The organism is Pseudomonas sp. PHC1, assembly GCF_046487845.1.
Taxonomy (GTDB): Bacteria; Pseudomonadota; Gammaproteobacteria; order Pseudomonadales; family Pseudomonadaceae; genus Aquipseudomonas; species Aquipseudomonas sputi.
Map to the genome: position 1 here is coordinate 1 of NZ_JBJXHJ010000016.1, position 56,766 is coordinate 56,766.

At 61.5% G+C, this 56,766-nt stretch carries 49 protein-coding genes and 3 pseudogenes (1 of these 52 only partly in view); 21 read left to right on the top strand and 31 right to left on the bottom strand.

Annotation, left to right across the window (positions count from 1 at the left end; genetic code table 11):
• Positions 1-427: 427 nt before the first annotated feature.
• A pseudogene (locus tag ACKJSM_RS19100) lies at positions 428-2,391 on the bottom strand (RHS repeat domain-containing protein); the annotation flags it as partial.
• Between the two features lie 112 nt (positions 2,392-2,503).
• On the opposite strand from ACKJSM_RS19100, the pseudogene ACKJSM_RS19105 reads away from it, so the two are divergent.
• Positions 2,504-2,644: pseudogene (locus ACKJSM_RS19105) on the top strand (hypothetical protein); the annotation flags it as partial.
• A gap of 71 nt (positions 2,645-2,715) precedes the next feature.
• On the opposite strand, the gene ACKJSM_RS19110 reads toward ACKJSM_RS19105, so the two are convergent.
• Entirely contained in the window at positions 2,716-5,544 is a 2,829-nt protein-coding gene (locus tag ACKJSM_RS19110; protein WP_410238551.1) for an RHS repeat domain-containing protein, read from the bottom strand.
• A gap of 183 nt (positions 5,545-5,727) precedes the next feature.
• Here ACKJSM_RS19110 and ACKJSM_RS19115 point away from each other — a divergent pair, with 183 nt between their 5' ends.
• Both ACKJSM_RS19115 and ACKJSM_RS19120 read left to right on the top strand, forming a co-directional pair.
• Positions 5,728-6,192: a multidrug transporter gene (locus tag ACKJSM_RS19115; RefSeq protein WP_236178212.1), complete on the top strand. Its 465-nt coding sequence runs from the start codon at positions 5,728-5,730 to the stop codon at positions 6,190-6,192.
• Positions 6,193-6,226: 34 nt separating this feature from the next.
• Complete coding sequence (locus ACKJSM_RS19120) at positions 6,227-7,051, top strand: SDR family oxidoreductase (RefSeq protein ID WP_410238552.1); 825 nt, start codon at positions 6,227-6,229, stop codon at positions 7,049-7,051.
• Between the two features lie 118 nt (positions 7,052-7,169).
• On the opposite strand, the gene ACKJSM_RS19125 is transcribed toward ACKJSM_RS19120, so the two are convergent.
• Positions 7,170-8,051, bottom strand: a complete 882-nt coding sequence (locus tag ACKJSM_RS19125) for a LysR substrate-binding domain-containing protein (protein WP_410238553.1) — start codon at positions 8,049-8,051, stop codon at positions 7,170-7,172.
• Positions 8,052-8,160: 109 nt separating this feature from the next.
• Here ACKJSM_RS19125 and ACKJSM_RS19130 point away from each other — a divergent pair, with 109 nt between their 5' ends.
• Entirely contained in the window at positions 8,161-9,531 is a 1,371-nt protein-coding gene (locus ACKJSM_RS19130; protein ID WP_410238554.1) for an MFS transporter, read from the top strand.
• Complete coding sequence (locus ACKJSM_RS19135) at positions 9,528-9,926, top strand: DUF4440 domain-containing protein (RefSeq protein ID WP_236178207.1); 399 nt, start codon at positions 9,528-9,530, stop codon at positions 9,924-9,926. The genes ACKJSM_RS19130 and ACKJSM_RS19135 overlap by 4 nt, the downstream gene beginning before the upstream one ends.
• Before the next feature lie 74 nt (positions 9,927-10,000).
• On the opposite strand, the gene ACKJSM_RS19140 is transcribed toward ACKJSM_RS19135, so the two are convergent.
• Genes ACKJSM_RS19140 through ACKJSM_RS19155 form a run of 4 tightly spaced genes read right to left on the bottom strand, consistent with a single transcriptional unit; the run spans position 10,001 to position 14,782 of the window.
• A complete protein-coding gene (locus ACKJSM_RS19140; RefSeq protein WP_410238555.1) occupies positions 10,001-10,867 on the bottom strand; it encodes an efflux RND transporter periplasmic adaptor subunit in 867 nt (288 codons plus the stop codon).
• 10 nt (positions 10,868-10,877) lie between these two features.
• Positions 10,878-11,078 carry a DUF1656 domain-containing protein gene (locus ACKJSM_RS19145; protein ID WP_003221811.1) on the bottom strand — a complete coding sequence of 67 codons (201 nt, stop codon included), beginning with the start codon at positions 11,076-11,078 and terminating at the stop codon, positions 10,878-10,880.
• Entirely contained in the window at positions 11,068-13,260 is a 2,193-nt protein-coding gene (locus tag ACKJSM_RS19150; protein WP_410238556.1) for an FUSC family protein, read from the bottom strand. Before ACKJSM_RS19150 ends, ACKJSM_RS19145 begins: the two co-directional genes overlap by 11 nt.
• 10 nt (positions 13,261-13,270) lie before the next feature.
• Complete coding sequence (locus tag ACKJSM_RS19155; RefSeq protein ID WP_410238557.1) at positions 13,271-14,782, bottom strand: efflux transporter outer membrane subunit; 1,512 nt, start codon at positions 14,780-14,782, stop codon at positions 13,271-13,273.
• Positions 14,783-14,964: 182 nt separating this feature from the next.
• Here ACKJSM_RS19155 and ACKJSM_RS19160 point away from each other — a divergent pair, with 182 nt between their 5' ends.
• From ACKJSM_RS19160 to ACKJSM_RS19175, 4 genes are all read left to right on the top strand, one after another.
• Positions 14,965-15,933, top strand: coding sequence for a LysR family transcriptional regulator (locus tag ACKJSM_RS19160; protein WP_085654658.1), 969 nt, complete (start codon positions 14,965-14,967; stop codon positions 15,931-15,933).
• A 297-nt stretch (positions 15,934-16,230) separates the two neighbouring features.
• Positions 16,231-16,707: a hypothetical protein gene (locus ACKJSM_RS19165; RefSeq protein WP_410238558.1), complete on the top strand. Its 477-nt coding sequence runs from the start codon at positions 16,231-16,233 to the stop codon at positions 16,705-16,707.
• A gap of 250 nt (positions 16,708-16,957) precedes the next feature.
• Positions 16,958-17,932 carry a 2-hydroxyacid dehydrogenase gene (locus tag ACKJSM_RS19170; RefSeq protein WP_410238559.1) on the top strand — a complete coding sequence of 325 codons (975 nt, stop codon included), beginning with the start codon at positions 16,958-16,960 and terminating at the stop codon, positions 17,930-17,932.
• A gap of 151 nt (positions 17,933-18,083) precedes the next feature.
• Entirely contained in the window at positions 18,084-18,593 is a 510-nt protein-coding gene (locus ACKJSM_RS19175; protein ID WP_276574193.1) for a DUF2165 family protein, read from the top strand.
• Between the two features lie 25 nt (positions 18,594-18,618).
• Here ACKJSM_RS19175 and ACKJSM_RS19180 read toward each other — a convergent pair whose 3' ends face one another.
• Positions 18,619-19,521 carry a DMT family transporter gene (locus ACKJSM_RS19180; RefSeq protein WP_236178200.1) on the bottom strand — a complete coding sequence of 301 codons (903 nt, stop codon included), beginning with the start codon at positions 19,519-19,521 and terminating at the stop codon, positions 18,619-18,621.
• A 139-nt stretch (positions 19,522-19,660) separates the two neighbouring features.
• Between ACKJSM_RS19180 and ACKJSM_RS19185 the strand changes: the two genes are divergently transcribed.
• Positions 19,661-20,536: a helix-turn-helix domain-containing protein gene (locus ACKJSM_RS19185; RefSeq protein WP_236178199.1), complete on the top strand. Its 876-nt coding sequence runs from the start codon at positions 19,661-19,663 to the stop codon at positions 20,534-20,536.
• On the opposite strand, the gene ACKJSM_RS19190 is transcribed toward ACKJSM_RS19185, so the two are convergent.
• The 6 genes from ACKJSM_RS19190 to ACKJSM_RS19215 form a co-directional block, all read right to left on the bottom strand.
• Positions 20,537-22,966, bottom strand: coding sequence for a TonB-dependent siderophore receptor (locus tag ACKJSM_RS19190; protein ID WP_410238560.1), 2,430 nt, complete (start codon positions 22,964-22,966; stop codon positions 20,537-20,539).
• Between the two features lie 104 nt (positions 22,967-23,070).
• A complete protein-coding gene (locus tag ACKJSM_RS19195; protein ID WP_410238561.1) occupies positions 23,071-24,060 on the bottom strand; it encodes a FecR family protein in 990 nt (329 codons plus the stop codon).
• Positions 24,057-24,623, bottom strand: coding sequence for an RNA polymerase sigma factor (locus ACKJSM_RS19200; protein WP_085611387.1), 567 nt, complete (start codon positions 24,621-24,623; stop codon positions 24,057-24,059). Before ACKJSM_RS19200 ends, ACKJSM_RS19195 begins: the two co-directional genes overlap by 4 nt.
• A gap of 1 nt (position 24,624) precedes the next feature.
• Positions 24,625-24,951, bottom strand: a complete 327-nt coding sequence (locus ACKJSM_RS19205; protein ID WP_410238562.1) for a DUF3325 domain-containing protein — start codon at positions 24,949-24,951, stop codon at positions 24,625-24,627.
• Positions 24,952-26,541 (bottom strand): PepSY-associated TM helix domain-containing protein, encoded by a 1,590-nt coding sequence (locus tag ACKJSM_RS19210; RefSeq protein WP_410238563.1) that lies wholly within the window; start codon positions 26,539-26,541, stop codon positions 24,952-24,954.
• Positions 26,538-26,843: a DUF3649 domain-containing protein gene (locus tag ACKJSM_RS19215; RefSeq protein ID WP_410238564.1), complete on the bottom strand. Its 306-nt coding sequence runs from the start codon at positions 26,841-26,843 to the stop codon at positions 26,538-26,540. The genes ACKJSM_RS19210 and ACKJSM_RS19215 overlap by 4 nt, the downstream gene beginning before the upstream one ends.
• Positions 26,844-27,012: 169 nt before the next feature.
• On the opposite strand from ACKJSM_RS19215, the gene ACKJSM_RS19220 reads away from it, so the two are divergent.
• From ACKJSM_RS19220 to fecA, 3 genes are all read left to right on the top strand, one after another.
• Entirely contained in the window at positions 27,013-27,507 is a 495-nt protein-coding gene (locus tag ACKJSM_RS19220; RefSeq protein ID WP_339485844.1) for a sigma-70 family RNA polymerase sigma factor, read from the top strand.
• The gene (locus ACKJSM_RS19225; protein ID WP_410238565.1) at positions 27,504-28,433 is read left to right on the top strand and encodes a DUF4880 domain-containing protein; all 930 of its coding nucleotides are present in this window, start codon (positions 27,504-27,506) and stop codon (positions 28,431-28,433) included. The genes ACKJSM_RS19220 and ACKJSM_RS19225 overlap by 4 nt, the downstream gene beginning before the upstream one ends.
• Before the next feature lie 90 nt (positions 28,434-28,523).
• Entirely contained in the window at positions 28,524-30,857 is a 2,334-nt protein-coding gene (gene fecA / locus ACKJSM_RS19230; protein ID WP_410238566.1) for a TonB-dependent Fe(3+) dicitrate receptor FecA, read from the top strand.
• Between the two features lie 70 nt (positions 30,858-30,927).
• Here the strand turns inward: fecA and ACKJSM_RS19235 are convergent, their stop codons facing one another.
• Complete coding sequence (locus ACKJSM_RS19235; protein WP_339485849.1) at positions 30,928-31,335, bottom strand: HPF/RaiA family ribosome-associated protein; 408 nt, start codon at positions 31,333-31,335, stop codon at positions 30,928-30,930.
• Between the two features lie 200 nt (positions 31,336-31,535).
• A complete protein-coding gene (locus ACKJSM_RS19240) occupies positions 31,536-32,483 on the bottom strand; it encodes a LysR substrate-binding domain-containing protein (protein WP_011332523.1) in 948 nt (315 codons plus the stop codon).
• Positions 32,484-32,618: 135 nt separating this feature from the next.
• Here ACKJSM_RS19240 and ACKJSM_RS19245 point away from each other — a divergent pair, with 135 nt between their 5' ends.
• From ACKJSM_RS19245 to ACKJSM_RS19255, 3 genes are all read left to right on the top strand, one after another.
• Positions 32,619-33,995, top strand: coding sequence for an L-serine ammonia-lyase (locus ACKJSM_RS19245; protein WP_410238567.1), 1,377 nt, complete (start codon positions 32,619-32,621; stop codon positions 33,993-33,995).
• 63 nt (positions 33,996-34,058) lie between these two features.
• On the top strand, positions 34,059-35,360 hold the full coding sequence (locus tag ACKJSM_RS19250; protein ID WP_410238568.1) for an HAAAP family serine/threonine permease: 1,302 nt from the start codon (positions 34,059-34,061) through the stop codon (positions 35,358-35,360).
• Between the two features lie 200 nt (positions 35,361-35,560).
• Positions 35,561-35,878 (top strand): DUF3509 domain-containing protein, encoded by a 318-nt coding sequence (locus tag ACKJSM_RS19255; protein WP_410238569.1) that lies wholly within the window; start codon positions 35,561-35,563, stop codon positions 35,876-35,878.
• On the opposite strand, the gene ACKJSM_RS19260 is transcribed toward ACKJSM_RS19255, so the two are convergent.
• The gene (locus ACKJSM_RS19260; protein ID WP_007957255.1) at positions 35,875-36,375 is read right to left on the bottom strand and encodes a phosphate-starvation-inducible protein PsiE; all 501 of its coding nucleotides are present in this window, start codon (positions 36,373-36,375) and stop codon (positions 35,875-35,877) included. The two genes, ACKJSM_RS19255 and ACKJSM_RS19260, sit on opposite strands and share 4 nt — an antisense overlap.
• 293 nt (positions 36,376-36,668) lie before the next feature.
• Here ACKJSM_RS19260 and ACKJSM_RS19265 point away from each other — a divergent pair.
• Positions 36,669-36,926: pseudogene (locus ACKJSM_RS19265) on the top strand (YebG family protein); the annotation flags it as partial.
• A gap of 153 nt (positions 36,927-37,079) precedes the next feature.
• On the opposite strand, the gene ACKJSM_RS19270 reads toward ACKJSM_RS19265, so the two are convergent.
• On the bottom strand, positions 37,080-38,099 hold the full coding sequence (locus ACKJSM_RS19270; RefSeq protein WP_410238570.1) for a Glu/Leu/Phe/Val dehydrogenase dimerization domain-containing protein: 1,020 nt from the start codon (positions 38,097-38,099) through the stop codon (positions 37,080-37,082).
• Positions 38,100-38,283: 184 nt separating this feature from the next.
• Between ACKJSM_RS19270 and ACKJSM_RS19275 the strand changes: the two genes are divergently transcribed.
• Positions 38,284-39,087: a SirB1 family protein gene (locus ACKJSM_RS19275; RefSeq protein ID WP_039769388.1), complete on the top strand. Its 804-nt coding sequence runs from the start codon at positions 38,284-38,286 to the stop codon at positions 39,085-39,087.
• On the opposite strand, the gene ACKJSM_RS19280 is transcribed toward ACKJSM_RS19275, so the two are convergent.
• The 4 genes from ACKJSM_RS19280 to hmgA form a co-directional block, all read right to left on the bottom strand.
• Positions 39,011-40,408, bottom strand: coding sequence for an MFS transporter (locus ACKJSM_RS19280; protein ID WP_236178186.1), 1,398 nt, complete (start codon positions 40,406-40,408; stop codon positions 39,011-39,013). The two genes, ACKJSM_RS19275 and ACKJSM_RS19280, sit on opposite strands and share 77 nt — an antisense overlap.
• A gap of 81 nt (positions 40,409-40,489) precedes the next feature.
• Complete coding sequence (gene maiA / locus ACKJSM_RS19285) at positions 40,490-41,128, bottom strand: maleylacetoacetate isomerase (RefSeq protein WP_410238571.1); 639 nt, start codon at positions 41,126-41,128, stop codon at positions 40,490-40,492.
• Positions 41,129-41,140: 12 nt separating this feature from the next.
• A complete protein-coding gene (gene fahA, locus ACKJSM_RS19290; RefSeq protein ID WP_410238572.1) occupies positions 41,141-42,445 on the bottom strand; it encodes a fumarylacetoacetase in 1,305 nt (434 codons plus the stop codon).
• 3 nt (positions 42,446-42,448) lie between these two features.
• Positions 42,449-43,744: a homogentisate 1,2-dioxygenase gene (gene hmgA / locus ACKJSM_RS19295; RefSeq protein ID WP_236178183.1), complete on the bottom strand. Its 1,296-nt coding sequence runs from the start codon at positions 43,742-43,744 to the stop codon at positions 42,449-42,451.
• A 163-nt stretch (positions 43,745-43,907) separates the two neighbouring features.
• Between hmgA and ACKJSM_RS19300 the strand changes: the two genes are divergently transcribed.
• On the top strand, positions 43,908-44,690 hold the full coding sequence (locus tag ACKJSM_RS19300; protein WP_236178182.1) for an IclR family transcriptional regulator: 783 nt from the start codon (positions 43,908-43,910) through the stop codon (positions 44,688-44,690).
• 4 nt (positions 44,691-44,694) lie between these two features.
• Here ACKJSM_RS19300 and ACKJSM_RS19305 read toward each other — a convergent pair whose 3' ends face one another.
• From ACKJSM_RS19305 to ACKJSM_RS19340, 8 genes are all read right to left on the bottom strand, one after another.
• Positions 44,695-47,241, bottom strand: coding sequence for a LuxR C-terminal-related transcriptional regulator (locus ACKJSM_RS19305; protein WP_410238573.1), 2,547 nt, complete (start codon positions 47,239-47,241; stop codon positions 44,695-44,697).
• A 139-nt stretch (positions 47,242-47,380) separates the two neighbouring features.
• The gene (locus tag ACKJSM_RS19310; RefSeq protein WP_236178180.1) at positions 47,381-48,748 is read right to left on the bottom strand and encodes a DUF1329 domain-containing protein; all 1,368 of its coding nucleotides are present in this window, start codon (positions 48,746-48,748) and stop codon (positions 47,381-47,383) included.
• A 23-nt stretch (positions 48,749-48,771) separates the two neighbouring features.
• Positions 48,772-50,565 (bottom strand): DUF1302 domain-containing protein, encoded by a 1,794-nt coding sequence (locus tag ACKJSM_RS19315; protein WP_236178179.1) that lies wholly within the window; start codon positions 50,563-50,565, stop codon positions 48,772-48,774.
• 545 nt (positions 50,566-51,110) lie between these two features.
• Positions 51,111-52,022: an SDR family oxidoreductase gene (locus tag ACKJSM_RS19320; protein WP_236178178.1), complete on the bottom strand. Its 912-nt coding sequence runs from the start codon at positions 52,020-52,022 to the stop codon at positions 51,111-51,113.
• A 152-nt stretch (positions 52,023-52,174) separates the two neighbouring features.
• Entirely contained in the window at positions 52,175-53,077 is a 903-nt protein-coding gene (locus ACKJSM_RS19325; RefSeq protein ID WP_410238574.1) for an alpha/beta fold hydrolase, read from the bottom strand.
• Positions 53,077-53,859, bottom strand: a complete 783-nt coding sequence (locus ACKJSM_RS19330; RefSeq protein ID WP_236178176.1) for a class II aldolase/adducin family protein — start codon at positions 53,857-53,859, stop codon at positions 53,077-53,079. The genes ACKJSM_RS19325 and ACKJSM_RS19330 overlap by 1 nt, the downstream gene beginning before the upstream one ends.
• A 132-nt stretch (positions 53,860-53,991) precedes the next feature.
• Positions 53,992-54,678 (bottom strand): LrgB family protein, encoded by a 687-nt coding sequence (locus ACKJSM_RS19335; protein WP_007957226.1) that lies wholly within the window; start codon positions 54,676-54,678, stop codon positions 53,992-53,994.
• Positions 54,668-55,054, bottom strand: coding sequence for a CidA/LrgA family protein (locus ACKJSM_RS19340; protein ID WP_236178175.1), 387 nt, complete (start codon positions 55,052-55,054; stop codon positions 54,668-54,670). The genes ACKJSM_RS19335 and ACKJSM_RS19340 overlap by 11 nt, the downstream gene beginning before the upstream one ends.
• A 95-nt stretch (positions 55,055-55,149) precedes the next feature.
• On the opposite strand from ACKJSM_RS19340, the gene ACKJSM_RS19345 reads away from it, so the two are divergent.
• Positions 55,150-56,037: a LysR family transcriptional regulator gene (locus ACKJSM_RS19345; protein ID WP_236178174.1), complete on the top strand. Its 888-nt coding sequence runs from the start codon at positions 55,150-55,152 to the stop codon at positions 56,035-56,037.
• Here ACKJSM_RS19345 and ACKJSM_RS19350 read toward each other — a convergent pair.
• Positions 56,027-56,482: a flavodoxin gene (locus ACKJSM_RS19350; RefSeq protein WP_236178173.1), complete on the bottom strand. Its 456-nt coding sequence runs from the start codon at positions 56,480-56,482 to the stop codon at positions 56,027-56,029. The genes ACKJSM_RS19345 and ACKJSM_RS19350 overlap by 11 nt on opposite strands.
• A 152-nt stretch (positions 56,483-56,634) precedes the next feature.
• On the opposite strand from ACKJSM_RS19350, the gene ACKJSM_RS19355 reads away from it, so the two are divergent.
• Positions 56,635-56,766 carry the 5' portion of a PAS domain-containing protein gene (locus ACKJSM_RS19355; RefSeq protein WP_236178172.1) on the top strand. It continues 345 nt past the right edge of the window, so 132 of the gene's 477 nt are visible here — the first part of the coding sequence; the start codon lies at positions 56,635-56,637; its stop codon lies beyond the right edge, outside the window.

Genomic DNA, 56,766 nt, shown 5'->3' on the forward strand with positions numbered 1-56,766 from the left:
ACTACGCCTTTTAGCCGTTTCCATTACGTCCTCCTGAAAATAGATCAGAAGGTGTAAACCTTATTCAGGACGGGACAGATAAAAGAAAGAAGGTGAACCCCATATTCCCAGCCTTGGTCCAATCCTTTTCGCTGGTATTGCCACCTTTTCCACCCAACGCCTTCAATTTGCTGTTGACCAGAGAAAAGTTTGACTTGATGTCCATATGTGACGGTGCCGCGCCCTTCGTCGCGAAGTTGTATGAGTAATGACGCAAGGTAAACTTCAAGTCTTTGGTCTTTTCGAGCACCGCAGGGGTTGCCTTTGTAGTTTTGAACTTGAGCTTGCCTGCGGTTATGTCATTCATCATCGTGTAGGGCTTCACTCTGTCCGTATCGCTGTAATTGTCCTTGTACGATTCAAATATCTCGATGGCCGTGCGTACCGCCGAATTGGACTTTGATTCCTCGCCTTGCTCGTCAAAAAACGTCAACGGATTATTTCTCACCATTCGGAAAAGATTGATGCCATCTGCCTCCACACCTGCCGGATCCGGATTGCTCCATTTTTGCAACCACGAGATGTAGTAGCGGTAAACGTAGTAATCAAGCCCGCTGGCATCGCGCTCCTTGCCCGAGTAACAGACGAATTTGTAGCTGGATTCACCGTCCTGCCAGGCGCTGGTGCCGTATGGGTGAAACCTTTCCCGGCTGATCACCGCTCCGTCATCGGCGGTTTTCAGACTGACCGAACCCAAGTGATCGACATGCTGGTATCGATATTGAATGTCGGCGCCCCGGGGCGGCGGGCTCTCCCAACGCAGTACCCGAACACCGTCGGCCGTGATGACCTGCAACCGTTCCCCGGTGCCGTCGTCTGTGCGCAACTCCAGTCCAGGCAAATAGCGCACGTCGGTAACCAGGGTTCGGGCGTTGGTTAACGAAGAGCGGATCTTGCGTACCCGCTGGCTTCTGCCATCGTAGAGATAGAGCTCTTGGTCGTTGAGCCCGGAGGCGCGCTCCACCGGACTGACCGATTGCAGTTGGTTACGCAGATCCCAATTCAGCAGCCGCCCCGGTTCCAGCGCCAGCAGGTTGCCCCTGCGGTCGTAGGCAGCTTCAATTTCCGCGTCGCCGGGGATGACGTCCACATAAGGCAAAGATCGGTTGCTGTAACTCGCCGGTTGCAGTTTTCGCCCATGACTTTGCGGGCCGACATGAATCAGGTTGCGCAGGTTGCCGCCTGGATCATATTCGTAAGTCTGCTGATAGTTGCTGACCGCCGCAGGGTCGATGCGCCCCATCGATTGCGGGCCCTGACTGACAACCCCGGCTTCCCAGCCGGACGCCTTGGTCAGCTGGTAAAGACTGTCGTAGAAAAAGCGGCTGACCGGCTCGATGCGCTGGTTGGCGAAGTAACGGATCGGCAGTGCCTTGTCTTCGATACTCAGGACATTGCCCATCCTGTCGTATCCATAACTGAGGTGCTGCAGCACTCGACCGTGGGCATTTCGCTCCGGAGGACCAGCAGTTGATCGTCTTCGGGGCGATAGATCCGGGAGGATTGCACACCGTTGCCAGCGGTTTCCTGCGTGACATCGCCTTGCGCGTTATAGCGGATGTCAGTAACCAGGATCTGCTCAGACTCCCCCTTCAACTGCAATCGCCGCTCGCGCAAGCGACCATCGACGGTCAGCGCGAACGTATGCCGGTTGTCTCGGGCATCCGTCTGTTCCAGCACGTCGCCCAACGCACCATGGCGCCACTGCGATGTCGCACCGGCGCCTGGCTCCAACAGCCGCTGACGATCCGCCTCCTGCTCCGGCCAGTCGGGTGTGAGCGGCTCCAGAGTAAAGTGGCGGGTGTCTTCGGTGCAGGGGCCGCTGATTGCAAACGCATTGAACAGCACGCTGCCCGCCGGCTGGTCATGACGAATCAGCTAACCGAACTGGTTTCGCGACGGGTCCCCGCTGCCGGGATGACCGTAAGTCAATCGCTCGGCACAACGCCGAGGCACGCCTGTTCCTTCTTCGAATATCGCGACAGGGCGCAGCAAATTGTCGTGCTCGATCTCGCGCTGCGTCTGACGGCTGTCCCAACTGAACAGTATTTGTGCGGCGAGTCCCTTCAACTCGATTTGCGTGCCGGCATCGACGCTGTCCGAACGAATCACCGTGGAGTCCAGGGTAAACACCTGCGTCAGGTTGGCCGGGGTCAGAGGGTCGCCGGCCTGCGACAGCCAAAGTCGCGGGTCCCACTGTTTCACCGCACGCCCCGCCGCGTCATGCAGGGTGCGGTTGACCCGGGACTCGACCGGTCCGTTCTCGATGTCTCGACAATAGTCGACCGTGCGCACCGGCAAGCCGCGCGGGTCGACCACAGACATTCTCGGCGTATTGACGTGCAAGCTCATGGAGCGCTTCCCCGCAACCGGCATTTGTTGTGCCTCTGGTATCTGAGCAAGCTCAGCGCTGGTTCGGCTACTGTCGGAAATTACAGTCCCGACCAACGGCACCTGCGCGTAGCCCGGGCAAGATCCGCTGGAAATCATCGAAGTGCCGTCGGGCTCGTACCTGGGCGAAGACGATATCGAGCGCTTCGAAGATATCTCCGGTCGCGCCACCCCGAGCGAACGCGGCGTCTCGGTGAAAACCATCGCGCAGTGATCGACCTGCAATAACAAGCACCGCCCCAGCCCCCTGCGTCCCCTATCCGCAGCAGGTCGCGTGGTGTTTTTTTAACCCTGTGGGCGTGCGCGGGCGGTGACCGCTTGCTTGGTCATCGTTCTTCTGACCTTCGGTTTCTCCATCACACTGGCAAAGGACTTTGATCCTCCGAACAGTTTCCGCTCTGTGGAATAAACGCCGATCGTCGCCGCCCCCTGATTGCTCTGATAGTGGATATTCCAGGTCCTGGTCTTGCGTTCGTACCTCATGAAAGCGAAACCGGTCAGTTGCGTCACGACCTTGCCACCCTCGTCATCGAAGCCGTAATCCATGAACTCCATGGCCGCACTCATGCCCATTCCATGCTCGGCTGACGGCAAACGATTGTATTGCTCTGCCTCTTTGCTGCCCTCGACATGCCTTACCCTCAAGGTGTTGTCATTGAGCTGATCGACGGTCAGCGAACAACCACTGAACCCGGGAGTAAATACATATTCAGGCTCTGTCGCCCGGGGATGCACCGGTATGTCCAGATACCCGCCCTGGGCCACCCAGTAACCTGACACGGCGCTGGATTGGTCAGGTATTTCTCCGGCCGGAATATCGACCACCTTGATCGCATTGAACTCGCCGCGTACAGAGCCGCTGTAGCTTATTCGCTGCATGGAGAATATGAAGCGGTCACCGCCCTGCGTGTTCACAAGTTGCTTGGTAATGGTCTGGGAATATCCGGCCTTTTGGGGCATGAACAAATCGGTATTGATCGTCAGTCGACTGAACTGTGGAATCGTCAACGCCTCGCGAATACCGGTCGCTTTCGCAGTGAACGGCACATTGTTGTGCGGCTTCCCTGCGTCGACCGGGACAGCGCCCGGCCTCTGGCGGTTCTCGCCTGTCGCGAGCACAGGCGTCCATAAGCCGTTGGCCTGTTTTTCTCGGGTTTCGGCGCCGTCCACATCGCTGTAAGTCATGGGATTGTTGAGAACCATCCTGTACAGATTGAGTCCGTCGACCGCCCCTGCCGGATCAGGATTCAACCAGTGCTGCAACCAGGGGATGTAATAGCGAGAGCCGTAGTAACAAAGCCGGGTCGCGTCACGCTCCTTACCTGAGTAACGCGCGAATTTGTAACCGTGTTCGCCGTCCTGCCAGGCGGTTGTACCGAACGGGTGGAAGCGTTCCTGACTGATGATCGCGCCGTCAGCGGCGGTTTCCAGGCTGACGGACCCCACATGATCGGCACAACTGTATCGATACCGATCATTGATTCCCGAGGGCGGCGCACTCTCCCAGTGCAACACTCGAGCGCTGTTGAGCCCGCCTTCGACGGTGATGACTTGCAACCGCTCGCCGGTGCCACTGTTGCTGCGCAGCTCCAGTCCCGGCACATAGCGCACCTCGGCAACGACCGTGCGTGCGCTGGTTTTTTGGGAGCGGATCTTGCGCACTCGCTGAGCGTCATTCCCGTAGAGATAGACTTCCTGATCATTCCCTCCGGAGGCACGTTCGACCGGGCTGACCGATTGCAGTTGATTACGCAGGTTCCAGCTCAGCAATCGACCTGGCTCCAGCATCAGCCGGTTGCCTCCGTCATCGAATGCCGCCGCAATTTCAGCCTCGGTGGGCGGCGTGACATCGTACGGCAGACTGCGATTGCTATACCGCGCAGGCTGAAGATTGCGCCCAGGGCCTTGTGAGCCAAGGTGAATCAATTCGCACAGGTTACCGCTGGCGTCATATCTGTAACTCTGCTGATAGTTGCTGACCGCCGCCGGATCGACTCGCCCCCTTGATGGCGGGCCCTGACTGGCAGTGCCAGCTTCCCAGCCGAACGCCCTGATCAATTGATAAAGGCTGTCATAGAAAAACCGGCTGACCGGTTCTATCCGCTGATTGGCGAAATAGCGGATCGGCATTGCCTTGTCCTCGATGCTCAGGACGTTTCCCATCCGGTCATAACCATAAATCCGGTGTTGCAGTACTCGCCCGGTGGCATCCTCATCCCGGCGGACCGTCAGGCGACCATCCTCCGGGCGATACGTCAGCATGGCCACCACGCCATTGCCGGCCGTTTCCCGCTCGATGCTGCCATACGCGCTGTAGCAGATGTCGCTGACCAGTGTCTGCTCGGGCTGGTTCTTCAACTGCAACCGACGTTCACGCAAACGACCATCGACCGTCAACGCGAAAACATGCCGGTTGTCCCTGGCATCCACCTGCTCGAGCACATCGCCCTGCGCCCCGAAGCGCCATCGGGTGGTCGCCCCTGCCCCCGGCTCAAGCAAGGCCAGCCGGTCCTCCTCGCGTTCCGGCCAATCGGGCGTTACCGGGTCAAGGGTGAAGTGACGGGTGTCCTCGGAGCATTGGCCGCTGATTGCAAAGGCGTTGAACAGTACGCGCCCCCCAGGATGATCATGACGAATCAACTGCCCGAACTGATTTTTAGCCTGATCACCTGCTCCGGGAGAACCATAAGTGAAGCGCTCGACACAATGCCGAGGTTCGCCCGCGCCTTGCTCGCACACCGCAACCGGTCGCAGCAAGGCATCGTGCTCGGTTTCGCGGCGCGTCTGGCGACTGTCCCAACCCAATACCGATTGTGAACCGAGCCCCGGCAATTCGCGCTGCGTACCGGCATCAGCGCTGTCCGTTCGGATCACCCTGGCATTGAGGGAAAACACCTGCGTCAGGCTGGCCGGTGTCAGAGGGTCTGCCGATTGCAGTTCCCACAGGCGTGGATCCCATTGCCTGATGACACGCCCCGCGGGATCGTGAAGCACACGGTTGATCCGGGGCTCGACAGGCCCACCCTTGATCGTCCGGCAATACTCGACCGTGCGAACCGGCAAGCCGCGCGGGTCGGACACAGACATCCTCGGCGTATTGATGTGCAAGCTCATTAACCGTGCTTCCCCGCGCGACCGGCCTTCTTTGTACCTCGGGTATCTGAGCAAGCTCAGCGCTCGTTCGGCTACTGTCAGAAACTACAGTCCCGACCGATGGCCCCTTCACTCAATCCGCGAATGTCCATTCCCGCGCCCCTTCGGTAGGATGGTGAGCACAAGTTCTAGGAGCGTTCGAACATGTTTATCGGCGTCTTGCTGGTCGTTACCTGGCTGATCCTGCTGCTGCGCTACCCGGCCAAGGCCTTGCCGGTGTCCATGGCCGCCGCCGTGGGCCTGGGGCTGGTGGCGATGTGGGTGGTGTGGCTGGACAACCGCGAGGTCAAGCAACTGGCGCGCCTTGAATTGCGCATCGTGTATGCCCCCGAACACTGCCCTGCCGACCGCCCGCTGCTGCTCAGGATGAACAATGGCAACGACGTGCCGCTGACCGAGCTGCGCTGGCGCATTGCGGCGTATGCGCCGGGCGACACGGTGAATCTGGCCGACAATCAATACGCCGCCCCACGTTACCGCGGCCCCGGCGAATTGCAGGCCGGCGGCAGTTGGGAAGACTGCCTGCCGATGCCACCGTTGCGATCTGGCTATCGCCCGCAAACCCTGGAGTTTCGCGCCGAGCGATTGCAGGGTAGTTTCTCCGACTGAGCCCTCCCCCACTCTTTTGCACAAGGAACGCGCCATGCCTGTTGCGTTGATTACCGGTTGTTCCAGCGGCATCGGCCGCGCCCTCGCCGATGCCTTCAAAGGCGCCGGCTACGAGGTCTGGGCCAGTGCGCGCAAGGCTGAAGATGTCGCGGCACTCGGCGCCGCCGGGTTCACGGCGGTGCAGCTCGACGTCAATGACCACGCCGCGCTGGAACAACTTGCCGAACGGATCAACCAGCAGCGCGGCGGCCTCGACGTGTTGATCAACAATGCCGGTTACGGCGCCATGGGGCCGCTGCTCGACGGCGGTGTGGCGGCCATGCAGCGCCAGTTCGAAACCAACGTGTTTTCGATTGTCGGCGTGACCCGCGCACTGTTCCCGGTGCTGCGCCGGGCCAAGGGCCTGGTGGTGAATGTCGGCAGTGTTTCCGGGGTGCTGGTCACGCCGTTCGCTGGCGCCTATTGCGCGTCGAAAGCGGCAGTGCATGCGCTGAGCGATGCGTTGCGCATGGAGCTGGCGCCGTTCGGGGTTCGCGTGATGGAGGTGCAGCCGGGGGCGATCCAGTCCAGCTTCGCCAGGAATGCCGGGCATGAGGCCGAACAACTGATCAACGAACAATCGCCGTGGTTTCCGTTGCGTGAAGGCATCCGGGCGCGGGCCAAGGCGTCCCAGGACAAACCGACCCCGGCCAGCGACTTTGCCGCCGAATTGCTCAAGGCTGTGCAGCAGAGCAGACCGCCACGACTGATCCGCATCGGCAATGGCAGCCGGGCGTTGCCGTTGCTGGCGACGTTGCTGCCGAAAGGGTTGCTGGAATCGACATTGATGAAGCGCTTCGGCTTGCGCGGGGAACTCTGAGAGATCGAGTCGACCCCATCGCCAGCAGGCTGTCTCCCACAAGGATTTTCGGCAGGGCGCAGAAAACGTGTGGGAGCCAGCCTGCTGGCGATGGGGCCAGAACGGCCAACACAAAATCTCAGCCCCAGCCCTTCATGAAATCAATGAACGCCCGCACCTTCAGCGGCAGGTGCCGGGTGTCCGGGTACAGCGCATACACGCCTTGCTGGGCGAAACGGTAATCCGGCAACAGGCGTTGTAATCGCCCCGCATCGAGGTCTTCCTGAATCAGCCACTGCGGCAGAATCGCCACGCCCTGCCCGGTCAGCGCAAAGGCACGCAGGGTCGCGGAGTTGTCGGCGACGATGGCGGTGGTTCCCGGTTTCGGCTGGTAGATATGCTCGGTGCCGGCCGGATCGCTGACCGTCATTTCCGGCACCCGCCCATGCCCCAGCGTTGGCATTGATTCCAGCAATGCCAACGTGTTGACCGGCACAAATCGCTCGATCAGCCCCGGCGCCGCCACGGCAAACACTTCGAACGTCGACAACTGCACCGCCCGCAGATTGGAGTCGTGCATGCGGCCCAGGCGGATCGCCATGTCAAACCGTTCGGAGATCAGATCGGCGTGGGTGGAGGACGTGGACAGGTGAATATTCAGTTGCGGCTGCTGCTGTCGAAACACCTCCAGCGCCGGCACCACCTGAGCCAGCGCGAACTCCACGGTCGTGGTGATGCGCAGCGTGCCCTTGAGTTGCGAGTGTTCCGAACGTGCTTCTTCGATCGCCAGCCGCGCTTCGTCCAGCGTACGCAGGCAACGTCGATAAAAACGTTCGCCGGCATCGGTCAGGGCCAGTTGCCGGGTGTTTCGGGTGAGCAGGGTGACGCCCAACTCTTCTTCCAGTCGCTTGAGGTTGAAGCTCACCACCGCCCGCGTTTGCCCCAGCGTATCGGCGGCAGCGGTCAGCGAGCCCGCCTCGACCACGGCTTTGAAGGTATCGAATCGATCCAGGCTAACCATGTTCGCTGCACTCCCTGTCAAAATATTTTTGACAAACTAGCAGCCAAACCGGCGTATTTCTATCGCCCCATGCGCCCTACCCTGCACACCTCATCACAGGGAAGCTGCCATGGCCTATCGCTCGAAAGTTGCGCTGGTGTATCTGTTGGGGTTCGCCCTCGACCTGCTGAACATGTTCGCCGCCAGCATTGCGTACCCGGACATCGCCGCGCAGTTGCACGCCTCGGTGACGCAACTGGCCTGGATCACCAACGCCTACATGCTCGGGCTGACGCTGATCATTCCGATGAGTGTGTGGCTGGCTGCACGGGTCGGCGAGCGACGGCTGATTCTCGGTTCGCTGCTGCTGTTCGGGATCGCCTCCGGGCTGATCGCTCAGGCCGGATCGATTGAAAGCCTGATCGGTTGGCGACTGCTGCAAGGGCTGGGTGGTGGATTGCTGCTGCCGGTGGGCCAGGCGCTGGCCTATCGAGCGTTTCCGGCGACACAACGTGCGCACTTCACGGGGGTGGTTTTGCTCGTGGCGCTGATGGTGCCGGCGCTGTCGCCGGCGGCGGGTGGTCTGATCGTCGAGGCGTTGTCGTGGCGCTGGATTTTCTACCTGAACCTGCCGGTGGCGCTTTTCGCTTTCGGTCTGGGCCTGCGCTGGTTGAAAGCGGATCAGGCTGCGAGTGAACGCCCGGCACTGGACGCACGCGGCCTGCTGCTGGCGGCGTCCGCGCTGTGTCTGTTGCTGATCGCCGTCAGTCTGGCGAGCGCCCCGGCCACCCGCCATATCGCGGGTGGTGTCCTGCTGCTCAGCGTCATGACGGTGTGCATCTACCTGCGCGATGGCTGGAACAAACCGGGTGCGGTGCTTGATCTGCAACTGATCAGAAACCCGTCATTGCGTCTGGCGATGCTGATCTACCTGTGCGTGCCCGGCATCTTCACCGGCACTCACATGATCGCCGTGCTGTACCTGCACGACCTCGGCTTCAGTGCGGTGCAAATCGGGGCACTGATGCTGGCCTGGGCGGCGGCCTCGGGTGTGGCGATCATGCTGGGCAAACGCTGTTTCAACCGGACCGGCCCCAAGCCGTTGCTGATCGCCGGCATGCTGCTGCAATCCCTGGGCATTGTCGTGCTGATGCAGATCGACCAGCCCGCCAGCGGCCCGTTGATCCTCGCCTACGCCTTGATGGGGCTGGGCGGCAGCCTGTGCAGCGTGACTGCGCAGACCCTGGCGTTCGTCGGCATCACGCCGGAGAAAATGGGCCACTCCAGCGCCCTGTGGAACATCAATCGGCAGCTCGGTTTCTGCCTCGGCGCGGCGCTGCTCAGCTCATTGCTCGGCGCCTTGGGTTCCAACGGCTTCCAACACTGCTTTCTCGCCGCTGCACTGCTCACGCTGTTGCCGATGGCCGCCGTGCTGCGTTTCGACTCGACGACCGTGCTCAGTCTTCTGCACGCACCTCACCTTCAGGAAAAATCCACATGACTGACTACGCCGACTATTTTGACGAAGTGATCCAGGCCCATGAGGCCATCGAGCGATGGTTTGCGGTGGAGGAAGACGAGGCAGCGCTGGAGCAATTGCTGACGCGTTTTTCGCCACGGTTTTCCATGGTGACGCCACTGGGACGCGTGCTGGATTTCGAAGCCTTGCGTGCGTTGTTTCAAATGGCGGGCGGGAAGAAGAGCGGGTTCCGCATCGAACTCGGCGAGCTTACGGGGATTGCCTTGCATGAAGGTGGTGCGACGGTGAGTTACCGCGAACAGCAGACCGATGCGGGCGGGTTGCACACGGATCGGCGTTCAACCGTAGTGTTTGAAAAAGCCGAATCCGGGCGGGTGATCTGGCGGCATCTGCACGAGACGTTTTGCAGCGAGTAGAAGCTGAGTATTTGCTCGTAAAACCGAGTCGTCCCAATCGCGAGCAGGCTCGCGAATGGCTACAACGCAGTCTGTCAGTTATCTACTGCGTCCTGCTTCACCACCACGGTGCAGGTAATCCCCGCCGCCAGCAGCACACCTTCCGGCACTTCATCGATGTGAATCCGCACCGGCACCCGTTGCGCCAGGCGCACCCAGTTGAAGGTCGGGTTCACATCGGCGATCAGCTCGCGGCTTTCCGGGTTGTCGCGGTCGTAGATGCCGCGGGAAATGCTCTCCACGTGGCCCTTGAGGACTTCGCCGCTCATCAGCTGCATGTCGGCTTTGTCGCCGACCCGCACATGGGGCAGTTTGGTTTCTTCGAAGAAGCCGTAGACCCAGAACGAGTTCATGTCGACCACGGCCATTTTCGCTTCGCCGATGCGCGCGTAGTCGCCGCGATGCACATTGAGGTTGGTCACGTAGCCGTCCACAGCGGCGCGCACTTCGGTGCGCTTGAGGTTGAGTTCGGCGGCTTCCAGTTGTGCCTGGGCCTGTTGGTAATCGGCCAGCGCCGAGTCGGCGATGTTGCTGGCGTCGTCGCGGTTTTCCTTGGAGATCACCAGGTTGTCGAGGTCGGCACGGCGGTGGGCGTTGACCCTGCGCATCTCCCACGTGGCCTTGCGCGAAGCCACCAGCGACTGCGCCTGTTTCACCGCCAGGCGGTAGTGCTCGGGGTCGATCTGCATCAGCAGATCACCTTTCTTCACCAACTGGTTGTCACGTACCGGCACGTCGACCACTTCACCGGTGACGTCGGCGGCGACGTTGATGATATCGGCACGGACCCGGCCGTCGCGGGTCCACGGGGTGTTCATGTAGTGCTCCCACAACGTGCGGCCGATCCACAGCGCCAGGGCCAGCACCAGCAGGGTCGCGAGCAGGCTGAAAAACTTTTTCATCAGAGCATTCTCAACGGTAGACAGTCAGCGCCATCGCGCCGAACAGACAGGTAAACAGACTCAGGCGCAGCAGCGCCGGGTGCCAGAAGAAGCGGTACAGATCGAAGCCCGAGAGGAACCGGTCCAGCGCCCAGGCCAGTGCCGCGGCGACGAAAAACATCAGGGTCATGGTCGGCATGTACACGCCGTGGAAGGCGATTTCACGAGGCATGGGCAAGTCCTTCGGGCTTGGCGATGGCATAGGCAGCAAGGGGTGATTGCGGGTCGAGCAACGAGGTGCGGATAAAGTGCAGGTAGCTTTTCACCCGCCGCAGGGCCGAGGTATCGAAGTGCGGCGCGAACGGCTCATCGGTGGCGGCGACCCGGCTGATCGCGTGATCGACCGCCACGAGCGCGCGTTCCAGATTGCTTGAGTTCGGTTGCAGGAACAGCCGCACCAGCGAGCGTCCCATGACCCGGATTGCCTGGCGCCATGGCTGGGACTCGGCATACGCCGGATGCACCGGCAGGATCGCCTGTTCCTTGCGCAACTCGATGATCGCGTGACCGACTTCCAGCACCACGAACATCCAGCGCAGCAGGTTTTTCTGTACCTGCGGCTGACCGGCCGCCAGGCCATAAGCCTGATGCAACAGGTCGCGAGTACGGCTTTCGAAACTCGATGCCAGCCCCTTGAGCTTGCCGCTGATCGCGTACACCACTTGCCCGCGCAGATCCTGCTCAAGCCGCCGCCACAACCAGCGGCTGTTCGGCGGCAGGATGATCGCGCCCGCCGCTGCGCAGACCAGCATGCCCATGACCATGGCGATGTAGTCGTTGATGAAGGTGTAGGGGTTGTAGATCGTCAGGTTGTCCGGCACCGAACCGGTGCTGAAAAAGATCAGCAGACCGAGGCCGACGCCGGCGTATTGCGGCCGCGAAGTGAGGAACGAACCGAGCACAATCACCGGCGCGAGCATCACGCACAGCAACGGAAAACCGTCGATCCACGGGAAGATGAAAAACATCTCGACGAAGCCGATCAGCGCCCCGAGGAACGTGCCGCAGGCCATCTGGAACGCCATGCGTTTCGGGTTCGGTGTGGCGGCGGACAGGCCCACAGTGGCGGCAGCGATCAGGGTCATGGTCGCGCCGCTCGGCCACGCGGTAGCGACCCAGTAACTGCCGAGCACGACCAGAATGAACGCGGCACGAATCCCCGAAGCGGCCGCCGCCCACCAACTGGTTTGCGGGGTGAACGGCTCGTCCCAGCGCTCGCGTTCGTGGCGGTGATCGGCCAGGGAAGCGTGGGTCTGTGCATAACTGTGCAGGTCATCGACGAAGCGATAGAGCAATTCGTACGCGGTATGGAAATCCAGTTGCTCGGCGTCGCTCGGCTCACTCTTTTGGAAGATCGCCCGCAGACTGCGCACCCGCGCCGGCAAGCCTTCCTTGTACGCCGCCAGCGCCAGCACCAGACGCGCCGCATCCGGGCTGGTCAGGGCGCGGCCGCTGAAGCCGTCGAGCACTTCGGCCAGATCCTGCAGGCCCGGTTTGATCGCCGCTTCCACATGATCGGCACCGTTGCGACGCAGGCGTTCGAGCAACTGATGCAAGGCGTTGAAGCGGGTGGTGATGCCCATGAACTCGCTGTTCAGGCGACTGAGCCGACCGTTGCGCCGACGCATGTGCGGGTCTTCGAACACGGTCACGCTGCGCAGCCCTTCCAGCCCCACCGCTTCGGCGATGAAGCGCACGTTGCTGGCCTCGAACGATTCAGGTTTGCTGCGCCCGCGCAGGCCGTCGGTGACGAACAGGGCGAACACACCGAAGCGCTGATACAAGGCGTTGCGCATCGCGGCGCTGGCGGTCTGCGGCAGGATCGCGGCGCTGACCAGGGTCGAGCAGAGAATCCCCAGGGAAATTTCCAGCACCCGCCACACCGCCGCCATGAATGCACCGTCAGGATGGGCGAGCGCCGGCAGGCCGACCATCGCGGCGGTGTAACCGGCCAGCACAAAACCATAGGCGCGGAAGTTGCGGCAACGGGCGGCGCCGGCCGAACAGAGGCCGACCCAGATCGCCAGCGAACCAAGGAACAGTTCGGTGTTCTGGGCGAACAGTGAAATCAGCGTGACCATCATCGCCGACCCGGCCAGGGTGCCGAGGAAGCGATAGAAGCTCTTGGCGAATACCTGACCGCTCTGCGGCTGCATGACGATGAACACGGTGATCATCGCCGTACGCGGCTGCGGCAATTCCAGGCGCATCGCCAGCCACAGGGTCAGGAACGCAGCGATCAAGACCTTGAAGATGTAAACCCAGGTCACGCCGTCGCTGCGCGCCCAGTCGAAGAAACCCCGGCGCCATTCCAGGGAGTAGAGCCAGCGCAAAGGTGCGGGCAAGGGAGTCATTAAGTCTTGCTCAGTGGTCGAGTGCTTGAAGAAGGGCCGGGGTTTTCGGTGCCTGGGTTTGTTGTGCCGTCGGCACGTCTTTACCCGCACCAAGACCACCGCCCAATGCCGTCACCAGTTCGGCATGGGCACTCAAGCGCGCGGCCTGCACCTGCTGTTGAACTTGCTGTTGTTTGAACAGCAGAGTCTGGGCGTTGAGCACATTGAGGTAATCGGTGAGCCCGCGCTGGTAGGCGATCATCGCGATGTCGTAAGTCTTCTGCGCCGTGGCCACCGATTCGGCGGCGAATGTCTGCTGTTTGTCCATCGACTCGCGGCGGATCAACTGATCGGAGATGTTCTTCAGCGCATTGACCAGGGTCTGGTTGTAGTGCGCCACGGCGATGTCATAACCCGCCGAGGCTTCACCCAGTTCCGCACGCAATCGCCCGCCGTCGAAGATCGGCAGCGAGATCGCCGGCCCGACGTTGTAGTTGAGCTTCTTGCCGGTCAGGAACTCCAGCGCCCCGCCGCCGGTGGCCATGTAGCCGAGGCTGCCGACCAGATCGACGTTGGGGTAGAACCCGGCATGCGCGACCTCGATCCCGCGCGCCTGCGCCGCCACTTGCCAGCGACTGGCGACCACATCCGGACGCTGGCCGAGCAGTTCGGCGGGCAGTGCCGACGGCAGCTTCAGTGCCGCGCCAAGGGACAGGGCCGGACGCTGCAATTGCGCGCCGGCCCCCGGCCCTTTGCCGGCCAGTGCCGCGATCTGGTTGCGGCTCAGGGCGATTTCTTCGTCCAGCGCGTCCAGTTGCCGATGGGTTTCCGGCAGCGGGGTTTCGGCCTGGCTGACGTCGAAGTGGGTGCCGATCCCGCCGTCCAGACGTTTCTGCGCCAGCTCGAGGATCTGCTGTTGCTGCTTGAGCGTCGCCGCGACGATGTCGCGCTGGGCGTAATGCAGCGAGAGTTCGATGTAGGCACGCACGATGTTGTTCTGCAATTCGAGTTGCGCCTGCCGCGCCTCGGCCGCGCTCATGTGCGCCAGATCGACGGCCCGCTCGGTGCTGTTGCTTTCACGGCCCCAGAGGTCGAGGGCGTAACTGAAACCCAGCGCGGCGTTGTTGTCCCAGGTGGTGCTGTTGGCCAGCTCACCGGGGCCGTAGAACGGGTCGGTCGGCCAGTTGTGGCGCTTGAGGGTCGACTCGCCATTGATCTGCAACGACTCGGCGGCTTCGGCGACGCCGGCCAGTGACCGGGCCTGACGCACGCGCGCAGCGGCCATGGCCAGGGTCGGGCTGCCCTGCACGGCAAGGTCGATCCAGTGATTGAGTTGCGGGTCACCGTAGGCTTGCCACCATTGGGCGGTGGGCCAGTTTGCGTCACGGGCGGCGTGGGCGATGGCCTCGTCGGTGGCCAGTTCATTGGCCTCCAGAGCCTTGCCCTGCGGGGCAATTCCTCCGGTTCCGATGCAGCCGCCAAGACCTAATGAAAGAGCCAGAACACTGAGCGGCAAAAGCGCTCTGTTGATGCGACGCGGCACTGCTGCGAATTCCTGAGGTGGGAGATGTTTCGAGGTGGGCGCAATTCTAGGGGGGCGCCATGACGGCGATAAGCTGGGAATCCTGTGAATCTTTGTTACCGTTAACGAGATAATCCCTTGGTCGGGGGTCTCAGCCCCTGAAACTTCGTGTCACAATTTGCCATCTCCCTTGAGAGCACCCCATGGACACTTTGCAAAACATGCGCGCCTTCAGTTGTGTAGCGGAAGCAGGCAGCTTCACCGCCGCCGCCGTGCAGCTCGACACCACCACCGCCAACGTCTCGCGCGCGGTCTCCAACCTTGAGGCCCACCTGCAAACCCGCCTGCTCAATCGCACGACCCGGCGCATCGCCCTCACCGAAGCCGGCAAGCGCTACCTGCTGCGCTGCGAGCAGATCCTCGCCTACGTCGAAGAGGCCGAAGCCGAAGCCAGCGAAGCCCACGCCCGCCCTGCCGGACAATTGAAAGTGCACACCATGACCGGCATCGGCCAGCACTTCGTGATCGACGCGATCGCCCGCTACCGCAAGACCCACCCGGACGTGACCTTCGACCTGACCATGGCCAACCGCGTGCCGGACCTGCTCGACGAAGGCTACGACGTGTCCATCGTCCTCGCCCGCGAACTGCCGGACTCGGGCTTCGTCTCGCAGCGCCTGGGCATCACCTACAGCATCGTCTGCGCCTCGCCGGCCTACGTGAAAGCCAACGGCTGCGCACAGAAACCCAGCGACCTGCTGAACCACGCCTGCCTGCGCCTGGTCAGCCCGGTGATCCCCCTGGAAAAATGGGCCTTCGACGGCCCGGACGGCCAGGAGATGGTCACCATCAACAGCTCACCTTTCCTGGTCAACTCCGCCGACGCGATGAAAACCGCGATCACCAGCGGCATGGGCGTCGGCGTCCTGCCGGTGTACGCCGCGATTGAAGGCTTGCGCAATGGCTCGCTGGTACGGGTGATGCCGAACTACCGCTCGCAGGAACTGAACCTGTACGCGATCTACCCGTCGCGGCAGTATCTGGATGCGAAGATCAAGACTTGGGTCGAGTATTTGCGCGGGTCGCTGCCGGAGATTCTGGCGGGGCATCAGGCGGAATTGGCGGCTTATGAGATGAGTGGGAGTCTGGGGGGAGCCAGGCTGGCGAATTGAGTTTGCCGTGAACCGAGTGCTGGATAACGTCGAAGTACAACGTCATCCCACACACAGCCAAGCCGCTCTGAAGAAACCGACTTGCCGGCGACAACTGCATTCGCTGGCAACTCGGATGGGGCACAGAGCATTCAGGGCTGCAGTCCAGAGCGTGGGAACGATCAACGCTTTGTTCTAGCGCCTAGCACTTTGATAATAAAAACCTCTAAAAACCTGTCAGAAATGACAGTACCATTTATTTTAGTACTCGCCCAGATTAACTGGCACCCACCACGTTAATGCTGAAGGAGTCAGAAAATGTCCATTAAAGATCTAAAACCCGACGCACAAAAAAAGTCCGGCACTGGCACACTCAAAGCCACGATTTCCAATGATTACCCACACGCCAGGGAATACAACGGGGAGCCTTTCGTCTTTGTTACCGACAACAAAAAGGTGGCTTTATTTACAACTGATGAGTTTCCCGATGATCCTTTAACAAAGTTCAATCTGTCGCTCGATTTACCGGCGGACAAACCAATAGCGAAATATGAATTTCGTTCGGGCAGCTTACCCACTCCGCCCTCGTTTTCGCGTGTACAAGGCTCAAGTCACACTGTCTATGGTTCTGATGAAAATTTTGGTTATCTGAATGTAATAGATCTCGACCTTTCAAAAGGAACCTTAAAAGCGGATTTTATCTTCGCCTACACTGACTACGAAAACGATGGGAAAAGACATGAAGTTACGGGTGTCATCGATGTCGCCGGGCTTGAAGTAATAACTTCGAAATAGCACTGGATCTTTCGGGATTGTAATAGAGGCACTGGCAGTGCAGTCGTCCTCAAAAGACTGTCAACTGCCAGACTGCCATCGAGCAATCTCATTCGCTACCAACGAGAATCGCCGCAAGGGTGGAATTGCCAGCGCTAGCCCGTAAGCATCGGAGATCCATGAACCTGATCGGCCCGGAGGCCGCCAAGACAACCCAAAACAGAAATGTTAGCTTGCTTGGCAATAAAGCCCCGAAGCCGAGCCCATAGCGATGAAAAAAACAGTCCTGGCCTTCAGCCGCATCACCCCGCCCATGATCGAACGCCTGCAACAGGACTTCGACGTCATCGTCCCCAACCCGAAAAACGGCGACATCAACGCCCAGTTCAACGAAGCCCTGCCCCACGCCCACGGCCTGATCGGGGTCGGTCGCAAACTCGGCAAGGCCCAACTGGAAAATGCCGCAAAACTTGAAGTGGTCTCCAGTGTCTCCGTCGGCTACGACAACTACGACCTCGCCTACTTCAACGAACGCGGGATCATGCTCACCAACACCCCGGACGTTCTGACCGAAAGCACCGCCGATCTGGCCTTCGCCCTGATCATGAGCAGCGCCCGCCGCGTCGCCGAACTCGACGCCTGGACCAAGGCCGGCCAATGGCAGGCCAGCGTCGGCGCACCGCTGTTCGGTTGCGACGTGCACGGCAAGACCCTGGGCATCGTCGGCATGGGCAACATCGGCGCCGCCGTCGCCCGTCGCGCACGCTTCGGTTTCAACATGCCGATTCTCTACAGCGGCAACAGCCGCAAGACCGGACTGGAACAGGAACTCGGCGCGCAATTTCGCAGCCTTGACCAACTGCTGGCCGAAGCCGATTTCGTCTGCCTGGTGGTGCCGCTCAGCGACAAGACCCGCCACCTGATCAGCCATCGCGAACTGGCTTTGATGAAGCCCGACGCGATTCTCGTGAACATCTCCCGTGGCCCGGTCGTCGACGAGCCGGCACTGATCGAGGCATTGCAGGACAACCGGATTCGCGGTGCCGGTCTGGACGTCTACGAAAAGGAACCGCTGGCCGAGTCACCACTGTTCCAGCTGAAAAACGCCGTGACCCTGCCGCACATCGGCTCGGCCACCCACGAAACCCGCGAAGCCATGGCCAATCGTGCCTTGGCCAACCTGCGCAGCGCCCTGCTTGGCGAGCGTCCGCAGGATCTGGTGAACCCGCAGGTCTGGCGCGGATAAACGAATCGGGCAAGTACTGCAAAGTACTTGCCCGTTCAACTTCCAGCCAATACATACTTTGAAAATCAACACTTCAACGAAACAAACCACCCCACTATAAACTTTCCGGACTTATCAAATATAACGATAAACACTCCGGAGAATAGCAACCTTGAGAACGTCCAATACCGATCAACTTGTCCGCTATAGCAAAGTCTGCCTGATGGCCTACATCAGCTTTTTTGGTCTGATGGTGATGTACGGAAACTTGACGGACTACTCGGCAAACTATGAATACGTCGGACACATCCTGAGTATGGATACGACTCAAATCAACGAAAACATACGTTACAGAGCGATTGAATCACCCATGATGCATCACCGCATCTATTGGTTCATCATCACGACAGAGTCGATCTATACCGCTTATTGCCTGTTGGGTACTTATTATCTTTACCGAAGAGTCAATGACTCCGCCGAAGCGTTTCACGAGGCGAAGAAGTATTCGATCGTTGGCTTGTTGATCGCAATTTTCACCTATTACGTTTGCCTGCAGACCATCGGAGTTGAATGGTTCGACATGGACACTTCGCAAATATGGAACGCAAAAGACTGGGCGCGACACATCGTCGACTTCATGTTGCCGGTGTTGATTTTCATAACACTGAAGAACGAGCGCTGAATAACCAGTGCTCGCGCTCAGGCCATCAGGCCAGCTTCCCATGCTTCGGAACAACCGGAATCCCGGGTTTACGAAACACCAGCACATTCCCCAGCATCACCAATACCAGCCCCGTCAATGCCGGCGCCGTCCACTGATAGCCCTCGGCAAAAGCCGAGACGTTCAGCGCCACCACCGGGAACAGCACCGTGCAGTACGCGGCGCGCTCCGGGCCCATCCGGCCGACCAGCGTCAAGTACGCAGTGAAGCCGATCACCGACCCCGGAATCACCAGATATAGCAGCGCGCCAATGTAGCGCGACGTCCATTCCATCTCGAATGGAATGCCCTTGATCAGACACCACACCGAGAGCATCGCCGCACCGTAGGCCATGCCCCAGGCGTTGGTGGTCAACGGTTTGAGACCGGCCTTCTGTTGCAGGCTCGACAACATGTTGCCCGCCGAGAAACACAAGGTGCCGCAGAGTGCCAGGCCAAGGCCAAGCAGGGTTTGCGGACTGGCGTGATGCCCGGCCAACTCCGGCCAGAACAACAGGCCCAGACCAGACAGCCCCAGCGCCCCGCCCATCAGCACATTGCGCGCGATACGCTGGCCGAAGAACACCCGCGCATTCAGCGCGTTCCACAACGTTGCCGTGGAAAACACCACCGCCACCAGACCGCTGGGGATCCATTGGCTGGCGGTCAGGAAACACATGAAATTGACGCAGAACAGGCACAAGCCCTGCGCCACGCAGATCAGATGCCCACGCCGGTTCATCGGTTGCAGGCGGCGGGTGAGCAGTAACAGCGCAAACAGCACCAGCGCGGCGAGACCAAAGCGATAGACGATCGACACCGGGATCGCCACCACACCCAGTTGCCACTTCAGGGCGATCCAGGTGGTGCCCCAGATCAGCACGGTCAACAAATACAACGACAGGTTCATGGCAGACACTCCTCGATTGGGTTTCAGTGTCCGCCTGCGCCTTCGGCCCTCGCTTGCATAAACTTGCGCTTTTGTCGGGCCACCGGCTGGCAGCGCGAAGTCTACGGAGTAGGATGCAAGGCGTTGGAGAGAACCGATCATGTCCGCCATCGATACCCTGCAAGTCTTCCAAGCCTTAAACAGCTCGCCCAACGCATGCCTTGTGCGCAGCGCCGAGCTGGGGGACGGCCTGTCCGCAGCCTTGTGGACCAACCACCACGACGCCCGCGACTATGAAGCGCCGAGTCATCACACGCTCTCCTGCTACATCGCCGGCGGCACCGGCACGTTCCGCCGTGGCGCCCCCGGAAACAAAGGCAGTCCGGACAAGCTGTGCATCCTGCCGGCCGACCACGAATCGGGTTGGGTCATCAACGGTGATATTCGTCTGGCCCACCTGTATTTCAGCGCCGAACAATTTGCCCTGGGTTGCGTCACGCTGCTGGATCGCGAGCCTCGGGAAATGCAGCTGCGCGAACAGACCTTTCTGGAAGATCCGCAACAGGCCCGACGGTTTCGCCAGTTACTGACCTTGAACTGGGACGAACCCGGCGAGCGCCTGCTGACCAGCAGCCTGGCCCACGAACTGATCAGCCACACCTTGTTGAGTCAGGTCGGCGTACGCCACGGCTTGCGCCTCAAGGGCGGTCTGGCGCCGCATCAGCGCCGGCAACTGGTTGAGTTCATCGACAGCCAGTTGGCCGAGCCGATCAGCCTCGGCCAACTGGCGGGGTTGTGTGCGTTGTCGGAATACCACTTTGCCCGGATGTTCCGGGTGAGCTTCGGCCTGCCGCCGCACCAGTATGTGCTGGCGCGGCGTTTGAGCCGAGCGCGGGAGTTATTGCGGGGCACGGCGTTGCCGTTGGGCGAGATTGCCCTGGCGTGCGGATTTGCCAGTGCCAGCCATTTCACCAACCGCTTTCGTCAGGTGCTGGGTGGCACGCCCGGCGACTATCGCCAGGCGTTTTTGCGCTGATCAGAATTCCAGCGTGCTGGACAGCGAAATCTGCCGTGAATCGCCCATCGACACGAAGAACCGGCTTGCCGCCGAGGTGTAGTAGGTGCGGTCAAACAGGTTCTTCACGTTGAGCTGGAACTTGACCTTCTGCCCTTCGACCTTTGTGTCGTACGTGGCGAAGGCATCGGCCACGGTGTAGCTCGGCAGATCGAAATCATTCACCGCGTTACCCGCTCGTTCACCGACATATCGCGCGCCGGCGCCGACCCGAAGCTGATCGCCACCGATCACGCTGCCGAAGTCGTAAACCGCCGACAACGAGCCGCTGTTCTTGGCCACGTTTTGCAGCCTGTTGCCTTTGTAGTCCGGATCTTCCGTGAGCTCGGCGTCGGTGTAGGCGTAACTGCCGATCAGGCTCCAACGATCAGTGAGCTGGCCGGTCAGGTCCACTTCCAGGCCCCGGGAACGCACTTCGCCGGCAGCGCTGTAAATCGTCGTCGGGCCTTCGGCATTGGCCACCAGTACGTTGCGCTTCTTGATGTCGAACAGGGCGATGTTGCCGGTGATGCGCCCCGGCATATCCAGACGTGCGCCCAGCTCCCAGGACTTGGCTTCTTCCGGTGCGATGCTGCCGTCGAGCACGGTGCTGCTGCCGCTCAGCGGGGCGATGGTCGAGTTGGGTTTGAACGACTCGGTGTAGCTGCCGTAGAACGACAACGCGTCGGTGTAGCGATACACCAGACCGGCGCGCGGCACCCATTTCTGGCCGTTGCTGTCGGTGTTGGCCTTGAACGGCACACCTTTGCCGGCGTACTGGTCGTATTCCTGGAAGCGCCCGCCGGCCACCAGAATCCACTGGTCGTTGAGGTGGATCGAGTCCTGCAGGAACACCGAGTCGCTGCGCAGCAGATCGGTTTGCGCACTGTCCGCCGGGCTGACGGTGGTGCCTTCGACTTCGCGGCCGTAGACCGGGTTGACGTAGCTGAAGGTGCTCAGGCTTTTCTGGCGGATCAGGTCGGCGCGGTAGATCTTGCGGTACTCGTCGTCGACGCCAAACACCAGGTCATGCTGCATGCCCAGCACGTTGACCTTGCCTTCGAGGCTGGCGGTGGTGAAGCGGTCGGTGCTGATCGCGCCCTGGGTGCCGTCCATGTTGCGGGTCAGGGTACCTTTTTGGGTGTCGATCGCCGTTACGCGGACCTGGCTGGCGTCGTAGGTTTCGCGGTTCCAGCTGTAGCCGAAATGGGCTTTCCAGTCGTCGTTGAGTTCGTGATCGGCCTCGAAGTGATACAGATCCGAGCGCCCTTCCATGTCGTTGAATTTCTCGTCGAGCCGCTCGTTGCGCGAGATGTCCAGCGGATGGTTGGTGCGTGGATCGATCAGGGTTCCACGATCAAACGGGGTCAGGAATTCACGGTGCTCGTATGCGAACAACAGCTTGGTGCGCTCGCCATACCAGGCCAGCGACGGCGCGATCAGGGTTTCGCGGTGGGTGCCGAAGTTGCGCCAGTAATCTTCGTCTTCGTGGTCCAGCACCATGCGATACGCGAGGCCGGAATCCCCCAGCGCACCGGTGCTGTCGAAGGAGCCGCCGCTGCCGTTCTTGCCGTCGCCGTAGGTCGAGCCGCGCAGGGTCAGCGCGTTGTACTGCTCCAGCTCGGGCTTCTTGCTGACCATGTTGACCACGCCGCCCGGGTCCTGAATCCCGTAGAGCAGCGAGGCCGGGCCCTTGAGCACTTCGACGCGATCCACGGTGGCGTTCATGCCGCGGCCCTGCACCACCGGCATGCCGTCGCGCATGATCGAGCCGTTGCGGTTGTCGCCAAAACCGCGGGTCATCACCGAGTCCTGGGTGCTGCCCAAGGTGTTGCCCTGGGTGATGCCGCTGACGTTGGCCAGTGCATCATCGAGATTGCGCGGTGCCTGATCGCGAATGACCTGAGCCGCAATCACGTTGACGGTCTGGGGGATTTCCTGAAGCGAAGCGGAAGAGCGCATCACCGAACTGGTTTCCGGTGGCTGGTAGCTCATCGGCTGATTGACCACCGAGGTGATGGTGGTCGCGCCGAGGTTCAGCGCGCCTGCGGTCGGTTGCGGTTCGAGCGCCAGAGTGTGGCTGTCGGTGCGGCGGAAGGTCAGGCCGGAGCCGGCGAGCAGACGCTGCAGCGCCTGTTCGGCACTCATCTGGCCGTTGATCGCTGGAGCGCTCAGAGCATACGGCGCTTCATCGGTGTAAACCACGCTCTGCCCGGTGACACGGCTGAAGTCGCTCAGGGCCTGCGGCAACGGCTTGGCAGCCAGGGAAAAACTGAATTGCTTTTGCGGCTGACTGCTGACGGTTTCAGCGGCCAGCGCCACGCTCATCGGCAACAGGGCCAATGCCGAAAAACTCAAGGCCGAAACGCCTAACCACTGTTTGACCGAACCCGATTTTGCCCTGGACTTCATTGCTCATGACCTGTGTAGAACCGCAACGGATGCGAATGACTCGCAGTTTCAGTCACTACACGGATGGCGTCCGGGTTTACCTCACCACAAAGTTGAAAATATTTTCAGCGCAGGATGATCAGCTTGCCCAACACCTGATGCTGCTCGAATCCCAGAACCCCTTGCAGCGAATTCAACACCGCTTGCGGGTCCTTGCTCGGAAAGCTGCCGCTGACCTTGCGCGCGCCCAGTTCGTCGTTGAGCAACACGATTCGTCCGGGGTAATAACGTCGCAGATCCTGCACTACATCGGCCAGCGTCGATTTGTAGTACGTCAGCCAGCCCTGCCGCCACGCCAACTGCGCTTCGCTGTCCACGGCCTGCTGTTTTTCTGCGGTGCCTGAACCATACGCCACTTGCTGGCCGGCGGTGAGAACCTGCTGTTGGTCATCACGGGACGCCGTCACGCCGACACGTCCGGACAGCACGGTAACTTGCGCACCACGAGGTTGCAGGCGCACCTCGAACTGCGTGCCCAGCACCCGCGCCTGGCCTTTCTCGGCCTCGACCACAAAAGGATCGCCGGTGTGGGTCACGCTGAAAAATCCGGCGCCGCGGCGCAATTGAACATGCCGCTCGCCGCGACTGAAATCCACGGCGATGGCGCTGTCCGCATCCAGCGTGACCTGCGACTGATCGGCCAGGGTCACGGTGCGGATTTCGCCGGGGGCCGACACATAATCGGCGCCCAGATCATCGATCCAGCGCTGCGGCTGCCAACCACTGCCGAGGCTGATCATCAACAGCAGACACGCCGCCATCGCCAGCGCGCCGGCCCAGCGCCGGAGCGGTGCACGGCGTGGTCGATCCATCGCGTTGAGCAAACCCTGCAACGCCAGCGCATCTTCATCGGCCAGGGTGCGGGCCGGCCCTTCGCTCAACTCCCACACCACTTGCGCCTGGGCGTAGGCCTCGGCGTGAGCCGGATCGGCATGCAGCCACTGACTGAACGTGAGTTGATCGCCGGTACTCGGGCGGTCGTGCAACAGGCTCAGCCAGGCGAAAGCGGCCTGTTCCTGCGCGGGCGTCGGGACAACGCGGTCGGAGTTATTCACGGTGCTTTCCCTGGCGTGCGTGGCGCGGGTTCGCGCAGGCTGGCCTTGCAGGCCTCGAGGGCGCGCATCATATGTTTTTCCACGGCGCTTTGGGACAGGCCCATGGCCTTGGCGATCTCGGCGTACTTGCGCCCGTGGATGCGATTGAGCAAAAAGATCTGCCGCGTGCGCTCGGGCAAGGCGCGCAAGGCCGCTTCGACATGGCGCAAATCATTGCCCGCTTCGAGTGCCGCCTGCGGTTCGCTGGCGCTGCTGTCCGGTTCATCCGGTTGCCAGCCTTCGTTGACCCGCACTCGCGCGCCTTCGCTGCGCAAATGATCGATGGCGATGTTGCCGGCGCAACGCAACAGGTAAGTGCTGAGTTCTTCGACCTGCACCAGCGGCCGACGCCAGAACCGCAGGAACAGGTCTTGCACCAGATCCGCCGCCGTCGCCCGGCAGCCGACGCGCCGGCTTACCAGTGCTTCCATCTGCGAACGCTGGGACAGGAACACCTGAAGAAAATGCGCACGGGCGCCGTGGGGTTCGTCGTCGCGGTGCTCGGGAGGATGGCCGATCAGCATGTCAGTGCAAGGCCCATGCAGCGACCGGGCTGGCGAGCAGGCTCAACCCGGCCATGGCCAATGCCAGGCGCGGGCGATAGGGCAACAACAGCACCAGCGTCAGCGCACTGAGCATCAACACCGCGCACCAGTCGACCAGACCGAAACTCCAGCCCTTCCTGGCAACCGCCGCCCACAGCGACAACCCCAGCAACAGCCAGCCCGAAAGTTTCAAACCCTGCCGACGGCGGGCCGAAGGCTTTTGACCCAGCAGCTCTTCGTGATGCCGAGGCATCGCCAGACACAGCGCCGTAAAAGCGCAATAACAGAGCAACAGCGGCAGCAGCATTCAGTTCGCCCCTTGCTCAAGGGTGATCGGCCGGGCGTTTTCGCGGGCTGTTTTTTTCACGCTGACGGTGTGTCCGGCGCGCTGCATTTTCCGCGCCGCCCAGGCGAGGAAGAGGCCGCTGCCCAGACACGTCAGGTCGAAACCGGCCAAGGCCCAGTCACCTTCGGGCACTGTCACGCCGAGGTGGTAAGAAGAGGTCAAGCCATTAAGAACCGGCACCGCGACAAACAGCGCGGCTCCGAGCGACAACTGTTCGACCCAGGCCTTGCGCCCCGGACGCCACATTGCGTGCACCACACTCAAACCCCAGGCGATGAAGAACCCGTTCACCTCCCAATCGGCACGCCCGGCCAGATTCACCGGCAGCAGACGATTGGCCCAGAAGAACACGGCGACCGCCGCCACCAGTCCGGCCATGCTGGCAATGTTCAGCACTTCCACCAGCCGCAATTCGAACGGCATCACACCGCTTTTGGCGTGTTTGAGCTGGCGCTTGCCGAGCCAGATCACCAGACCGGTGCCGATCATCGCCGTGCCCGCCAGACCGCAGATGAAATACAGCCAACGCAACACCGGCCCGGCAAAGTGCCCCATGTGCAAACCGTAGAAACTGCCGGCAATCGCCATTGCCATCGGCTGTTCCGGCGGGGTGCCGATGATTTGCCCGCTGACGCCATTGAAGGCCACCGCGCTGCCGGCATCGTTCACCACCCGGTCGGAACCCGCGCGGGACATCACCACCGAGGCGTTGGCATCGCCCGGATTGTTCACGCTGATACGCCCGACACGCCCGCCCGACCACTGCTCACCGGCCGTCAGCAACAGGGGCGCCAGCGGTGCCAGTGTCGCCGGTTGACGGGCAGGCTCAGGAACATTGGAGGCGGGAAACACCTCGTCGTAAAACGCCCGGACGTTGTTGCCGTACGAAGCCAGAATGCTCGCCGGCATCACCATCGACATGAAGATCACCAGACTGCTGTAGGTGATCATCAGATGAAACGGCAGCACCAGCACGCCCACCGCGTTGTGGCCGTCGAGCCACGAACGCTGGCCCTTGCGCGGACGGAAGGTGAAGAAGTCCTTGAAGATTTTCTTGTGGGTGATGATCCCGGTGATCAAGGCGACGAACATCACCATTGCGGCGATGGTCGAGAGCCAGCGGCCCCACGGATAAGGCATTTGCAACTGGAAATGGAAGCGGTAGAAGAACTCGCCGCCCAGGCTTTCCCGGGCCTGCACTTCGGCGCCGGTTTGCGCGTCGAGGGTCTTGCTGATGAACTGACCGCGCTCGCCAGGCTTGGCCGGGGCCTGTTGCCAACGCACACCCAGGCCAGGGTCGCGGGCATCAGGCAGGTCGATCAACCAGCGTGAAGCGCCGGCCGCGTGCTGTTGCAGGTAAGTCTGCGCCAGGGTCAGGCTGGCCTCGGCATTCAACGGGCGGGCGGGGATTTCCGGCTGCATCCAGTGACTGATTTCGTCCTTGAAATAGGCCAGGGTTCCAGTCAGGAAAATCGCGAACAACAGCCAGCCGAAGACCAGCCCGATCCAGGTGTGCAGCCAGGCCATCGCCTGCCGGAAACCCTCTTTCATGCCAGACCCAGACCGCGCGCAGCTCCGGAAACGGTGGCCAGAATCACGCTCGGCACCAGCAGACCGACCCACGCCGACCACGCCGTGCGACAGGCAAAACACCAGAGCACCGCCACCAGATAGACCAGAAACGAAACGGTCATGCCGGTCACCACCGCCTCGGCGCGGCTCAGCGGCAGCCACAGCGTCAGCGCGACACTGGCCAGCGCCGCGACCAGATAGCCGCCGAACACCGCCGCGAGCACTCGCGAAGTGACGGACAGACGATAGGACATGGGAAGTGTGGCGAGTTTGGCTTTCATGTTTCGACCCTGAAACGGTTAACGCTCGGCCAACACGCCGAACGACAGGCGAGCAATATTAATGATAAATATTCTCATACGCAAAAGAGTCTGATTGCCGACCATCACTTGCAACCCTACAATGCGAACAATTCTTGTTCTCTAACGCATCCCACATGCGCCCGGAGTAATGCCGTTGTCGTCTGTCCATCCCGTCGAATCGCTCTATCAGGCCCACCACAGCTGGCTCACCGGCTGGCTGCGGCGCAAGCTCGGATGCCCGGACAGCGCCGCCGACCTGGCCCAGGACACCTTCATCCGGGTACTGACCGCTCGCGAACCGCCAGTGATCATTGAACCGCGCGCATTCCTCACCACCCTGGCCAAGCGCGTGCTGTTCAATCATTACCGCCGCCAGGATCTGGAGCGCGCCTACCTCGACACCCTCGCGCAGATGCCGGAAATGGTCGCGCCTTCGGAGGAAGAGAAAGCGATCATCCTGCAAACCCTGATGGAGCTGGATCAGTTGCTTGATGGCCTGCCGCGCACCGTCAAACGGGCATTTCTGCTGGCGCAGGTCGATGGCCTGACCTATCCGCAGATCGCCGCCGAACTGGGCATTTCGGTGGCCACGGTCAAACGTCATCTGAATAAAGCAGCGATGCGCTGCTACTTCGCCCTGTGAACCCGCCGATGGATTTTTCCGCGCAGGTCGCCGAACAGGCGGTGCACTGGTTGCTGGAAATGCAGCAGGGCCCGCTGAACCCGCGCCAGCAACAGGCCTGGCAGCAATGGATCGACGCCCACAGCGAACACCGCCGGGCGTGGGAGCACATTCAACGGGTCAACTCGCGGCTGCGCGGATTGTCGTCGCCACTGGCCCACGCCGCGTTGAATGCGCCAACGTCCGGCAGTCGACGTCAGGCCCTGAAATTGTTGCTGATTCTCGGCGCGGGCTCGGCGGTCACCTGGGGCATACGCGAGCACAATCCGTTGCCGTCGCTGCTGGCCGATTACCGCAGCTCCGTCGGTCAACGACGCAAGATTTCGCTTGGCGCCGGCGGCCAGTTGCAGCTCAACACCGCGAGTGCGGCGGATGTCCGGGGCGATGGTCTGATCCGTCTGCTCGAAGGCGAAATACTGCTCACCGCCACCCGGTCTTTCGAAGTGCAAACCGCCCAAGGCCTGCTGAAAACCCAGGGCGCACGGATCAACCTGCGGCAGTTTGCCGACCGTACGCAAGTTGCATTGTTTGAAGGCCGGGTCGAACTGAACGCACAAGGTCGCGCGCCGATGCTGCTGCCGGTCGCCCGACAACTGAGTTTCAGCACCGCCGGTGTCAGTGCTGCAAAACCGCTGGACGCCAACAGCGGCGCCTGGGCGGATGGAATGCTGGTGGCCGCGCACATGCGCCTGGGCGACTTCCTCGATGAACTCGGTCGCTACCGTCGCGGGCAGCTCCATTGCGATGCGAAGGTCGCTGACCTGCTGATCTCCGGAACTTACCCACTGGACGACAGCGAGCGGATTCTCGACCTGCTGGAAATCAGCCTGCCGGTAAAAGTGAAGCGTTTTACTCGTTACTGGGTGACGGTCGAAGCCAAGGCTTGATCAGCCGTAAAAATAAATGAGCCGTTTTTCAGATCTGGCGTGACAGAGAAGGAAAGCCCCCTTGATTCAACCTTCTCAGGACCGACCTCCATGCACCCCACCCGCCTCACGCCGCTGGCCCGAACCCTGCGCAACCTCGTCCTCGGCGCCAGCCTGAGCTTCAGTGCCCTGCCCTTTGCGCTGGCCGCCGAAACCAAGGCTTATCACATTGCCCCATCGTCGCTGGAAAACGCGCTGAACCAGTTCGGCCGTGAAGCCGGTGTGCTGATTTCGTTCGGCTCGCAAATCACCAGCGGTGTGCAAAGCCGTGGTCTGGAGGGCAACTACACAGCGGAGCAAGGTCTGAATGCACTGCTTGAAGGCACCGGCCTGCAAGCCCGCGCCGAGGGTGGCAATGCCTTCAGCCTGCAACCGTCGAACGACGGCGCCCTGGAGCTGGACACCTCGAAAGTGGTCGGCGACTGGCTCGGTGAGGCGGCGCAGATCAACGTCTTCGAACATCCCGGTGCCCGTGACGTGATTCGTCGCGAAGAGTTCGAACGCCAGGGCGCGACCCAGGCCCGCGATGTGCTCAACCGCATTCCCGGGGTCAACGCCCCGGAAAACAACGGCACCGGCAGCCACGACATGGCGCTGAACTTCGGCATTCGCGGCCTCAACCCGCGTCTGGCCGCACGTTCGACGGTGTTGATGGACGGCATCCCGGTGCCGTTCGCGCCTTATGGCCAGCCGCAGTTGTCGTTCGCGCCGATCAGCATGGGCAACATGGATGCGGTGGACGTGGTGCGTGGTGGCGGCGCCGTGCGTTACGGTCCGCAAAACGTCGGTGGCGTGGTCAACTTCGTGACCCGAGCGATTCCTGACGAGCCGACCGTAAAAGGCGGATTCCAGACCGAAACCAGCCCATCGTCGAGCCATGACGGCTTCAAGACCAGCGCCAACCTGCTGGCCGGCGGCACCCATGCCAATGGCCTGGGCGGCGCGTTGCTGTACTCCGGCACTCGCGGTGGCGACTGGCGTGAGCACAGCGATACAGAAATCGACGACCTGATCCTCAAGGGCAAATACCAGCTCGACGACGCCAACAGCTTCAACGCCATGGCCCAGTATTACGAAGGCAAGGCCGACATGCCTGGCGGCCTGAATGTCGCCGATTACGATGCCGATCCGTATCAGTCGACCCGGCCGAAAGACCAGTTCTGGGGCCGTCGCACGATGTTCAATGTCGGCTATCGCTATCAGGAAGATCGCCGCGAATTCACCGCCAATACCTTCTTCACCAAGACCCTGCGCAGCGGTTATCTGGACCAGGGCACCTTCCTCTCGCTGTCGCCGCGCGAATATTGGGTTCGCGGTCTGGAAACCCGCTTTGCCCAGGGCTTCGACCTCGGCGCCACCAGCCATGAAGTCGGCGTCGGGTATCGCTACATCAACGAAGCCGGCCACGAACTGCGCTATCGCACGCCGATCAGCAGCAACGAGTATCCGACCACCAACAGCCGCAATGACCGCGACACCCGTGGCGGCACCGAGGCCAATGCGTTTTTCGTCGATGACCGGATCGACATCGGCAAGTGGACCATTACGCCGGGCGTGCGCTACGAGATGATCGAATCGCAACAGACCAACAACCTGACCAACGTCAAATACAAGGGCGACTACAACACCGCGCTGCCGGCGCTGAACGTGCTGTATCACCTGACCGATCGCTGGAACCTGTACGCCAACACCGAAGGCTCCTTCGGCAGCGTGCAATACAGTCAGATGCCCAACCGCGTGAGCAGCGGCGAAGTGAAACCGGAGAAGGCCCGCACCTGGGAAGTCGGCACCCGCTACGACAACGGTGCACTGCGCGCGGAAATCGGTGCGTTCCTGATCAACTTCGACAACCAGTACGAAAGCAACCAGACCAACGATTCGGTGATCGCCCGTGGCGAAACCCGGCATCAGGGCATCGAAACCAGCGTCAATTACGCGCTCGACGATTTGAGCCCGGCGCTGGCCGGCTTCGATGTCTACGCCACTTACGCCTATGTCGACGCGACCATCCGCGAAGACGGGCCGAACAAGGGCAATCGTGTGCCGTTCTCGTCGAAACACAAAGGCACGATCGGCGTCGGTTATACCGAAGGCCCGTGGAAACTCAACCTGGACAGCAGCTTCCAGAGCGACCAGTTCGCCGACAACGCCAACACCTCGAAAGAAAGCGCCGACGGCAGCACCGGCAAGATCCCCGGCTACATGCTGTTCAGCAGCCGCGCCGGTTATGATTTCGGCCCGCAACTGTCGGATCTGAACGTGGCGGTGGGGGTAAAGAACATCTTCAATACCCAGCACTTCACCCGCTCGTTCGATGACAACAACAAGGGCAAGTATGTGGGTGAACCGCGCACGGTGTATGTGCAGACTTCAGTGGCTTTCTGACTCTGCTGAAAACAGAAAGGGCCTGCACTTGCAGGCCCTTTCTCATTGGGTGGCTTGGAAAATCAGCGCATCAACTGTTGATCGCTGCCTGTTCGTTCTCGTCAAACTCTTCCGCCAACAGCTTGTCGCTGGCTTTGCTGGTGAATGGCACCACAGCGGCTCGCGGTTTGCCGCGCAGTTTGCCAAAAAGATGCTCCAGCGCGTGCTCCAGTTTCTCGGCGGCGCCATCGATCGCCTGCTCCAGCGAATCGGCTTTGTGGGTGACGGAAATCGGTTGATGGCCTTTTGGCCGCGCTTCCAGCTGGCAGCGCAAATCATGAGGACCTGGTTTGTCACCGTTCTCGTCGCTCAGATGGACTTCGACACGGGTCAGGTCTTCCTCATAACGGTCGAGCGTGCTCTCAATGGTGGTGCGTACCCACTCCTCCAGTCGTTTGCTGCTTTGAATATGGTTGTCGCTGTTGACTTGGATTTGCATAGTTCATCCCTTATTTCAGCTAGCTCGCAAGAGGCCTGGAACAGGATTTCGTGACCCCTTGATTACAACAATCGGCCCGCCGGACGAACATTTCAACCCCTTAAAAAAGATAAATATTCATTCGCAAAAAAAGCCGGACAACCGAGTAAGGCGCTGGTAAGGTCGGGAGTTGGGTCGCCCCGCCACCCCGAAAAACCTGCTCACAATTGGCCATCACCCAACGGGTGCAGGCTGCGAAAGATCCCCGCCTCTTCCACCAGCCAGTCATGCACCGCCCGCACGCCCGGATGGCTCAGCGCCCCCGGCGCATAGAGCAAGACATAACGCTTGTGATTGGGCACCGAAATCCCGAACGGCACGATCAGCGTCCCCCGCTCCAGCTCGTCGTTGAGCAGCGTGCGCCGGGCAATCGCCACGCCCATGCCGGCAATCGCCGCTTCGATGGTCAGGTGGTTGCGATTGAACGTGTGCCCGCGCCGCACATCCGCGCCCTCGAAACCGATGGCATTGAGATAAAACTCCCACTCCGCATATTCATAGCTGCCGCGCCAGGCGGTGATGTCGTGCAGCAGCGGGAAATGCACCAGATCCGCCGGCCCGTGCAGCGGCGGCCGTCCACGCAACAGGCCCGGCGCGCACACCGGGAAAATCTGCTCGTCAAGCAAGGCTGTGGATAACAGTCCCGGATAACTGCCGTCGTTCAGGTCGATGGCCAGGTCGAAATCCCCTTCATGCAACGGCACGCTGCTGTCCTCGGCCACCAGCCGCAACTGGATGTCCGGGTAACGCTGTTGCAGGCGTGGCAGGCGCGGGGTCAGCCACTTGCTGAGGAACGACGGAATCGAACGAACCCGCAGAATCCCGCTGATCATCCCCGCATCCAGGCGACGCAATTCCGCGTCGATGCTGCCGTAAGCCTCGTTGACCGTGATCGCCAGTCGCTGCCCCTCCGCACTCAACTCCACGCCCCGCGCACGGCGGTGAAACAGGCGAAAACCCAGCCGCTCTTCCAACTGTCGGATTTGCTGACTCACCGCTCCCGGCGTGATGTGCAGTTCCTCGGCACAGCGGGTGAATGACAGGTGCCGCGCGGCACAGGAAAACACCTGCAGCCAGACGTAAGTCTGGGCATGCAATTGACGGCTCATGGTTTAGTCCTGCTAAAGGCTTACTTAGGAAGTTTCGTTAGTCACGTTGAAGCGAGGTAGGCAGTATCGCCGACATTGCGCTTGTCCTACAAAAAATGGCAGCGATTCCTACTCCATTGCTTGTAAGGGTTTAGCATGGCTATCAGTGTTTTCGATCTATTCAAAGTCGGCATCGGTCCCTCCAGCTCCCACACGGTAGGCCCGATGCGCGCCGCCGCGACCTTCGCCCGAGCCCTGATCGATCAGCATTTGCTGAACGATGTGCAGCGGGTGGAAATCCGTTTGTACGGCTCGCTTTCGGCCACCGGCGTCGGCCATGCCACTGACCGCGCAACGGTCATGGGGCTGATGGGTGAATGGCCGGACAGCATCGATCCGTCGACCATCGAGCCACGCATCCAGCAACTGCGCGAGACCGGCCAGCTCTCTCTGGCCGGGAAACGTTCGATTGCCTTCAACTGGCAGTACGATCTCCTGCTGCTGGACGAGAGCTTGCCCTACCACCCCAACGCCATGTCGCTGACAGCCTTCGGTGCATCCGGCCCATTGTTCGAGCAGACGTACTACTCGGTCGGCGGCGGTTTCATCATCGAAGCGGCCGAAGCCGAATCCGGTGCAGCGCCGGCCGGCGACGTCGCGTCGCCCTACGAATTCTCCAGCGCCGTCGAACTGCTGGCGCTGTGCAAGCAGCACAACCTGCGGGTGTCCGAACTGATGATGGCCAACGAACGGGCCTGGCGCAGCGACGCCGAGATCCGTCAGGGCCTGTTGCACATCTGGTCGGTGATGCGCGAGTGCGTCGAGCAGGGCCTGCGCCACGAAGGCGTCCTGCCTGGCGGTCTGAATGTTCCCCGTCGCGCTGCGAAATTGCACCGCAGCCTGTTGGAAATCGGCAAGCCGAACGTCATCAGCTCGACCCTGTCGGCGATGGAGTGGGTCAACCTGTTCGCCCTCGCCGTCAACGAAGAAAACGCCGCCGGCGGGCGCATGGTGACCGCGCCGACCAACGGTGCCGCCGGAATCATCCCGGCCGTCCTGCACTACTACATGAAATTCAATCCGGACGCGTCGGACGATGACGTGGTCGCGTTCTTTCTGGGCGCGGCAGCGGTCGGCATCCTGTGCAAGAGAAACGCTTCGATTTCCGGCGCCGAAGTCGGTTGCCAGGGCGAGGTCGGTTCGGCGTGCGCCATGGCCGCTGCGGGCCTGGCCGATGTGCTCGGCGCCACACCTGAGCAACTGGAAAACGCCGCCGAAATCGGTCTGGAACATAACCTCGGCCTGACCTGCGACCCGGTCGGCGGCCTCGTGCAGGTGCCGTGCATCGAGCGCAACGCCATCGCCGCGGTGAAGGCGATCAACGCCACGCAAATGGCCCTGCGCGGCGACGGCAAACACTTCATTTCCCTCGACCGGGTGATCCGCACCATGCGCGATACCGGCGCCGACATGCATGACAAATACAAAGAGACTTCACGGGGCGGCCTGGCCGTGAGCTGGGTGGAGTGCTGAGGAGCGCTCCCTGACCGCCCGTAACACGTGAGCCCGAGCAAGAATAATAACGAGGCAAAAACGATGACCGATGTACGTACACCTGCTGCCGAAAATCCTGCTGCAGATCGCACACGCAACAACGAAACCGCCCACAAGGGCTGGAGCAAATTCGACACCACCTGGATGCTCGGCCTGTATGGCACCGCCATCGGCGCCGGCACCTTGTTCCTGCCAATCAACGCCGGTGTCGGCGGCTTCTGGCCGTTGCTGATCCTGGCGTTGCTGGCCTTCCCGATGACCTTCTTCGCGCACCGGGGCCTGACTCGCTTCGTGCTGTCGGGCCGCTGCGGTGACATCACCGAAGTGGTGGAAGAACACTTCGGCATCGGCGCCGGCAAGCTGATCACGCTGCTCTACTTCTTCGCGATCTTCCCGATCCTGCTGGTGTACAGCGTGGCGCTGACCAACACCCTGAGCAGCTTCCTCGAACACCAGTTGCACATCGCCCCGCCGCCGCGCGCGGTGCTGTCGCTGGCGCTGATCCTCGGTCTGATGGCCATCGTCCGTTGCGGTCAGAGCGTGATCGTCAAAGCCATGAGCGTGCTGGTGTATCCGTTCGTGGCCGCGCTGTTGCTGCTCGGCATCAGCCTGATTCCGAACTGGAACGGCGCGTTCTTCGCCAGTGCTCAAGAACCGATGGAAATGTCGGTGTTCCTCAAGACCCTGTGGCTGGCGATTCCGGTGATGGTGTTCTCGTTCAACCATTCGCCGATCATCTCCGCGTTCGCCGTCGAGCAGAAACAACGCTACGGCGAGCAGGCCGAACGCAAGAGCAGCGGCATCCTTGCCATGGCCCACGGCATGATGGTGGTGACCGTGATGTTCTTCTGTTTCAGCTGCGTGCTGGCGCTGTCGCCGGCGGACCTGGCAGCGGCCAAGGCGCAGAACATCTCGATCCTGTCGTACCTGGCCAACCACTTCCAGACCCCGGTCATTGCTTACGCTGCGCCGCTGATTGCGCTGGTGGCGATCACCAAGTCCTTCCTCGGCCACTACATCGGCGCCAGCGAAGGCTTTCAGGGCATGATCGTCAAAAGCCTGCGCAGCCGTGGTCGGGTGATGCCGGCGAGCTGGCTGAACCGTGCGACCGCGCTGTTCATGATCCTCAGCTGCTGGGCCGTGGCAACGTTCAACCCGAGCATCCTCGGCATGATCGAAACCCTCGGCGGGCCGGTGATTGCCTGCCTGCTGTTCCTGATGCCGATGTACGCGATCCGCCGCGTGCCAGCTTTGCGCCAGTATTCGGGCCAGGCGTCCAACGTGTTCGTGGTGCTGATCGGCCTGATTGCACTGTCAGCGATCATCTACTCGGTTCTGCCCTGAAACGGGCCGCCAATGAAGAAGGCGAACCACGGGCTCGCCTTCTTTTTTGGCCGGTTTCATTGTTCGACAATATTCCCGGCATGTCCCTTGCTACATCGCTGAAGGAGACAGGACCACGGAAAGGCCGATGGTCAGGTTTGGCGAACCAACCCGATCAAGGCCGGTCAACAACTGCACGTTCAATCAGGCGGTGACGCATCATGGACAATCCTTTTCAGATCATTACCGATGCTTTCGCGCCGGACTATCAGATCAATCTGAGCATTCAGGGGCTCGACGGCAGCATCATGCTGACCCTCTCCAACAGCGGGCGGATCGTCGCCAAACGGATGATCAGCGCCGAACAGCGCAATGATCCCAAGCGCCTCAAACGCCTGGTGCAAAGCATTCAGTTCGGCATCGCCATCGAGCAGGGCCACAGCGCCATGGCGATCCTCGATGCCATGACCCGCGGCGACGGAATCACTCCGCCACCGCGTCAGATCAAACACCTGCCCGGATCATCTGCCGGCCTTTAGAGTTCGCCCTTCTCCACTTCCGGATGTTCACTGGAACCCGTGCCGATCTTGCGGTGCGGGTTCTCGATTTTCACCGAAGGGAATTGCGACGAGGCGTAACGCACCACCAGGATCGAGAACGCCAGCAGCAGAATTCCGCCGCACAGGTAAATGATGCCCATGTCCGGCGGATTGTGGTGCGAGACGTTGGAGATCAGCAGCCGCGTCAGTGCCGTAATCGCCACGTAGATCAGGAAGCGCACCGGCATGTGGTTGGTCTTGAAATAAATCCCGACCATCGCCCCCAGTTCCAGATAGATGAACAGCAACAGAATGTCATCGATCTTGATGTGCCCTTCCTCGAGCATCCCGAGAAATTCCATCACCGCCGCCCAGGCGGTCACCGCACCAATGGCGAACAGCGCCAGGTAGTGGAAAGTCTCGACGAACAGGTTGCCCAGGGACTCGGCCAGTTGATGCACGTTTTGCCGCAGTTTCTCGGCCCAGTTGATTTTCACGATGAAGGTTCCTTAGCCCGGTTCGAGCGGATGTTGCGCGTTGGACGTGACGGTTATTGCGCACGTACGCAGATGCATGCAGAAAAGAGGCCACGCCATCATGGCGAGCTGCCGCGAAACCCGCGCCGTGGCGTTTGGTCGCACCTGTGCGCAGGCGTCGGGCTGACAAAATACGAATCCGGTCTACATTGAAATGCCACTACCCAAAGCGCAGGGATTCGCTTATCCTTTTCGCTGTATATCGATACAGTAGTCGCAAAGACAACTTAATGTGAAGGCATGTGAGGTGGTGAATGGCCGTCGAAGTGGTATACCGCAGCAGCCGAGATCTGGAGCGCTTGTTCATGGATAAAGCCGAAGCTGACCGTCATGACAAAATGCTCGAACTGGCCGAACTGTTGGCCGAAGTGCTGGAAAAAGCCGTTCCTTCGTTGAGCGAGCAGCAAGTGGAAGAAGTCGGGATCTTCATGGCAAAGAACCGCGATGTGTTCGCCCGGGCGTTCAAGAGCCAGCCTGATGCCCTGTCGGAGCTGATCAACGCACCGGCTGCACCGGTTATGGCAACCGAAACGGCAGACGCGGCTGAACCGGCAGAACCGCCAGCCAAACCCGCCAAAGTGGCGAAGGCTGCGAAATAAGCGACACTTGAATTGAATAGCCCCTGAGTTGAAAGACTCAGGGGCTTTTTCATGTCCGGACAAATCTCAGCGGTACAACACTTTCTCTGCCAACTCGTCCGCCACCCGTGCCGGTGAACGCTTTTCCGCCTGGGCATGGGCGAAGACTTCGGTCAATCGCGAACTGATCTTCGACAGGTGCGCTGTGATGGTGGTCAGCTCTTCGCCACGGTGCTTGAGGGAAACGTAGATCAACCCGCCGGCATTGATCACGTAATCCGGCGCATACAGGATGCCGCGCCGTTCCAGTTGATCGGCGACGTCCAGGTGCGTCAGCTGATTGTTGGCCGAGCCCGCCACCGCCGAGCAGCGCAACTGGGTGACCGAGTGGCTGTTGAGCACCCCGCCGAGACCGCACGGCGCGAGGATGTCGCACGGCGTGCTGAGCAATGCGTCGTTGGCAATCGGGTGGGCGTTGAGCTGCTCCATCGCCAGTTGCACTTTGCCGTGGTCGATGTCGCTGACCAGCAGTTCGGCACCGGCGGCGTGCAACTGTTCAGCCAGGGCGTAACCGACATTGCCCAGTCCCTGAATCGCCACGCGCAAGCCTTCGAGGTTGTCGCTGCCCAACCGCGCCATGGCCGTGGCGCGAATCCCGGTGAACACCCCCATCGCCGCATGCGGCGCGGGGTCGCCGGCCGAAGTGGTGCTGGTGACATGCTGGGTCTGCTGGGCGATGCAATCCATATCCGCCACAGAGGTGCCGCTGTCGATGGCGGTGATGTAGCGACCGTCCAGCTGATCGATGCAACGCCCGAAAGCCTCGAACAATGCGGCGCGGTTTTCCACATGGGCCGGCCGCACGATCACGGCCACCCCGCCGCCCTGGGCGAGGCCGGCCAGCGCAGCCTTGTAGCTCATGCCCTGAGCCAGGCGTATGGCGTCCTCGACTGCGGATTCGTCGTTCGGGTAGGCAAGATAACGACACCCGCCCAGGGCGGGCCCAAGGCGACTGTTATGAATGGCAATGACCGCCTTCAATCCGGACACCGGATCAACGCTAAGGTGCAGCGATTCCAGGCGAGTGCTTTGCATGAGAGCGAACATCGGCAGGCTCCCGAATCACTTCTGGTAGACGCCAGTATAGGCTTGCGCCTGAAAATTGCTGAAGCGCGCCGGAATAAGCACCGTCACCCGTCAGAGGGTTGTGGCATAACCCGATGGCAGAGCGGCCCGGCACTGGACGAATGGCAAAGACGGGGCTAAAACGAGGCATGCCCCGGAGATTGAGATGAGCCCGCGCCAACGTTTCTTCGAATGTCTGCACCGTTCACCGCCCGCGCTGTTCGAAGCCGCGTTGTGGATGGCCGCCGAACACGACAAACAAGCCGATCCCGAAGCGCTGTTGCAGGACTTCAAGGAGCTGCAACAGCGGGTCAGCTATGGTTTGCCGTTGCTGCCGGTCAGCGAACTGGCGCAACCGCTGCTGCGGCGCATGACAGATCTGGGTTTTGCCCAGGATGATTTCATACCGCTGCGCCCGCAGGCCGCGATGGTGCACAAAGTCATGCAGACCAAACGCGGCCAGCCGCTGGCGCTGGCACTGATCGCTCTGGAACTGGCCCGGGGCCTGGAGATTCCACTGGTGGGCGTCAACTTCCCCGGGCATTTCCTGCTCAAGGTTCCCGGGGCCGATCACCTGCTCGATCCGTGCGGTGGACGGCGCCTGTATCCGAACGACTGCCGCGAACTGCTGCATCGCCAGTACGGCCACCAGATGAAACTCAGCGCCGATCACCTGCTGACTGCCGAGCCGGTGCAGATGCTTCAGCGTCTGTCACGCAACCTGCGTCAGTTGCACCTGACCCACGACGACTTTATTGCGGCACTGATCGATGCCGAGCGCGTGCTCGAACTGGGCAACGCCAGCGCCGCCGACTACCTGGCGCGGGCCAGTCTGTACCAGCGCCTCGATTGCCCGAACGCCGAGCGTTTCGATCTGGAGCACGCACTATTACTCAGTGACGACCCGATTCAGCGACTTCGACTGACGGAACGGCTGGGGCATCTGCCGCCGAACTCAGTCGTCCACTGAACAGGGCAGTGGCTGGCGAACGCACCTGAATGATCAGCAACGCCGCAATCACCGCCGGGATCGCGCAGAAAAAGAAAATCTGCTCCACCGGAATGTGCATCGCCAGCAACAGGCTGCCGAACAACGGCCCGAGAATCGACCCGAACCGCCCGACGCCCAACGCCCAACCAGTGCCGGTGGCGCGTACGTGGGCCGGATAGAAATTGCTGGCAAACGCATTGAGCGTCAGTTGCCCGCCGATGATGCAGAACCCCGCCGCGAACACACAAGCCACCAGATAACGCGGGTTGTCGTGATTCAGGCCCAGCAGGATCGTGCACAGCGCCGCGCCGGCCAGCACGCCGGACAACAGGCGCACCTTGCTTTTCAACCGGTCGGCGAACCACGCCATGCAGATCGCCCCCAGCGTGCCGGCGAACAGGAACATCGACGTCACCAGGTTCGCTTCGTTGAGTTTCAGGCCACTTTCCAGCAGCAACGACGGCAGCCAGCTGATCATGAAATACAGCAGGATCAGGCTGACGAAAAACGTGGCCCAGATCAGCAAGGTCGGGCGGGCGTAACCATTGCGGAACAACTCCACCACGGTCAGTTTGCTGCCCTGCTCACGCTCGTTCTGCTCGACCGATGCGGCGGGCGGTTGCCAGTCCGGCAGCATCCGCGCGGTGACCTTGCGCAGGCGCGCATACGGTGGAGCGTCACGCAGCAGCCGTGGCAAGGATTCCGGCAGCATCCACCAGAGAAACGGGAACAACAGCAGCGGCGTGACACCGCCGGCGAGGAACACCGCTTGCCAGCCGAACCGGTCGATAAAACCGGCCGCGACAAAACCACCCGCCGCCCCGCCGAAGGAAAAACCGCAGGCCGCCAGCGTCACCATCAGCGTGCGCAGGCGTGGCGGCGAATATTCCGACATCAACGCCATGGCGCTGGGCATCGCACCGCCCATGCCGATGCCGCAGATGAAGCGCGCGATCATCAGGGTATTGAGGGAATCGGCGAACACCATCAGCACCGTGAGGCTGGCATAGATCAGCACGCAGGCGAGCAGAATCCGCCGTACGCCGAAGCGATCGGCCAGCGGCGTCACAGCAAGGGAGCCGAGGGTGAGCCCCAGCAGGTTGGCGCTGAACACCGGGCCGAACGCGGATTTTTCCAGGCCCCAGTCCTGCGCCAGTGCCGGCACCACGTAACCGAGCACCTGGGCGTCATAGCCGTCGGTGACCAGCAGCAAGGCGAGAAGCATCAGGAGCAACCACTGAAAGCGGGACACAGGACGGGCGTCGAGTGCCGCCCGAAAGCTGGCAATCTGGTTGTGCATCGCAAGGTACCTGTTTTGTTTTTATGATTTTTTGCGGGTAACCGGATTGGCTCCCGTGCGCCGCGCGGGAGCCATCCAATGCTACTTCGGCGTGTCCGGCTGATTCGCCGGATGCGCCGCAATGAAGGCCGGATGCTCAGCGGCCAACGCGGCCACCCGACGAATCCGTGGATACGCCTCCAGCGAAACGCTGAACCGCTCGGCCGCGTACAGTTGTGGAATCAGGTACACGTCCGCCACGCACGGCCATTCGCCGAAACAGAAGCCGCTGTCGCCGATCAACTGCTCCACCGTCGCCAGCCCCTGACTGATCCAGTGGCCGATCCACTCGTTCACCTGCGCCTCGTCATGCCCCAGACCGCGCAGGCGATTGAGCACACTGACGTTGTGCAGCGGATGCACGTCGCAGCCAATCACCGCCGCCACGCCACGCACCCGGGCGCGGGCAACGAGGTCTTCGGGGAGCAACGGCACCTGTGGATAACGTTCTTCCAGGTACTCGATGATCGCCGGCGACTGAATCAGCAACTTGCCGTCGTCAGTGCGCAGCGCCGGCACCCGGCCCTGGGGATTGATCGCCAGGTACGCCGGTTGCCGATGCTCGCCACCGGGCGGCGCGATCAGGTTGACCGGCAACGCCTGGTAGTCGAGGCCCTTGAGTGCCAGCGCGATCCGCACCCGGTACGACGAGGTGGAACGGTAATACGTGTAGAGATCCATGCGCCGCTCCTGTCAGCGTGCCGCCAGCACGGTGCCACGGCATTCGCCGAAGCCGATCGAAGCAAAACCTTCGCGGGCACAGCGGGCGCGCAGGATGATTTCGTCGCCGTCCTCAAGGAATTTGCGCACTTCGCCGGACGCCAGTTCGATCGGCTTTTTTCCGCCCTCGGTGATTTCCAGCAGGCTGCCGAACTGACCGCTTTCAGGGCCGGACAAGGTGCCCGAACCGAACAGGTCACCGGCCTGCAACTGGCAACCGTTGACGCTGTGGTGCGCGACCATTTGCGCGACCGTCCAGTACATGTAGCGGGTATTGCTCAGGGTCAGGCGATGGGCCGGCAGGTTCTGCTCGCGCATTTTCTCGGTGAGCAGCAGCACTTCCAGCTCGATGTCGAAGGCTCCGCCATCCTGATCGCGTTTGTCGAGCAGGTACGGCAGCGGCTGCGGATCGCCTTGCGGGCGCGGCGGTTGCGCGGTGCGGAATGGCGCCAGCGCTTCGGCAGTCACCACCCACGGCGAGACGCTGGTGATGAAACTCTTGGACAGGAACGGGCCGAGCGGCTGGTATTCCCAGGCCTGGATATCACGGGCCGACCAGTCGTTGAGCAGGCAGAAACCGGCGATGTGTTCAGCGGCGTCACCAATGGCAATCGGCTCGCCCATCTCGTTGCCCTGACCGATCCAGATCCCCAGTTCCAGCTCGTAGTCCAGACGTGCGCACGGGCCGAAGGTCGGCTCGGTCGCCCCGGCCGGCAACGTCTGGCCTTTCGGGCGGCGCACGTCGGCACCGGAGGCGCGCACGGTCGACGCGCGACCGTGGTAGCCGATCGGCACATGTTTGTAGTTTGGCAGCAGCGGGTTGTCCGGGCGGAACAGTTTGCCGACGTTCTGCGCGTGCTCGATGCCGACGTAGAAGTCGGTGTAATCACTGATGCGCGCCGGCAGGTGCAGTTGGCAATCAGCGGCCAGTGGCAGCAGTTTTGCGCCCTGGGCTTCAATGGCGCCGCGATGGGTGCTGCCTTCGCTGAACAGTTCCAGCAGGCGTTCGCGCAGGGCAACACGGGCGTCGCGGCCGAGCTCGAAGAAGGCGTTCAACTGACCGCCGTGCATGGCTTCGACCGCACTGCGCGCGGCGCCGTCGAACAGCCCGGCCTCCAGCGCCACTTGCAGATCGAAGATGTGTTCGCCAATCGCCACGCCGGCACGCGGTGCCGAATCGTTGTTGCTGAACACGCCCAGCGGCAGGTTCTGCAACGGGAAATCCGCGTGACCGTTGGCCGAGGCGACCCAACTGCGGGTGATGGAAGTCTGAGTCATGGGTTATCTCCGGGTCGGGTCGAACGTGGCGGGCAGCGTGGCCCAGCAGGCGTCGTAAGTGGATTGCAGTTGCGGACAGTCGAGGGCGAAGCGGCTGGGGCGCAGCACCTGGCTGGTCTCGAACATGAAGGCCATGGTGTTGTCGATCTTCGCCGGCTTGAGGTCCGCGTTGATGGCTTTGGTGCAGGTCTCGCCGTCCGGGCCGTGAGCGCTCATACAGCTGTGCAGGGACGCACCGCCAGGCAGGAAACCTTCGGCCTTGGCGTCGTACTCGCCCTGGATCAGGCCCATGAATTCGTTCATCAGGTTGCGGTGGAACCACGGCGGACGGAAGGTGTTCTCGGCCACCATCCAGCGCGGCGGGAAGATCACGAAGTCGAGGTTGGCCAGACCGTGGACGCTGGTCGGCGACGTCAGCACGGTGAAGATCGACGGGTCCGGGTGATCGAAACTGACGGTGCCGATGGTGTTGAATCGGCGCAGGTCATATTTGTACGGCACATTGTTGCCGTGCCAGGCGACCACGTTCAGCGGCGAGTGATTGAGTTCGGTGCCCCACAACTGGCCGAGGAATTTCTGCACCAGGGTGGTCGGTTGCTGCAGGTTTTCGTAAGCGGCGACCGGGGTCAGGAAGTCCCGCGGATTGGCCAGGCCATTGCTGCCGATCGGTCCAAGGTCCGGCAGGCGCAGTGGCGCGCCATGGTTTTCGGCGACATAACCGCGTGCTTGCGGATCAAGCAGTTCGACGCGGAATTTCAGACCCCGCGGCAGCACGGCGATTTCCAGCGGCGCCACTTCCAGCACACCCAGTTCGGTGGCGATGCGCAGGCGCCCCAGTTGCGGCACCAGCAGCAGCTCGCCGTCGGCGTTGAAGAAAACACGCTCCATCGACCGGTTGGCGCAATAGTGGTAGATGCTGATCCCGGCCGGTTTTTCGGCAGCGGAGTTGGCCGCCATGCTCACCAGGCCGTCGATGAAATCGGTCGGCTCGGTCGGGAGGTCCAGCGGGTTCCAGCGCAGGCGATTGGGGGTCACTTCACCCAACGGGCCGCCCGCCAGTTGCCGCTCCAGTTTGACGAATGCCGGGTGATTGGCCGACGGCTGGATCCGGTACATCCAGGTACGCCGCGCTTCGCTGCGGGTCATGGTGAACGCAGTGCCGGAGAACAGTTCGGTGTACAGACCGTACGGGGCTTTCTGCGGGGAGTTCTGGCCGACGGGCAGTGCGCCGGGCAACGCTTCGGAGCTGAATTCGTTGCCGAAACCGGACTGGTAAGCCAGGGCTGAATCGAGGTTCATGGAGCCTCCTGAACAGGGCGTCGGCATGGCCGGACACTCTGGATCGGAGGTCTTGGCACGCCGGGGTTATTTTTATCGTAATGCGATTACGCATAACGTAATTTGCTCACTCACCAGCGTCAAGCTATAAAGACGCCCATTCGTTCCGGGACACGGCAACACCATGGAAAAAACCAGCGACAGCAATGGCAAACAGAAAGTCCGCTCCGCCGAAGTGGGCACCGACATCCTCAAGGCCCTGGCCGAGTTGTCGCCGTCCACTTCACTGTCGCGTCTGGCCGAACATGTGCAGATGCCCGCGAGCAAGGTTCACCGTTATCTGCAGGCGTTGATCGCCAGTGGTTTCGCCGAACAGAACACCGCCACCAACCACTACGGCCTCGGCCGCGAAGCGCTGCGCGTGGGCCTGGCCGCACTCAACAGTATGGACGTGCTGAAAATCGCCGCCCTGCCCCTGGCCGAACTGCGCGACGAACTCAACGAAACCTGTTTCCTGGCGGTGTGGGGCAATCAGGGCGCGACCGTGGTGCACATCGAACCGGCGGTGCGTGCGGTGACGGTGGTGACGCAACTGGGCTCGGTATTGCCACTGCTCAGTTCCTCCACCGGCCTGGTGTTCGGCGCTTATCTGCCGCACCGGGAAACCGACGAATTGCGCGAGCAGGAAATCGCCAGCGGCGGCCATCCGCTGGCAGACGAAACAGCTTATGCCGCATTGTGCGAACAGATCCGCGAACGCGGTCTGCATCATGTTCACGGCTTGCTGATGCCGGGCGTCGATGCCCTGTCGGCACCGGTGTTCAACGCCCTCGGGCAGGTCGCGGCGGTGTTGACCATCGTCGGCCCGACCTCGCTGTTTCACGCCGACGAAAACGGCCCGGCGGCGCAGCGGTTATTGGCTGCGACGCGGGCCGTGAGCTGGCGGATGGGGTATCAGTCAGCGTGAGTGTTCATCGGCATAAACCGAGCATTCTCGCCCGCGCTACGGCGTGAGTCCTGCGCTCGACACCCAGTTTTGCGTGAATGCGCCGGACATGCGTTTTGACCGTGTGCAACGAGATGAACAACGTGTCCGCAATTTGCTGGTTGGAGCTCCCCGACGCGATCAATCCAAGCACCTGCGACTCTCTCAAACTCAGTGAGCCTTCGTTATCCCCGTCATCTGCGAGTGAAGCGGCAAGCGTTGAACCGGGCCATAGGTTCAGCGCCTTCTGATCAAACTTCATCGACAAACGCTGCAAATTGAAATGCCTGGCCAACGTTCGCCCGTTGTCGAAGTAGCCCCGGGCAGACTCCAGATCATCGAGCGTCCAGGCCACCTCGCTCATTGCCAACAGCAACTCGGCTTCAAGCACGACCATCCGGTTGGCATGAGCGTGCTCGAGCAAAATCTGCAGATGCGCCATCGGCTGCCGTGCCTGACCCAATCGGATCTCGGCCAGAATCAGCAAACACTCGATGCGCGGAATCAGTTCCAGCGTTGCCGGCGGGGCCTGCCGTGAGCGCGGGCCACGATAGTGCCTGAGCACTCGACTCAATGCTTCGCGAGCCAGTTCGGGCCGTCCTTGTTGCAGCCAGAATTCACTGCTGACCTGCAACAGAACGCCGCGATAAACCGTGTCCGGAATCTGCCGCTGTTGCATGAGCCGCTCAGCATCACGCAGACGCATGAACGCCTGTGGATAATCACCTTGATCGGCCGCCAGTTGGGCCTGGCCCAGGAAGCCATAAAGCACTCGCTTGTCAAAGCTGCGCAGGCAATCGTCGAGCCCTTGTTGAAACAACTCGGCCGCCCGGTCTTGCTGCCCCATGCTCAATGCCAGCCGCCCACGACGCAGGGCAATACGCCCCAGCAACGGCGTCGGTCGCTCGACAGACGCACCGAGCATGTCGCACAGATTGACCAGCAATTCTTCGGCGCGAGCCGATGCGCCTCGCTGCTCCAGCAACTGGGCGTGATCCAGTTCCAGCAACGCCTCGAACAGCAACGAACCCTCCGCCCGGGCCAGGCACAGCGCTTCACGATTGATCGAATGAGCCAGCTCCAGGTCACCGCACAGCAACGCCTGCTGAGTGCGGCCCGACAGGCACAGCAGACGCGCGGTCCACGCCTGCGGCGACAGATCGTTCAAGGCTTGCTCGAAATGTTCGCGCGCCTCCTCCATCCGCCCTTGCAGATGCAACAGCCAGCCTTGCTGCGCCTGCCAGCGGGCGATCAGTTGCCGTTGCTGTTCCGCCGACCGGGGCGGTAGAAAACGCGCCAGTTGCCCGATGCAGTCCGCCGCCTGGGCAAATCGTCCGGCGAACAGCAGCGCCGCTGTGACCAGTCCGACCAGTTGCGCCGAACCCAACAGCAGTTCCTCGCCGCGTTGCTCGTAGAGACGCAACAACAGCACGACCGTCTGCTCCTCGAACAGATGCTCGAAACTGAAGTGCTGCAGCAGGCTCACCGCGACCTCGTACTCTTCAGCCAGCAACGCCTGTTCGAAGGCGCATTTCCAATGCTGTCCGGCGGCAAACCACTGACAGGCCCGGCGATGCCAGGAACGTCCAGCCGACCAGGGTTCATCACGCATCAAACGCGACAGCGCAGCGCACACCTGCAACCAGTCCGGCGACCCTTGCCAGGGCTCGATAAAACACCCGAGTGTTTGCAGGGTGCGCATCCACTGCGCCCCTTCGCCGACACCGAACAGGTGATCGCACAGACTGGCGTTGAACCGCGGCAGATGCGCCAGCACTCGCCAGGCCTCGGCCAGCTCCGGGGTCAAACCACTGAACAGTTCGTGTTGCAGGTAGTCCAGCAGGGTGTCCATGCGTTGCTGCGGCAAAGTCTTTTGCGACCAGTCACACTTTTGCATCAACAGCATCCGCACCCCGGCACACCAGCCGCCGCTGCGCTGATGTATCCGAGCGGCCACCTGGTCGGCCTGGACGGATGGCAGGTGACGCAACAGTTGCGCGATCTCGCCGCGACTCAACGCCAGCGCCGCGCTTTCACACTCGTACAAGGCGTCATCGAGCAACAGGCGCGGCCAGTTGCATTGCGGGCGCCGACGCGTACCGATCCACCAGGTGACGGCGGGACTGGCGAGCGCCAGCATGCGGTCGAGAAGCGCGTCCAGCGCGGGGTCTTCAACACGGCAGTAATCGTCGAGAAACACCCACACCGGCGAGGACCGACGCGCCAGCCAATGCAGCAGCGACGACTCATCCGCAGCTGCCAGCCCGAGTGCCTGCGCCAGCCGCTCGCAAAATGCCGGGACACTGATCGACAGGCCTGCCAGCGGCAGCCAGCACACCGTACATTCGGCGGGCGCCTGCAACTGGCACTCGGTGAACAGCGTGCTTTTGCCACTGCCGGCCGGTGCGCAGATCAGCCGGACCCGTGCCGAAGACTCGAGCAGCGATGCAGTCAGACGTGAGCGTGGAAGATGATGAGCGGAGAGTCTGGGCAAGAATCCCGGACGATCCGCAGCGTAGGTCATGGCGGTCATCGGCTGCGCCTTTTTATCGTTGTACGCTCACCCTAGCCCTGTCGCCGCCGCTTGTTGACGAGTATTCAGTACGCTGATTGGCGCCCATAAAAAAGGCGACCGTGCGGTCGCCTTTTTGCCCGCCCGTGTATTGCAACCTTTACCGTACGCCTTCCGAACGCAGGGCCGACGGGGTGTAATCGGCGGCTTTGGCTTCAAAGCCGAATTCGAAGCTGTGCTTCTCTTCGTTCTTCATCCCCAAGGCAATGTACCGGCCGGCGATGATGTCGTAGAGCGCTTCGAGGGTGTAGGCCTGGGTCTGGTGATCGTAGTAGTACTGAGCGTGTCCCTCAGCCACTCGCCACAGCTGTCCGCGACCGTCGTAGTGATCGGCCAGCGCCACTTGCCAGCTGTCCTCGTCGATGTACATGTGGCGTTTGGCGTAGATGTGTCGCTCGTTCGGTTTCACCGTGCCAACCACTTCCCAGACCCGGTGCAGCTCATACCGCGTCAGGTCCTGGTTGATGTGCCCGGCCTTGACGATGTCGTCGTACTTGAGGCTCGGCGAATCGAGCTTGTAGCTGTTGTAGGGAATGTACATTTCCTTCTTGCCGATCAGCTTCCAGTCGTAGCGGTCCGGGGCGCCGGAGAACATGTCAAAGTTGTCCGAGGTGCGCAGGCCGTCGGCCGCAGTGCCGGGCCCGTCATAGGCCACTTGCGGCGCACGGCGCACCCGGCGCTGGCCGGCGTTGTAGATCCACGCCAGGCGCGGCTCCTTCACCTGATCGAGGGTCTCGTGCACCAGCAGCACGTTACCGGCCAGACGCGCCGGGGCAGTGACCGACTGCTTGAAGAACGTCAGGACGTTGGCGGCTTTTTCCGGATCGAGCTCCTTCATCAACTGCGGAACGGCGATCTCTTCTTCGAAACGGATCGGCGTGTAGCTGCCGTTGGTCTGCGGGGTCACTTGAGTGATGATCCGCCGCAGATTGCCGCCGTGATAACGGGTGATGTGGTTCCACAGCACCTCGACGCCATTCTTGGGAATGGGGAATGCGTAGTAACGGTTGCCGGTGAAGTTGGCCAGGCCGTTGCCATCGTTGATGCTGGTGACATTGAGCGCACTGCGCTTGGCCGACTCGTAGATTTCCGGCGGTACGGCCACGGTGCGATGGGTCGGGTAGACCGGGATCCTGTAGGTTTCGGGGTAACGCTTGAACATCGCCACCTGGCCGTCGGACAGCTTGTCCTTGTACTTGTCGACGTTGGCAGCGGTGATGGTGAACAGCGGTTTTTCGCTGGCGAACGGGTCAGCCAGAAAGCCCTTGCTGTCGACCGCGCCGGCGTTTTTCGGGATACCGCCGGTCCAGGCCGGAATCGATCCATCGGCATTGCCGGCCTTCTCGGCCCCCAGCGGCGTCAGGCTGGTGCCGAGCTTGTTGGCTTCTTCCGGCGACACCGCCGCGATCACATTGGCGGCCAACAGGCTCAAGGCCAGGACACCGCATTGCAGAATCATCTTGCGCATTGCATTCATCCTTCTCGGGCAGATCAGAAGTTCACACCGAAGCTCAGGGCCACGAAGTCCCGGTCTTCGAGGGTGTTGTAGTCACCGCCGAAAAAATCGGTGTAACTCAGGCTCGCGGTATAGGTGTTGCGGTAGTCGGCATCGACTCCGACGCTGACAGCCTTGGCGCCTTCGTTGAACAGACCGTTGGGGCCATAGCCGGCGACGTCGTGGGACCAGGACAGGTTGGGTTTGAGGTTGATCCCGCCGATCACGTTGGCGTAATCGAGGATCGCCCGGGCACGATAGCCCCAGGAGGTGGACGTGACGAAACCGTCGGTGTCACCGCCGAAACCATACTGGCCGTAGACCGAGTCGCGGCCGTAACGCAGCTTGTTGCGCGACTCCAGGCCGCCGACTCGCACCACCGCCGCTTCGCCGACCAGGGTCAGGCGCTGCGCCCCCCAGACCTGATCGACAAAGTGCGTCAGCGTGCTCTGGATCTGCGTCACTTCCTTGCGCCGGTAGCCCTTGTTGTCGGCACCCGGGGAGGTGACCAGCGGCGAGGCGGCACCGCCGGCAATCGGATTGAGCAAGGCCAGAGTCAAGTCGTTGGTGTTGACCTGCACCGGCGCATTGGGCCGATAGCTGATCTCGCCGGTCCAGGCGGTGCCGGTCGGCAGCGTGGTGGAGAAGCTTGCACCGTACAGGCGGATGTCTTCCGGGTACTCGAGGTAGTACTGACCGCGCCCGAGCATCACGCTTTGTGCCAGACCCGATCCGCTGCCGGGGGCCAGACCGTTTGCGATCCCGACCATGCCCGGCAGCGCCGCGAGGGTCGAAAGGCCGGCGGTGCTGGTGCCAACGGTCGGTGTGCGGCTGTGGTAATTCATGAAATAGAGACCGTACTCGGTGTCATCGCCGAGCCAGCGCAACGCCGTGCCCCACTGCCCGGAATCCCGCGCATCGCGGTCGCCGCCACGGGGCACGACCACGCCTTCACGGGTCACCTGGATCGGCTGGCCAAAGGCTGCCGCCAGCGGGGCCAACGGGGCGATAGCCGGGTTGCCGACGGTGTAGCCGTTGTTGCAGCCGTCCGCCGCCACGTCGACACCGAAAAAGGTCCCGCAGTTGTCGAGGACGGTCTGATCCCATTCCAGTTGATAGAAGCCCTCGACCGTCAGTTGATCGGTGAGTCCCTGAGAGGCGAACAGCATGTTCACCGGAATCAGCCCTTCCTTGATCTCCGCACCAGGCCGACGAAACGCCGAAACGTCGATCGGGTTGATGCTGTTGATCGAGTTGCCGATGAAGGTGCTTTCGCCCCAGCTCACCACCTGCTTGCCGGCGCGCACGGTGCCCGGCAGATCGGCGATGGAATAGTTGTGATAGACGAACGCATCGAGAATCTGCGCCCCGGAAGACTTCGCGCCCTCCTTGCGGCCCTTGTCACTGATCGGTTTGAACTCGCGGTCTTCGTCCTTGAGTTCGAAGTCGTACCAGTATTTGCCGCGCACGAACACACCGGTGTCGCCGTACTTCAGTTCAAGGTCGTGGATGCCTTTGAAGATCTTGGAAAAAGTCTCGCCCTTCTTGAAGTTCAAACGCCCGTCATCGCCGGTGGAAGACTGACCGGTCCCGCCGTTGACCGTACCGACCAGCGACTTGTCGGCATCGCGCATGCCCCAGCTCGCACCGACCGACAGCGACGAGTCGAACGTGCCTTCGATTTCCCCGATATTGAAAGCGACCGCGTGCGCCTGGGCACAGCAACCCAAAGCCACCGCAGCGGCAAGCGCCTGCGGCGTGAAGATGGCGCGCATTGTTGTTTTTGTCATGCGTCTTCCCCGGTGAGTGACAGAAGGCCCCACCCTACTGCCGCGCCACGGTGAGGATAAGCGCACCAAGGAGGTATTCACGCTGTCGCTCGAAAGGATGAATGCCCACCTGCGACGAGGCTTTGCGCCCGCCATGAACAGGCTGGATGGACCACTATCAACGTAACGGATAATGACCTGCCCGGTGCGCGGCACTGTTACGCGCCCCGTAACAGTGCATGTCTGGAATCGCTATTTTTCCCTGAGGCGTCAGCCCTTATTCTGAGCGGGCTTTCACGGCAGACCGCGAGAAAGCACAAAGTCCGCGACCGAGTCGCCGGCAACCGATTTCTGATGGTGCGAAGCGTTTTTCGATCCATCGCCCCCGGTGTTCACTGACGTTGATTTGTAGCTCCTTGATCCAACGTCTTACCTTGGCCGCTGCGTTTGCAGCGGCCTTTTTTATGGGCGAAGGTTTTTGTTGCAAGTCAGCGGCGCAGGCGCTGGAGGCGAGCACTCAAAGGGGAAAGCAGGACGGGGAAAGTCCTGCCGGATGACCCAAGGGATCAGAGCGAATACTTCTGCAGATTCCCCATCATTTCCTTCAGCGCTTCGATGTTGTCCTTCGGGTGCGCCGCGCCTTCGAAATCACAGATCTGCTGCCAGTGCGCCGCGACGTCTTCCGGGGAAAATCCGACGCGAGGATCGAACCCGGCGCCCAGGCTGCGCTCCCAGCGCACCTTGCCCATCCAGCCGCCGCCGACTTCGAACAAGCCTGAAGTTTCCTGGCATTGTTCGCTGGCCAGGTACACCACCAGCGGGCTGACCAGTTCCGGTTTGAGTTGTTCGAACACTTGCGGCGGGATCAGGCCTTCGGTCATGCGCGTGCCGCCGGTGGGGGCGATGGCGTTGACCAGGATGTTGTTCTTGCGACCTTCGATGGCCAGGGTGCGAGTCAGGCCGTAGAGACCCAGTTTGGCCATACCGTAATTGGACTGGCCGAAGTTGCCGTAGATGCCCGAGGTCGACGCGGTGAAAATCACTCGCCCGTAGTTTTGCTCGCGCAGGTGCGGCCACGCAGCACGGGTCACCTTGTAGGCGCCTTCGACGTGGACGCGATAGACCAGATCCCAGTCGGCATCCTCCATTTTGTGGAAAGTCTTGTCGCGCAGGATCCCCGCGTTATTGACCACTACATCGACACGGCCGAACGCATCAAGCGCGTTCTGCACCAGTTTGTCGCCGTCGGTGACCGAGTCATGGTTGGCTTCGGCGATGCCGCCGGCCTCGCGAATTTCCGCCACCACGCGGTCGGCGGCCGAAGCGTTGGCGCCTTCGCCCTGAGTCGAGCCGCCGAGGTCGTTGACCAGCACTTTGGCGCCCTGTTTGGCGAACAGCAAAGCGTGAGCGCGTCCCAGGCCACCACCGGCTCCGGTGACGATCACGACTTTATCTTCGAAACGCACAGACTCATTCATCGGGGCAACTCCAGCAGGCCTGAGGGACAGTGTCCTTGAGTGTCAGGCACAGAGCGTGCGGTCACAACGAACACGGCTGGGGCTGAATGGTGCGCGATAAGGCTGGGGGATGATGAAAACCTGCCGAGGCGCCAGGCGCCTCGGGCACCAAATCAGGAACACGCCACTTTGCGCGGCGGCAACACGAAGTGATCGCGAAACTCGAGGTAGTGCTTGAGCACCTGCACCGGCGCTTCTATTTGCGGGTAATGACCGATGCCCGGCAACAGCACGGTGTCCGCGTCAGGGATCAACTCGCGATAACGCGCGACCATGTGCGCACCGGAAATCGGATCGACTTCGCCATCGATCACCCGCAACGGCACCTCGCCACGCTGCATCGCCGCAACCCAGCGATCACGCTGAACCCGGCGTTCGGGAATGTAATGAATCAGCTTGTGCATGACGCGTTGCCCGCGATTGCATTCGATCAGGCTCCAGAAATCATCCATCTCACTTTCGCTGGGCCGGGTGCCCGGGCCGAAAATCTGACGGAAACTTTTCACCAGCGCATCGCGAGTAAAGGCCCGGCCGATCATCCAGCCCAAAGGACTGAGCAGCAGCTTTTGCGCCAGCAGCGGTCGATGGGTTTCCGGGAACAGGCCACCGTTGAGGAACACGCAACTGGCAACGTCGATCTGATCGTCGTAATGCCGGGCCAGCAGTTCCTGGGCGACACTGTCGCCGTAGTCGTGGGCCAGAATGTGCACCGGTTGTTCGACCTGCAGCTGCGCCAACAACGCCTGTTGCAGATCGGCCTGCTCCAGCAGGCTGTAGGAATGACTCAGCGGTTTGGCCGAGTCGCCGAAGCCGAGCATGTCGCAGGCAATCACCCGGTAGCGCTGGGACAGCGGTTGCCACAGGTAATGCCAGTCCCAACTGGCCGTCGGAAAGCCATGGATCAGCAGCAGCGGATCGCCCTGCCCGGCCGTCCAGTAACGGATCGACTGACCCCGGAAGACAAACGTCTGGCTGCGTTTGCGCCAGACACTCAGAGGAATCTCGGCGAGAGGCATTAGAGTCTGTACCCCGGGTCTTGTTTATCAAGTTTGCGCAGCAGCGCCGGCCAGGCCAGCGCGCCCCCCATGCCTTGAGCACTTTTGGTGACGCCGGCAATCATCGCCTTGGCGCCTGCCAGAATCTGCGGTTCGATGGCGATCAGTTCGGCACCGCCGGTCTGCGCCATGACCTGGATGTCGCAGGCGCGCTGGAAGGTGAACATCATCAGAAACGTGTCGGCGATGGTGCCGCCGCAGGTCAGCAGGCCATGGTTGTGCAGCATCAGGAAATGGCTGTCGCCCAGATCCGCCTGCAACCGCGCTTTCTCTTCATGGTTGAGCGCCACACCTTCATAGGCGTGAAAGGCCAGGCTCGACAGCACGAACAAAGATTGCTGACTGATCGGCAACACGCCCTGCTTCTGCGCCGACACCGCAACACCCGAAGCGGTGTGGGTGTGCAGCACGCAGGCCACGTCGTGCCGCACTTCATGCACGGCGCTGTGGATCGTATAACCGGCGGGATTGATCTCGTAAGGGCTGTCCATGAGTTTGTTGCCGGCCTGGTCAACCTTCACCAGGCTCGAGGCCGTGATCTCATGAAACATCAGGCCGAACGGGTTGATCAGGAAATCTTCGGTATCGGGCACCTTGGCGGAAATGTGGGTGAAGATCAGATCGTCCCAGCCATGCAGCGCGACCAGACGATAACAGGCGGCCAGATCGACCCGGGTCTGCCATTCCGCGGCACTGACCTGATCTTTGACGTTCACGGACGAAGGGACGGGGGCTACGCTCACTGTCTGCACCTCTGCGTTCTTATTGTTTTTGCGTGTGTCAGCAGTCTAGTCAGCCCCGGACGGTCGCGTAGTTGCATTGGCAGCCAGCTTGATGACTGAACGAGTCAGCGACGCAAGCAGCCTGGATCCATGTCAAAGCAACGACGCCAACAAAGGCGCGGCGAACAGATTGAGCAGCCCCGTCAGCACCATCACCAACCCCGCCACCGAGCCTTCTTCCCCGCCCACTTCATGGGCCCGGCTGACCCCGGCCCCGTGCGCACCGACACCGAACAATGCACCGCGCGCCAAGGCACTGCGCAACGGCAGCCACTTGAGCAGCACACCGCCGAGCATCGCGCCGAACACACCGGTGAACATCACGAACACCGCTGTCAGCTCCGGCACACCGCCCAGGTCCTGTGCCAGCGGCATGGCGAACGGCGTGGTGATCGAGCGCGGTACCAGCGACAGTGTCACCGAACTGTCCAGCGCCAGCGCCTTCGCCAGGCCGAACGACGTGGCGATCGACGCCGCACTGCCGGCCAGCATGCCCAGCAGCAATGCCGACCAATGCCGCACCAGCAATCGCCGCTGTTGCCAGATCGGCACCGCAAACGCCACGGTGACCGGGCCAAGCACCAGCATCAGCCAGTGGGTGTTGCTCGAATATTCGGCGTAAGCGGTGTGCAGCGGCACGGCCAGCGCCAGCAGCAATGCGGGGACCAGAATCAGTGGCGACAGCACGTAGCGCCCGGTCCGGCGATACAGCCAGCGACTGAACAGATAAGCCAGCAACGTGAACGCCAGCCAGAACATCGGCATCAGCTCAAGCTTCATGGGACCGCCTCAGGCGCACGGCCAGTTCCACAGTAAAAGCGGTCACCAGCATCACCATCAATGTGCTGGCCGCGATCACCAACAAGATCCGCCAGCCGTCATCACGCAGCAATGTGCCGTAATCCAGCAGGCTCATCAGTGCCGGAATGAAGAACAGCAGCATCTCGGCCATCAACAGGCCGGCGCCCATTTGCAGCGCCGCCGGTTTGACCCAGCCGAACGCAAAACCCAGCAGCAACAGCGCCATGCCGATCACGCCGCCGGGAATCGGCCAGGCCAGCCACGCTGCGATCTGGCAGCCGAGCAGGTAAAGCGCGAGCAGCACGGCCAGTTCGGCCAGCAGTCGAGAGAGGTATTTAAGGGTCGAGGCTTTCATCGGTGGGCTCCTTTCAGGTGCCTATCTTACGAACCCGGCTACCATCTCCGAAGCGAATTGTTAGACTCAAAGCCATTCCAATCTGGAATCAAGCCATGGAATTCAAACAACTCAAAAGCTTCGTCGAAGTCATGCATCAGGGCGGTTTCACCCAAGCGGCGAAAACCCTGCACATCAGTCAGTCCGCCGTGAGCAAGCAGATCGCCCAGCTCGAACAGAGCCTCGGCACACCGTTGCTCGAACGGCTGGGCTCGCAGATACGCCTGACCGCCGCCGGCAGCGTGGTGCTGCAGCGGGCCGAAGGCATGCTGCGGTTACGCAATGAATTGCTCAGCGAACTCGATGACCTCAGCCAATTGGCACGCGGCGAGTTACGTCTCGGATTGCCCTTGCTGGGCAGCGATGCCTTGTTTGCCGGGCTGTTCGCCGAATACCGACGGCGCTACCCGAACATCAGCGTGCAGTTGCTTGAGGGTGGCAGCCGTAACATCGAACAGGCGGTGCTCAGTGGGGAGCTGGAGTTGGGCGGCAGTCTGCTGCCGAAAGATCCGCAATTCGACTTCCAGCCGTTCTGCGATGAACCGCTGGATGCGCTGTTACCGGTGGATCACCCACTGGCGGCAAAAGGTGAAATCGGTCTGGAGGAATTGGCCGATACGCCGTTCCTTCTGTATCAGCGCAGTTTCGTACTCAACGACCGCTTGCTCCAGGCCTGCCAGCAGATGGGCTTCACGCCGAAGGAAGGCGGACGCAGCGGGCAGGCGGACTTTCTCGCGGCGCTGGTCGCCGCCGGGCAAGGGGTGGTGTTGCTGCCCAGCGTGGTGGCACGCGGCCTGGTGCGGCCAGGCGTGGTGCGCCTGACCCTGAATGCGCCGGACTACTTGCGCTGGGACATCGCCTTCATCTGGCGCCACGGCGCCTACCTGTCGAAGGCTGCCCAGGCCTGGCTGGCGCTGTTGCGCGAGCGCGGGATCAGCCCTTGAGCGTGGCGATCAACTGTTCCAGCCAAGGCTCGGCGTCGGTTTCCGGGGTGACGCTTTCGCTGGCGTCGATACGCAGCATGTCCTGCACTTCGCGCACGCCCAGCTCGCCGAACAATTCGCGCAGTTGCTCGCCGCCACCGCAAAAAGTGTCGCCGTAGCTGGCGTCACCCAAGGCGATCACGGCGCCAGGCAAACCACGCCAGGCCGCCGGCAGTTGATCGCGGATGGCTGAATACAACGGTTGCAGGTTGTCCGGCAGCTCGCCCATGCCGGTGGTCGAGGTCACGCCCAGCAAGGCGTCAGGGCCGAAGGCCTGGAGATCGGCAAGACTGGCGCGGGAGTTGTAGAAGGTTTCAAAACCGGCGGCGTTCAACAGGTTCCGAGCGTGGCGAGCGACTTCTTCGGCTGTGCCGTACACCGAGCCGGAGAGGATGGCGACTTTCATCAATCTGATCCTGAAACTGAAAAAAGAGCGGCGATAGTAACAGCCAGCGACGCCCTGTTGCGATTGGCTCTCGATCAGCGCCGATGGCCAGTAGACAGCGCTGGGCGTTCTTCTACAATGCCCGCCACTGACAACCTTGAAAGGATTCAAAGATGATCAATGCCAGCCTGCTGCAAATGGTGATCAACGCGTCAAACGACGGGATTGTGGTAGCTGAGAAGGAAGGCGATCAGGACAACATCCTGATCTACGTGAATCCGGCTTTCGAAAAACTGACCGGCTAC

Excerpts from the sequence above, each read along its gene's own strand:
- ACKJSM_RS19110 (WP_410238551.1), bottom strand. The coding sequence starts at position 5,544 with ATGAGCTTGCACATCAATACGCCGAGGATGTCTGTGTCCGACCCGCGC.
- ACKJSM_RS19115 (WP_236178212.1), top strand. The coding sequence starts at position 5,728 with ATGTTTATCGGCGTCTTGCTGGTCGTTACCTGGCTGATCCTGCTGCTG.
- ACKJSM_RS19120 (WP_410238552.1), top strand. The coding sequence starts at position 6,227 with ATGCCTGTTGCGTTGATTACCGGTTGTTCCAGCGGCATCGGCCGCGCC.
- ACKJSM_RS19125 (WP_410238553.1), bottom strand. The coding sequence starts at position 8,051 with ATGGTTAGCCTGGATCGATTCGATACCTTCAAAGCCGTGGTCGAGGCG.
- ACKJSM_RS19130 (WP_410238554.1), top strand. The coding sequence starts at position 8,161 with ATGGCCTATCGCTCGAAAGTTGCGCTGGTGTATCTGTTGGGGTTCGCC.
- ACKJSM_RS19135 (WP_236178207.1), top strand. The coding sequence starts at position 9,528 with ATGACTGACTACGCCGACTATTTTGACGAAGTGATCCAGGCCCATGAG.
- ACKJSM_RS19140 (WP_410238555.1), bottom strand. The coding sequence starts at position 10,867 with ATGAAAAAGTTTTTCAGCCTGCTCGCGACCCTGCTGGTGCTGGCCCTG.
- ACKJSM_RS19145 (WP_003221811.1), bottom strand. The coding sequence starts at position 11,078 with ATGCCTCGTGAAATCGCCTTCCACGGCGTGTACATGCCGACCATGACC.
- ACKJSM_RS19150 (WP_410238556.1), bottom strand. The coding sequence starts at position 13,260 with ATGACTCCCTTGCCCGCACCTTTGCGCTGGCTCTACTCCCTGGAATGG.
- ACKJSM_RS19160 (WP_085654658.1), top strand. The coding sequence starts at position 14,965 with ATGGACACTTTGCAAAACATGCGCGCCTTCAGTTGTGTAGCGGAAGCA.
- ACKJSM_RS19165 (WP_410238558.1), top strand. The coding sequence starts at position 16,231 with ATGTCCATTAAAGATCTAAAACCCGACGCACAAAAAAAGTCCGGCACT.
- ACKJSM_RS19170 (WP_410238559.1), top strand. The coding sequence starts at position 16,958 with ATGAAAAAAACAGTCCTGGCCTTCAGCCGCATCACCCCGCCCATGATC.
- ACKJSM_RS19180 (WP_236178200.1), bottom strand. The coding sequence starts at position 19,521 with ATGAACCTGTCGTTGTATTTGTTGACCGTGCTGATCTGGGGCACCACC.
- ACKJSM_RS19185 (WP_236178199.1), top strand. The coding sequence starts at position 19,661 with ATGTCCGCCATCGATACCCTGCAAGTCTTCCAAGCCTTAAACAGCTCG.
- ACKJSM_RS19190 (WP_410238560.1), bottom strand. The coding sequence starts at position 22,966 with ATGAAGTCCAGGGCAAAATCGGGTTCGGTCAAACAGTGGTTAGGCGTT.
- ACKJSM_RS19200 (WP_085611387.1), bottom strand. The coding sequence starts at position 24,623 with ATGCTGATCGGCCATCCTCCCGAGCACCGCGACGACGAACCCCACGGC.
- ACKJSM_RS19205 (WP_410238562.1), bottom strand. The coding sequence starts at position 24,951 with ATGCTGCTGCCGCTGTTGCTCTGTTATTGCGCTTTTACGGCGCTGTGT.
- ACKJSM_RS19210 (WP_410238563.1), bottom strand. The coding sequence starts at position 26,541 with ATGAAAGAGGGTTTCCGGCAGGCGATGGCCTGGCTGCACACCTGGATC.
- ACKJSM_RS19215 (WP_410238564.1), bottom strand. The coding sequence starts at position 26,843 with ATGAAAGCCAAACTCGCCACACTTCCCATGTCCTATCGTCTGTCCGTC.
- ACKJSM_RS19220 (WP_339485844.1), top strand. The coding sequence starts at position 27,013 with ATGCCGTTGTCGTCTGTCCATCCCGTCGAATCGCTCTATCAGGCCCAC.
- fecA (WP_410238566.1), top strand. The coding sequence starts at position 28,524 with ATGCACCCCACCCGCCTCACGCCGCTGGCCCGAACCCTGCGCAACCTC.
- ACKJSM_RS19235 (WP_339485849.1), bottom strand. The coding sequence starts at position 31,335 with ATGCAAATCCAAGTCAACAGCGACAACCATATTCAAAGCAGCAAACGA.
- ACKJSM_RS19240 (WP_011332523.1), bottom strand. The coding sequence starts at position 32,483 with ATGAGCCGTCAATTGCATGCCCAGACTTACGTCTGGCTGCAGGTGTTT.
- ACKJSM_RS19245 (WP_410238567.1), top strand. The coding sequence starts at position 32,619 with ATGGCTATCAGTGTTTTCGATCTATTCAAAGTCGGCATCGGTCCCTCC.
- ACKJSM_RS19250 (WP_410238568.1), top strand. The coding sequence starts at position 34,059 with ATGACCGATGTACGTACACCTGCTGCCGAAAATCCTGCTGCAGATCGC.
- ACKJSM_RS19255 (WP_410238569.1), top strand. The coding sequence starts at position 35,561 with ATGGACAATCCTTTTCAGATCATTACCGATGCTTTCGCGCCGGACTAT.
- ACKJSM_RS19270 (WP_410238570.1), bottom strand. The coding sequence starts at position 38,099 with ATGTTCGCTCTCATGCAAAGCACTCGCCTGGAATCGCTGCACCTTAGC.
- ACKJSM_RS19275 (WP_039769388.1), top strand. The coding sequence starts at position 38,284 with ATGAGCCCGCGCCAACGTTTCTTCGAATGTCTGCACCGTTCACCGCCC.
- ACKJSM_RS19280 (WP_236178186.1), bottom strand. The coding sequence starts at position 40,408 with ATGCACAACCAGATTGCCAGCTTTCGGGCGGCACTCGACGCCCGTCCT.
- maiA (WP_410238571.1), bottom strand. The coding sequence starts at position 41,128 with ATGGATCTCTACACGTATTACCGTTCCACCTCGTCGTACCGGGTGCGG.
- fahA (WP_410238572.1), bottom strand. The coding sequence starts at position 42,445 with ATGACTCAGACTTCCATCACCCGCAGTTGGGTCGCCTCGGCCAACGGT.
- hmgA (WP_236178183.1), bottom strand. The coding sequence starts at position 43,744 with ATGAACCTCGATTCAGCCCTGGCTTACCAGTCCGGTTTCGGCAACGAA.
- ACKJSM_RS19300 (WP_236178182.1), top strand. The coding sequence starts at position 43,908 with ATGGAAAAAACCAGCGACAGCAATGGCAAACAGAAAGTCCGCTCCGCC.
- ACKJSM_RS19305 (WP_410238573.1), bottom strand. The coding sequence starts at position 47,241 with ATGACCGCCATGACCTACGCTGCGGATCGTCCGGGATTCTTGCCCAGA.
- ACKJSM_RS19310 (WP_236178180.1), bottom strand. The coding sequence starts at position 48,748 with ATGCGCAAGATGATTCTGCAATGCGGTGTCCTGGCCTTGAGCCTGTTG.
- ACKJSM_RS19315 (WP_236178179.1), bottom strand. The coding sequence starts at position 50,565 with ATGACAAAAACAACAATGCGCGCCATCTTCACGCCGCAGGCGCTTGCC.
- ACKJSM_RS19320 (WP_236178178.1), bottom strand. The coding sequence starts at position 52,022 with ATGAATGAGTCTGTGCGTTTCGAAGATAAAGTCGTGATCGTCACCGGA.
- ACKJSM_RS19325 (WP_410238574.1), bottom strand. The coding sequence starts at position 53,077 with ATGCCTCTCGCCGAGATTCCTCTGAGTGTCTGGCGCAAACGCAGCCAG.
- ACKJSM_RS19335 (WP_007957226.1), bottom strand. The coding sequence starts at position 54,678 with ATGAAGCTTGAGCTGATGCCGATGTTCTGGCTGGCGTTCACGTTGCTG.
- ACKJSM_RS19340 (WP_236178175.1), bottom strand. The coding sequence starts at position 55,054 with ATGAAAGCCTCGACCCTTAAATACCTCTCTCGACTGCTGGCCGAACTG.
- ACKJSM_RS19345 (WP_236178174.1), top strand. The coding sequence starts at position 55,150 with ATGGAATTCAAACAACTCAAAAGCTTCGTCGAAGTCATGCATCAGGGC.
- ACKJSM_RS19350 (WP_236178173.1), bottom strand. The coding sequence starts at position 56,482 with ATGAAAGTCGCCATCCTCTCCGGCTCGGTGTACGGCACAGCCGAAGAA.